We start from the raw sequence: 57,671 nt of genomic DNA, 5'->3' as shown, positions 1-57,671 counted from the left end.
ATTGCTTCCAGTGACAGCCGCCCAAAGATCAGATTGGTCAGGTTGAGATCAGACATGGTCATTCTTTACGGGTAGGTTGAGCAGTTGCGGCGACGGTGGCAGGTTCACACACGTCTTTCGGCAGGTTTTTCATGACTGCCGCTGCCTTGATGCGCGTGGCATCCTGGTGCATCTGGGTATTCACGCAGACCGAGCCTTCGGCCACGCAACGGTTCAGGATCAGGTCATAAATGCCATTGTCCACGGTACCGAAATGCATGATCGGGTGCTTGATCGTCGGTTTTTCCAGCAGCAACGCTTCTGCGCGGTTCAGCACGGTGGTGCTGGACTTGGTCTTGGCAACCCAGGCGTCGAAGTCGGCTTGCGACACGCCGTGGTACTTGAAGCGCATGTCCGAGAAACCGGCGCCGCTGTAGTTGGCCGAGAAACCGTCGTAGATGCCGACCTTGTTCATCACCGCATTCAGCTGCGTTTCCATGCCAGGCATGGTGTAGACCATACCGGCCAGCGCAGGAATGTAGAACGCGTTCATCACCGAGGTCGAGGTCATGTGGAAGCGGACCGGTACGTCGATCGGCGTGACCAGTTCATTCACGGTGGCGATGCCCTGCTCCGGATAAATGAAGACCCATTTCCAGTCCATCGACACCACTTGCACTTCCAGCGGCTTGACGCCGGCGGCGATCGGACGGTTTTCGTCCAGGCGGCTCAGCGGACGATACGGATCGAGCAAGTGGGTGTAAATCCACGTGATCAGGCCCAGCACGATGATGATCAGCAGCGGTGCGCCCCAGATCAGCAGTTCGAGCTTGGTAGAGTGATCCCAGTCTGGTTTGTATTCGGCGGCGGTATTTGACTTTCTATAGCGCCAAGCGAACAGACAGATGAGAAACATGACAGGTACGATAATCAACAGCATCAGCAAGGTTGACACCACGACTAGGTGTGCTTGTTGCGCTGCGATATCCCCGGACGGATTCAGCACGACCGTATCGCAGCCAGCGAGCCACAATAACGGTGCGAGGAGCAATCCACGACGAACGATAGGAGGAATCATGCGGTAATTTAGATTACAGATTGTTGGGAACATGCTACTGTACTCACGACGGGTTGTTCTTGCAATTGGACACTTTGTCCTACGTGCTCGGACTCGCCGTGATAACAATTACTTAACACGAGACAAAGAGACTATGGCTAACACGACTTCTATTAGTGACGTCCAAGCTGACGTCCATCATCAAACAAGCCCTGGAGCACGTAGCATCAACGCCAGGGACGGACATATCTCTCCCGGGGAAATTGCGATCGGCGTGGTCATCGGGCGCGCATCCGAGTATTTCGACTTCTTCGTCTACGCCATTGCGTCAGCGCTGGTATTCCCGTCGGTATTCTTTCCATACGACAGCAGGCTTGACGGCACACTATACGCTTTTGCGATTTTTGCGCTTGCCTTTATTGCCCGTCCGATAGGAACTGTGGCTTTTATGGCAGTTCAACATCACTTCACCCGTGAAACCAAACTGACCCTGGCGTTGTTGATTATCGGGGTTTCAACGGCAGGTATCGCCTTCCTTCCGGACTATGCCAGTTTGGGGACCACCTCGATTGTCTTCCTGGCCATTTTGCGGATTGGACAAGGCATCGCGCAAGGCGGCTCGTGGGACGGTTTGCCGTCGCTGCTGGCGCTCAACGCGCCCGAAGAGAAGCGCGGCTGGTACGCCATGCTGGGCCAGCTGGGCGCGCCGATCGGCTTCGTCATCGCGGCCGGGCTGTTTGCCTACCTGATGACCAACCTCAGTTCGCTGGACTTCCTCGAATTCGGCTGGCGCTATCCGTTCTACGTGGCATTTGCCATCAACGTGGTGGCGCTGTTTGCCCGCCTGCGTCTGGTGACCACGCATGAATACTCGCACCTGCTGGACGAGCACCAGCTCGATCCAGTGCCGGTCGGCGAGTTGCTCAATTCGCAATCGCGCAACGTGATCATCGGCGCCCTGGCGGCACTGGCCAGCTATGCGCTGTTCCACCTGGTAACGGTATTCCCGCTGTCGTGGATCACGCTGACGTCGCAGCGCTCGATTGCCGGCTTCCTGCATGTGCAGATGCTGGGCGTGGCGCTGATGGCGGTGGGTATCATCATCTCCGGCTTCATCGCCGACCGCGTCGGCCGCCGCCGCACGCTGGGCACGCTGGCGATCATGATCGGTATCTTCAGCCTCTTCGTGCCGTTTCTGATCGGCAGCGGCGAAACCGGGCAGGACGCGTTTATCCTGATCGGCTTCTCGTTGCTGGGGCTGTCGTATGGCCAGGCTGCGGGTGCGGTGACGTCCAACTTCCCGCAGCGCTTCCGCTATACCGGCGCGGCCTTGACCAGCGATGTGGCATGGCTGGTGGGTGCCGGCTTTGCGCCGCTGGTGGCGCTGGGGCTGTCGTCGCACTTCGGACTGGCGTATGCGGGCGTGTACCTGTTCTCTGGCGCCGCCGCGTCACTGGCAGCGTTGAGCATCAACCGCGCATGGCATATCCGCGATAATTAACCCCGGACAGAAGGGTCTGACCCCGTACGGGGTCAGACCCTGACGCCTACGGTGTGCGGGGTTTAACGGTGCCGCAAATGTGGTATCAAGACAACGCTGCCAAAACCGCACATTTCCCCCATGTGCGGTTGCATCATAAAACCCTAAAACTGCTCCCAATCTTCCCCCGCCGCCTTCGCGCGCGCAACGGGACGCGGAGCTACCGCCAAGCGCGTCACTTTCGCGCCAGACGCCACCGCTTTCAACGCCGGACGCAGCTTGACCGCCCCGCCCGCCAACTTGAACACATCCACCGCCTGCGCCAGATGCTCGGCCTGCTCCTGCATGGCCTCGGCCGCCGCCGCCGCCTCTTCCACCAGCGCCGCATTCTGCTGGGTGACCTGATCCATCTGCGTAATCGCCTGATTGATCTGCTCGATGCCGGCATTCTGCTCCTGGCTGGCCAGCGCGATCTCGGCCATGATGTCTGTCACCCGCTTCACGCTATCAACGATCTCGTCCATGGTAACGCCGGCCTGATCGACCAGCCGCGCGCCGGTATCCACCTTGCCGACCGAATCATCGATCAGCACCTTAATTTCCTTGGCTGCGGCGGCCGAGCGCTGCGCCAGCGTCCGCACTTCCGACGCTACCACCGCAAAGCCGCGGCCCTGCTCACCGGCGCGTGCCGCCTCGACGGCCGCATTCAACGCCAGAATATTGGTCTGGAACGCAATCCCGTCAATCACGCCGATGATGTCGACAATCCGGCGCGACGATTCATTAATCGAACCCATGGTCTCCACCACCTGCGACACCACCTGCCCACCGCGCACCGCCACCTGCGAAGCCGAATTGGCCAGCACATTGGCCTGGCGCGCATTGTCCGCGCTCTGCTTGACGGTGGAAGTCAGCTCCTCCATCGACGACGCGGTTTCTTCCAGCGAACTGGCCTGCTCTTCCGTGCGCGACGACAAATCCTGGTTACCCGTCGCAATCTCGCGCGACGCCGTGCTGATCGTTTCGGTGCCAGCCCGCACTTCGCCCACGATTGACGACAGGCTGCCGGTCATGGTCTGCAACGCCGTCAACAGCTGGCTGACCTCATCGCGGCCCTGCACCTGGACGCTATGCGTCAGGTCGCCCGCCGCCACCATCTCGGCTGCGCTGACCGCCTCGTTAATCGGCCGCGTAATCGAGCGCGTAATCATCAGCGCCAGGCCGGTTGCCGCCACGCAGGCCAGCAGCGTCGCGCCGATCAGGAACCGTACCGCAAACGCATACTCGTCATGAATTTGCTCGACCAGCGCAGCGTTCTGCTTCTCCTGGAAGCCGATCATTTCGTTAATCAGCGCAAACGTGCCGTCCTGCTGCTTCTGCACCGAATTCAGCAGGAAAGCCGGCGCCTCCGCCGCTTTCCCCTCATTGACGATCTGCACCACCTGGCCCAGCAGACGCAACGTCTCCGGCGCTTGCGCCTGCAACTGCGCATACACCTCCTTGCCGCGTTCGCCATGCACCAGCGTCCCCAGGCGCTCCATGCTCACGCCAAAATTCTTTTGCGCACCTTCGATGCGGCCTTGCATCTTGGCCTGCGTCTCCTTGTCCGCATACAGGATGTAGTTGCGCGCCGAACGGGCGATCAGGTTCAGCTCGGTCAACATGGAATTGGACAGCGCGATCTTGGTATTGTTTTCGTTGACCACAATATCCATGCGTTTATTGGTGTCGGCCAGCGCCGACCAGCCGATGTAGGCAATCACCAGCAATAGCACCAGCATCGCGCCAAACGCCAATTGCAGGCGCGTGCCGATTTTCAAATTATTCATAGCTCAGTTCTCAATATGGGACGGGAATCACGGCGGGGCTGGGCCGAAGACGCGGTCTGGCGACCGGATGCGGTGCGCGTAGTGGCGCAGGCATGAAGGCGCCAGTGTAGTTTCGTTATTTCTTTCTGGCAAGTTATTTAAACGTTGTGCAAATGCCGCAGGCTGGCGCATGGCCTGTCATCGGGGCTGACTCGCAGCGCCATGTGTTTGGCTTCCCAAGCCAGTGCAAAGTCGCTAGTGACCGCGCGGTTTGGCTCTAAGATCGGCCCATTGCAGCTATGACATCTTTTTTAGAGCCCGCTATGACATCCGCATTCCATGTGCAAACGGCACTCTCCGGCAAGCGCGTACTGATCACCGGTAGCACCGGTTTCCTCGCCAAAGTGGTGCTGGAGAAGCTGATACGCAGCGTGCCCGACATCGGCCGCATTGTGCTGCTGATCCGCGGCGACGCCCGCGCGCGCTTCGAAAGCGAAATCGCCACGTCGTCGATCTTCGACCGCCTGCGCGCCGAGCGGCCGGATTTCCTGGTGCAGTTCTTCGCCGATAAAATCGAATGTGTCAGCGGCGAGGTGACGGCGCCCTGCTTCGGCCTGCCGCTGAGCGCCTTCAACGCGCTGGCGCGCCGTATCGATCTGGTTATCAATGCCGCCGCCAGCGTCAACTTCCGCGAGGCGCTGGACGAGGCACTGTCCATCAACGCCATCAGCGTGCAAAACATCAGCGAACTGGCGCGCGCCGGCAACGCGCCGCTGATCCAGGTGTCGACCTGCTACGTCAACGGCTACCATCGCGGCGCCATGGCCGAGCAGATCGTCACGCCGGCGCGTGCCTCCATCCCGCGCCACGCCGACGGTCACTATGAACTGGACGGCTTGCTGCGGCACCTGCAACACCGCATTGCCCTGCTGCGCGCCGACGTCACCGACGCCACCGAACTGGCGCGCCGCCTGACCGCACTCGGGATTGCCGAAGCCAATTACCACGGCTGGAACGACACCTACACCTTCACCAAGTGGATCGGCGAACAACTGGCAATGGCCGCCATGCGTGGCCGCGCGCTGACCATCGTGCGGCCGTCCATCATCGAAAGCACCTTGCAGGAGCCGGCGCCCGGCTGGATCGAAGGCGTCAAAGTGGCCGACGCCATCATCCTGGCCTATGCGCGCGGCAAGACCAACCTGTTCCCGGCACAACCGGAGCAGGTGGTGGACATCATCCCGGCCGACCTGGTCGCCAACAGCATCATCCTGGCCGCCGCCGAAGCGCTGCAAGCGCCGCCGGCCCTGCGCATCTATCAGGCCTGCACCGGCGCCACCAACCCGGTTACGGTCGGCCGGGTGATCGAGTTGATACAAGGCGAAGCAAAGCGCAACTGGCGCCAGTACGAGCGCCTGTTCCATCAACCGCCCAAGCATGAATTTCGCGTCGTCAGCCGCCCTGCCTTCCTGCTAATGCTGCGCGCCATGCGCATTGGCGCCGGCGCCTGGAGCGGCGTGCGCAAGCTGCTCGGCGCCAGCGAATCGCCAGCGCTGGAAGCCCTGCGCACCACGCAGCTCCTGGCCCTGACCTTCTCTTTCTACACCGCGCCGCGCTATATTTTCCAAAGCGACCGCCTGCAAGCGCTGGCGCAGCGCTTCAACGCCGAAGACCAGGCATGCTACAGCGTCGACACCCGCGCCATCGACTGGCAGGACTATCTGTGCCGCGTCCACATGGCGGGGCTGAACCACTACGCGCTGCGGCCGCGTAACGAGAAACCAACCGCGCCATCCGCCCTGACCCGCCGCGACTACGCGTGGCACCGCATGGACAGCGACAAGAACCTGATGGTCATCAACAGCATTTTGCTGTTTGACGGCCCGGTCGATATGGAGCGGCTGACCGCCACCATCGCCTACCGCCTGACCAACTACCCGCGCTTCACGCAAAAGGTAGTCGGCAAACGCTGGGTGGAGGACGAACAGTTCGACATCAATCATCACGTCGAACTGGAACGCATGGAACGCGACGTGCCGCGCCAGGAACTGCAAGCGCAACTGACCCGCCTCGCCCACCTGCCGCTGGCGCCCGACCGTCCTCGCTGGCATATGACCGTGCTGGACCGCGTCAACGGCGGCCATGCGATCGTGTTCCGCGTTCATCACTGCATCACCGACGGCCTGGGACTGGTGCATGTGCTGAATCACCTCACCGACGACAACGGCCTGCATGGCAAGACGCCGTCGCCGGTCGGCCATCCGCATCGCGCCATCGCCCACAATCCGGTGTGTTCGGCGCTGGTGCGCGGTCTGTCATCGCTGAAGATCGCCGGACACGTGGCGCGTCTGTCCATCCTGTGGCCGGACGCGCAGACCCAGTTCAAGACGCCGATGAGCGGCGACAAGCAGCTGGTCTGGCTGCCGCCGCTGGAGATGGAACGGGTGCGCGCCATGTCCAAGCGCATGGGCGTGACGCTCAACGACGTCTGGGTGGCCGCCGTCTCCGGCGCGCTGCGCCAGTATCTGGGCGAACGCGGGCAGCATCTGGATGGCCGCGCACTGCGCGCCGCCGTTACCTTTAACCTGCGCGAAAAGGCCAACGCCTTCCAGCTCGGGAATGAATTCGGCCTGGTCGCCGTCGATTTGCCAACGGATGTTGACGACCCGTGCGTGCGCCTGCGCCAGTCCAGCCACCGCATGACAGCCATCAAGCGCTCGCACCAGCCGCGCGCCACCATGGCCTTCCTGTCGCTGGCCGGCTGCCTGCCGACGGCTTTGCAGCACTTCGCCCTCAACCTGTTCACCTCCAAGGGCTCGGTGGTGCTGACCAATATCGAAGGCCCGGCCAGCCGCCGTTACCTGGCCGGATCGCGCCTGACGGACCTGATCTGCTGGGTGCCGCAAACCGGCAAGCTGGGCGTCGGTCTGGCCTTCATTTCCTACGCTGGCCAGATCCAGCTGGCGCTGTTCGTGGACACGGCGCTGGTGCCGGACCCGGAGCGCCTAATGCAGCTGACCCAGGACGCTTTCCATGAGCTGGAGCTGGCCACGCAAGACGAAGCCACGCCACGGCCGGCCGCCACGCCGGCGCCACCGGGAGTGGTCATCACACCGTCATAATCGGCCGGTAAAGTCAGTTACCATTTTTATACTGGAGCTGACTGAATGAATACTGTCGTCCAACCTGCTCGCACCAGCCCTGCGGACAGTAAGAACACCCCGCTGACCGCCGCCATCTTCGTCGTGCTGCTGGTTGCGGGGCTGATGTACAGCGCCTTCAGCCTGCGCGCCGACGTTACCGAGGCCGGTCCGGTGGCCACCAGCTGGCTGCCCTACATCCTGCTCGGCGTGGCGCTGGTGATCGCGCTGGGCTTCGAATTCGTCAACGGCTTCCACGACACCGCCAACGCCGTCGCCACCGTCATCTACACCAACTCCATGCCGGCCAATGCCGCCGTGGTGTGGTCCGGCTGCTTCAACTTCCTCGGCGTGCTGACGTCGAGCGGCGCTGTCGCTTTCGGCATCATCTCGCTGCTGCCGGTGGAACTGATCCTGCAAGTCGGCTCCAGCTCCGGCTTTGCGATGGTGTTCGCGCTGCTGATCGCCGCCATCATGTGGAACCTGGGCACCTGGGCGCTCGGCCTGCCGGCATCGTCGTCGCACACCATGATCGGCTCCATTCTCGGCGTCGGTATTGCCAACGCCATGATGCATGGCCGCGACGGCACCAGCGGCGTCGATTGGGCGCAGGCGTCCAAGGTCGGCTACTCGCTGCTGCTGTCGCCGATGGTGGGCTTCGGCTGCGCCGCCCTGCTGTTGCTGGTGCTGCGCGCGGTGGTCAAACGCCGCGAATTGTACGAAGCGCCAAAAGGCAGCACGCCGCCGCCGTGGTATATCCGTGGCCTGCTGATCCTGACCTGCACCGGCGTCTCGTTCGCGCACGGCTCCAACGACGGCCAAAAAGGCATGGGCCTGATCATGCTGATCCTGGTCGGCACGGTGCCGATGGCCTATGCGCTGAACCGCGCGCTGCCGGTGGATCAGGTGACGCAATTCGTCGCCGTCAGCCAGGTCACGCAACAGTCGCTGCAAAAGTACATCGCACCAGGCGCGCTGCCAGCCGCTGAACCGCGCGCCGCCTTGTCCACCTACATCCGCACCAAGGAGCTGACGCCAGCCGTGGTGCCGGCGCTGGCGACGCTGACCGGCGACATCGGCCAGGCCGTCAAGCTGCATGGCTCGCTGGCCAAGGTGCCGGCTGAAACCGTGGGCAACGTACGTAACGATATGTACCTGGCCGCCGAAGCCATGCGCCTGCTCGACAAAAGCCACGCCGTGCCGTTCGACGCCGACACCACGGCCAATCTGAAAGCCTTCCGCAAGCAGCTGGACGACGCCACCAAATTCATTCCGCTGTGGGTCAAGGTGGCGGTGGCGATTGCGCTAGGCCTGGGTACCATGGTCGGCTGGAAGCGTATCGTGGTGACGGTCGGTGAAAAAATCGGTAAGTCCCACCTGACCTATGCGCAAGGCGCGTCGGCGGAACTGGTGGCCATGTTGACCATCGGCGCGGCCGACATCTACGGCCTGCCGGTATCGACCACGCACGTGCTGTCGTCCGGCGTGGCCGGCACCATGGCGGCCAACAAATCCGGCTTGCAGTGGTCGACGGTGCGTAATCTGGCGCTGGCCTGGGTATTGACCTTGCCGGTTGCGATACTATTGTCCGGCTCACTGTTCTGGCTCTTCTCTCACATCTTCTGAAATCAGGAATTAGCATGCAATTAAACGAACAAGATTTGCTGGACCGCGTCCAGCGCGAGCTGACCGACAGCTACGACGAAGAACTGGAGATGGAACTGGAGGACCGCGAGATCGACCCGTTCACCAAGGAAGTGGTCGAACGTGAGCGCAGCGCGGAAGCCAAGGAAGAACGCCGCCTCTACTTCCGCGAGTTGTTCCGCCTGCAGGCGGAGCTGGTCAAGTTGCAGGACTGGGTGGTCCACACCGGCCACAAGGTCGTGATCCTGTTTGAAGGCCGCGATGCCGCCGGCAAGGGTGGCGTCATCAAGCGCATCGTCCAGCGCCTGAATCCGCGTGTGTGCCGCGTGGCCGCTCTGCCGGCGCCGAACAACCGCGAACGCACGCAGTGGTACTTCCAGCGCTACGTGTCGCACCTGCCGGCCGCTGGCGAGATCGTATTGTTCGACCGCAGCTGGTACAACCGCGCCGGCGTCGAACGCGTGATGGGCTTTTGCAGCGACGACCAGTACGAGGAATTCTTCCAGACCGTGCCGGAATTCGAGCGCATGCTGGCCCGCTCCGGCATCCAGCTGATCAAATACTGGTTCTCGATTTCGGACGAAGAACAGAATGCCCGCTTTCTGGGCCGCATCCACGATCCGCTAAAACAGTGGAAACTCAGCCCCATGGACCTGGAATCGCGCCGCCGCTGGGAGGAATACACCAAGGCCAAGGAAGTGATGCTGGAACGGACCCACATTCCGGAAGCGCCATGGTGGGTGGTGCAAGGCGTCGACAAGAAGAAAGCGCGCCTGAACTGCATCCATCACCTGCTGGAGCAGATGCCGTATGAAGAAGTGGCGCATCCGGAAATCCACCTGCCGGAACGCGAATACCACGATGACTACGTGCGCCGCCCAGTGCCTGCCGAAATTATCGTGCCAGAAATATACTAAGCTGTTAAAGTTATCAGCTTTATATATTTCTGCGTGGGGGGATGGATGTTCTGGTTGCGCCGCTTGCTGCTACTGCTGTTACTACTCTTCCCCAACGCCCGCGCTGACCAGTTGCGCTTCGGCTTCGACTTTGAGAACGCCAGGATCGTCAGCGCGGCGATCAGCACTGGCGATTTCAACCTTCCCGCCACTTTCTGCACCAGCGCCGACGCCAAGGCACTGATCAGGAAGATGCGCTTCAAGGATTGCGAAGCGCTGATTGGCCGCTTCAAGCTCCTGCACGACAAGCCGCAAGTGGTCGATGCAGCCAAGGTGCTGTCGGCCGAACTCTCCAAGCCTGGCTACGGAAAATACGCGCCACTGGCGGCGGAAGTCGCGCGCCAGTTGAAGGAATACGTGCCGGCCGACTTCAACGCGCAGCTGAATGTGCACTTCATCTTCGGCAGCTACTCAGACGGCTTTGCGTTCGGCGATGTGCCGGACGATGTGTACGTCGACATGAAGGGCTTCACAGAGGCCAATACGCAGGAACTGGCGGAAACTGTGGCCCATGAACTGTTCCACGCGATACAGAATCACGTCATGCGCCATGAGACGCTGCCCACGGCGGCCGACACGAAGAACGTCGCAGGGCCGCTCTGGCTGAATCAATTGCTGGACCAACTGGTCCGCGAAGGCACCGCAGAGCTGTTCACCCATCCGATCGCCGACCGCGCGCCGACGATCTATTCCGCGCCCAAGAAACTGGTCATTGAACGCAACGCCAAACGCATCGGCGGCATCCGCACCACGTTTGAATCGCTGGGCTGGCACATGCTGGCGGCGCCACCAGCCGACGAAGCGGCCTACGACCAGATCTACGGCATCATGTTCTACACCGATTTCGACGAAACCGCCTACGAACTTGGCTGGCTGATGGCCTCCACCATCATTCGCCAGGACGGCAAGGCCGCCATCTTCGACCTGCTCAAGCAACCGTCGAAACAGTTCATGCTACGCTACCAGTCTATCGCGCAAAAACAAGGCAAGCTGCCGCTGTTCAGCGCCGACTTTCTCAAACAAGTGGCAGCATTACCATAGGAGACGCCATGAGCCTGGGCACCGTTACCCCGATCTTCCGCTTTTTCGACGAAGCCAAAACGCGTGAGTTTTACGTCGGCTTCCTCGGCTTCAAGGTCGACTGGGAGCATCGCTTTGAGGACGGACTACCGCTGTACATGCAGGTCTCCAAGGACGGCTGCGTGCTGCACCTGACCGAGCATTTCGGCGACTGCTCTCCCGGCGCCGCCATCCGCATCGCCACCAGCGATGTCGATGCTTACCAGGTTGAATTGATCGCCAAGCAGTACAAGAACGCCCGCCCCGGCGTAGAAGAAATGCCGTGGGGCGGCCGCGAAATGTCTGTCAAAGACCCATCCAGCAACCGCCTGACCTTCTTCAACCGTTCGCCGGAAATCTCCGCCTGAAAGGATAGGCCATGCGCCAACTTATTCTGATCGCCGCGGGCATGCTGTCCTGCCAGGCCTTCGCCGCCACCGACTGCAAACCGCTGCCGCAGGCGCCAGCAACCATCGCGTTGACGGCGCAGCATGGCGTCACCACCATGCGATCCAGCGACAAATTCGTCGGCGCCTCGACTCCGCAGGAATTCAGCTCGCCCAACTTCGCGTTCTCGGTGGTCGCTGTGTCGTCCTGCAACGAAGGCCTGGAAATCAAGCTGCTGCAGAAAACCGGCGACTCGCAGCACCTGCTGCAATGGAACCAGCCGACTGTCGTCAACGGCAAAGCTGGCACCGACCATCACATCACCATTACCGCAAAGCGCGTGAACAAGCCCTGATGCCATGACCATACGTCACCTTGTGCTGTCCCTCGTTCTCGGCGCTGCCCCTGCCTTTGCCTCAGCTGCCGATACCATTCCGCTGACGGTCAGCCAGGAGCTGGTCAAGCTCTATACCGAGGACCAGGCCGACCGCGATGGCCCGCCCAACGCACAGCGCGACTGGAACGCCATATCGCTGCGCGACGAACAGCGCGAATTGCGCGTCAAGGAACTGCTGGCGGCCGGTCCGCTGGGCAGCGGCGAAGCCTACTACCACGCGGCCATGGTGCTGCAACACGCGCTGGAGCCGGACGACGCGTTGCTGGCGCACGACCTGTGCGTGATCGCCATCAGCAAGGGGGAACCCAAGGCCAAATGGCTTGCGGCGGCCAGCATGGACCGCTTCCTGGTGCGGATCGGCCGCCCGCAGCGTTTCGGTACCCAGTCGCAGTCCCACTTCAACCGCCCGCCAAGGCTAGTGCCGGTTGATCCCTCCGTGTCCGACATTCTGCGGCGTGAACTGGACGTGCCAACGCTCGAAGAGGCCCGCCAGAAGGAGGCCGACATGGTCAAGTTTCACGAAAAAGTCCTCGCTGAAAAAGCCAAGCTGCAATAGAGAGTAGGTTATGCTGACGGCTTTCCACTCTCCCCAAGCATCATGGAACCACTCGACATCGTCGATACGCAGAACGACACCGCACAATCCAACAATCGCAAGCTGAATGCCACCGTGGCCATCACGGTCGCGCTGCTGGCCACCTTCATCGGCATCTGCAAGGTCAAGGACGACAACATCAATCAGAGCATGCAGCAGGCGCAGGCCAACCGGGTTGACCACTGGGCCTTCTACCAGGCCCGCAACGTACGCGAGGAAGTCGCCAAGTCCACCGTGCTGCAATTGAAGCTGGCGGCAGCCGGCCGTCCTGCCGCCGAACAGCCGGCATACCAGGAAGCCATCAAACAGTACGAAACGCTGGCGCAGGAACAGGCGCACAAAAAAGCCGAAGCCAAGGCAGACGCCGAGAACGACCAGAAAGTCTACGATGCCGCCAACTTCAAGGACGACCAGTTCGACCTCTCGGACGCGCTGCTGGCCATCGCTATCTCGCTGTTCGCCATCACCGCGCTGACGCAGCTGTGGGCCCTGTACGCGGTGGCGCTGGTGCCGACCGCGCTTGGCGTCCTTATGGGGCTGGCGGGACTGGCCGGCTGGGCGATCCATCCAAACTCGCTGATCGCCCTCCTGTCCTGACTACGTGAAGCTAAATACGGTATCCAACCCATCCAGAAATAGGACGGTCCATACCTGACATCCGACTGTCTGTCGCAATCCTGCCAACCAGGCGTGGGCGATGACGTATCGTCAACTTTCAAATTCCCGGTCCATCAATCACCGTTGAAAGAATCGTCCATGAACGTTCATCCCATAGCACTATCCGCTGCCTTGTTATTTGTAAGTTGTGCCCATGCTGATCAAATAGACGACATCGTCAAAGCCGAAATGGCGATGCGCCAGATTCCTGGATTATCACTTGCCATTATTGAGAACGGGAAGATCGTCAAGGCACAGGGTTACGGCTTCACAGAAAAAGGCGGCAAGACGCCGGTAACGACCCGCACACTGTTTCAAGCAGGTTCGGTCAGCAAACCGGTGGCTGCGTTTGGCGCCCTTCACCTGGTAGCACAAAGTAAGCTCGCCCTTGATGAAGACGTCAACGCCAAACTGCTTAGCTGGAAGGTACCGGACAACGATCTATCGGCCGAAAACAAGGTGACATTGCGTCGGTTGCTGAGCCATAACGCCGGCCTGACCGTGCATGGCTTCCCCGGTTATGCTACCGATGCACGCATGCCCAGCGTTGTTCAGGTACTGAATGGCGAACCGCCGGCGAACACCGCACCCATTCGCGTCGACCTGGTCCCCGGCAGCAAGGTTCGATACTCTGGTGGCGGCTACACCGTCATGCAGCAAATGGTGGTCGATGTCAGCGGTCAAACCTTCCCCGACTACATGCGTGACGCGGTTCTCAAGCCGTTGCAAATGAACGATAGCTCGTACTTGCAACCACCGCTGCCAGAGGCGGCGCAGTTGAACGCCAGCGGTCACCTTGCTGACCGTGGCATGGTCAAGGGACGCTGGCACTTGTATCCGGAGATGGCGGCAGCCGGCTTATGGACCAATGCATCGGATCTGGCACGCTTTGCCATCGGCGTCCAGCAGTCTCTTGCCGGCACGTCCAACCCGGTCATCCCGGCTGCGCTGACCGAACAAATGTTGACTCCACAAAAAGAAAACGTCGGTCTGGGACTCTTCCTCAATGGCAGTGGCCGCGCGCAGCGCTTCTCGCACGGCGGCCGCGACGAAGGCTTCGACACCTTGCTGACGGCATTTTCCCGCACGGGACAAGGCGCCGTGATCATGATTAATGCGAACGACAATTCCAGAATGATGGAGCGCCTTACCGCCGCCATTGGCCGCGCCTACCACTGGCCGGAAGCGGACGACGACAAGGCAGTCCAGCACCCCGGGGTAAAAATCGATGCCAGGTCGCTGGCGCTCTATTCTGGTCGCTACGAATTCTCCAACAACCGGATGGGAACTTTCGACGTAAGGGATGGCAAGCTGGTGACTATTTTCGACGGTTTGCCAGACGAAGTATTCGTACCTGCCGACGCCAGCCACTTCTACTCGACATCCCGCAATTTTTCGCTAGCCTTCGTGGTTGACGCAAAAGGCGAAGTGACCGAAGTAGTGATGACGACCAAAGGGGAAAGCAATACAGCGCCGCGCATTGGGCCGCTGATGCACAACCTGAAAGCACGTAAAGACCCCAATCCCGCGCATACGAAAAATGTGCAAGCCTGGCTTGCCGATGCGGCGAAAGGCGGCAGTGCATTCGCCAATTCGGCATTCGCCACCGCCGGCCTGAGAAGCGACTTGGGCTCGCAGTCAATCAGCGAACTAGCCCACATAAACTCGCTGACTTTTTTGCACAAGCAAGCGGTTGCTGGTCGCAAGATCGAGCGCCACGGCAGCCAGGTGGACACCGTACTTGCGTTTCAGGCCGGCGGCATCAAGCCGGCCCGCAAGCTGCTGGTGTACTTGACCACCGATGGTTTGCTCACCGACTACGATCTGATCGACGACTAACACGTCAAGCACACCTAGCGCGGATTAGTACGCAGTCTGGGTGTACGGCCGGTCGCCTTTTGCGGTACCCCACGCCTTGTTCGGGGTGCTGGACATGGTGAACACCAGCTCACCACCGGCCGTGATCTGTTCATGGCGCAGGAAGGTCTGCGCCAGCGGCTTGCCGTTCAGCGTCACGCCGGCCACGTAGATATTTTCCTTGCTCAGGCCCGGTGCGCGGATGGTGAAGCGTTTGCCGTTCGGCAGATTCATCACCACCTTGTCGAGGAACGGACGGCCGATCACATACTCATTGCTGCCCGGCGCCACCGGATAGAAACCCAGCGCCGTGAAGGCCAGCCAGGCCGACATCTGCCCCAGATCGTCATTCCCAGACAAGCCGGCCGGCGTGGTGTTGTACTGCGACGCCACCACCTGCGTCAGGCGTTGCTGCGTCTTCCACGGTGCGCCGGCATAGTTGTACAGGTAAGCCACATGGTGCGACGGCTCGTTGCCATGCGCGTAGTGGCCGATCAAGCCGGAGATGTCTTCCATGTGCGCGTAAACGTTGTCGTCCACCTTGGCGTCGAACACCATGTCGATCTTGTCCTGCAGCGCCTTGTCGCCGCCCAGCATCTTGATCAGGCCCGCGTTATCGTGCGGCATATACCACGAATACTGCCACGCGCTGCCCTCGGTGTAGTCGCTGCCGAAGTTGGACTGCACCGGATTGAATGGCTCGCGGAAGCTGCCATCCGATTTGCGGGCACGCAGGAAGCCAGTCTTCACATCGAAGGAATTACGGTAGTTCTGCGCGCGCTGATAGTAGCGGGCGGCGATGTCCTTCTTGCCCATCTTCTCGGCCATGCGGGCGATGGTCCAGTCATCAAAGGCATATTCCACCGTCTTGGATGCCGCTTCCGGTTCCAGGTCAATCGGCACATAACCCAGTTTCATATAGTGTTGCAGGCCGCCGTAAGGACCGTATTCCGCGCTGCTGGTCATGGCCTTCAACGCTTCTTCGGCGTCAAAGCCTTTCAGGCCTTTCATGTAGGCGTCAGCGATTACCGGTACTGCGTGGTAGCCGATCATGCACCACGTCTCCAGCCCATGGAACTGCCACACCGGCAGGATGCCGTATGGACTGGCCTTCTGCGACTCGATCAGCGAACGCACAAAGTCCACATTGCGCTGCTCCGGCTGGATCAGCGTCAGCAAGGGATGCAGCGCCCGATAGGTGTCCCACAGCGAGAACGTCGAGTGATAGCGGAAGCCCTTGGCCTGATGCACCTCGTTGTCCGGGCCACGATAATGGCCGTCGCGGTCCATGTACAGGCTAGGCGCCAGCATGCTGTGATAGAGCGCCGTGTACACCATCTTGCGCATCTCCGGCTCCGCCTCGATGGTGACGGCGCCCAGCGCCTCGTTCCACGCGGCCGATGCCTTGACGCGTTCCGCATCGAAGTCCCAGCCTGGCATCTCGGCCAGATTGGCGATCGCGCCCTCCTCGCTGACGCCGGATATCGCCACCTTCACTTCCAGCTGGCCGTCTGCGGGCACGCCGAAGTCCAGCGCGCCCACCAATGCTTTGCCCTCTACTACGGCCTTGTCGCCCGGACCGCTGCCCGGACCTGCAAAGCCGCGGTATTCCACATCGCGCTCCATATTGCGCAGGGAGCGTGACGACAGCGGATGCGAGAACTGGATGGCGAAATACAGCTGCCGGCCGGCCGCCCAGCCGCGCGTTTCGCGCATGCCGGTGATCAGCGTGTTGTCGCGCACGCGCAGGCGTGACCACAGGTTCTTGGCGGCGTAGTCGTAGATACTGCTGCGCAGATCCAGTATCACCTTGGCCTCGGCGCCCTTGGCGTAGCGGTAGCGATGCAGGCCGACGCGGTCGCTGGCGGTCAGCTCCACGTCCACTTCGTTATCGGACAGGCGCACCGCGTAATAACCGGGCGACGCGTGTTCTTCCTTGTGGCTGAAGCGGGAACGGTAGCCACTGAATGGCCGCTCGGGATAACCCGGCTCCCATTTGGTCTCGCCGCTGTAAGGCATCAGCAGCACGTCACCCAGGTCGGAATGGCCGCTGCCGGAAAAGTGCGTGTGCGAGAAGCCGAGAATGCTGTCGTCGTCATAGCGGTAGCCGGACGCCCACGGGTAACTCTGGCGGAACGGCCGCACCTGCGTGTCGGGACTCAGCTGCACCATGCCGAAAGGCCGCGTGGCGCCGGGGAAGGTATGGCCATCGCCGCCGGTGCCGATGAACACATCGACCGCTGCTGCGGGCGTGGTCTGGGCGAAGGAAAACGCCGGAATGGCCAGGGCCAGCGCCACTGCGCCGGCCGGAAAGAGGGATTTAATCACGTTCATTCAGCATCCGCTATCAAGACGATCCGACTTTATAGCGTCTGCTCCGGCCCCGGTCAATCGATAGAACGCATAAGGGCCAATGTTTAGTAAATCCGCTAAACAGCGGGGTCGATCACGTATTCGGACATCACTTCACTGAGCCGCGCAGCCTTCCTGACGTTGGATTTGTTGGACACCATCAGCGTCGCCACCAGCGCCTCGATCACCGCCACCGCTGCCACATAGCTGCCGGTCAGCACGCCATGCGCGCTGCTGGCGTACAGCACATGGTCGGATAGCGGCACCATCGGCGCCGAGGGCACATCGGTAATCGTCACCACGCAGGCATTGCGGTTGCGGGCGAAGTGCGCCAGCCGCATGGTGTCCGACGAGTAGCGCGGAAAGGACAAGGCCAGCAGCATATCGCCACGCTCGATGTGGAGCAGGCGCCCGGCCGCCGCCTCGTTGCCGCCTGGGCCGGCCATTTCCACCACGTGCTTGCAATACGGTTGCAGATGCAGCGCCAGCAGCGAAGCGAAGCTGGACGACATGCCCAGCCCCAGCACGTAGATGGTGCGGGCGCCGTCGATCTTGCGCGCCACATCCTCCAACGCCTGCGGCGACAGCGCGCCTTGGGTGGTGGCCAGGTTGGCGCGCGCATACTCCATGCTGGCTTCGGCCGGCGACACTGCCTCCTGGCGGCGCACGATGGAGCTGCGCAGCTTTTCCACCGGCTGCAAGGCTGAGTGCAGCGTCTCGGCCAGCGCGCTGCGCATCGCGCCGTAACTGCCAAAGCCAATATCGCGCGCGAAGCGGCTGATGGTGGCGGTGGAGACTTTGCAGCCTTCCGCCATTTCCTCGATCTTGAGCGCGGTGCCGCGCATCGGGTTGCGCATCAGGTAGTCCGCGATGCTGCGGTGCGAGGCGGAGCCCTCGGTCAGGACGGCGGACAGCACTTGGCCCAGCGGCGATTGTACGAAAGCCACGTCCGCCGAAACCGATTTCCCTGATGTCATGCCATACTCAATTCTCAAAAACCGCCAGCATACTTAAATTTCAGGCAACTGTGAACTGAGATTTGCGCGTCAGCGCCCGACTAACCAATCTGTAATGCGCTTTAGTGGTACCAGGGCTGCGTAATCTTCAGCGGCCGCACGTCCATGCGCAGGTTCAGGATGGTGTAAGCGTCTGCAGTGGCCGACTCGTAACCAACACTGCTGGCGTCGCGCGTCAGCTTGAACTCAAAGCCCAGGTCGGGACGCGGATCGCCCGGCGCCGCCGCCGCAATGCCAATCGCCTCGCTGCGCGAGTTGTTGATCAGCTTTTCCATCATCACCAGCACCGTGTTGTGGCCCAGGATGTCGGCCGAGTAGACCTGTTCGTCCAGATAAGGATTGGCCGGATCGAGCTTGCCATCCTTTTTGTCGATGGATGGTGTGTACACGCGGGTTTGCAGGTTATAGCGGTCGCCACGATCCAGGTAGCTGATGCGGGCGTTGGACAGATTGAAGTCCTTCTCGCTGCCATTGGTCTCGGCCTGCGCCAGGTCCAGCAACAGCGCGCCCTGATAGCCGATAACCTCTACATTGTGCTGGCCGTCGAGGATGATGGCGGTGTTTTCATCAATGCCCAGTCCCTGCTTGTAGCCTTTCTTCAGCATGGCCGGCAGCATGCGCGCAAAGCGGCCGCGCGCCAGCAAGTGCTGGTCGACGAACAAGTCCTTGCCGACGAAGCCCAGGCCCGGCGCCAGTTCCAGGCCGTCGTTGACGCCCACGCTCAGGGTGCCCAGCACCGTCTTCGCCTCGTAATACATGGTGCTGCTCATGATGGCGGCGCCGGCGCTGCTGCCTGCGACCACCCCTCCCTTTTGGTAGACATCCCAGATCGCCTGCAACACGGCGGTGCGCGTGCCGTCGGCCCGCACCAGCGCCTTGGTGATCAAGCCCTGATCGCCACCGGCGAAGTAGACGCCGCCCGCTGCGCGGATCTGGCTGGCCAGCGTTTCATCTTCCGCGTCGCGCTTGTAGTCGCGCTCCTTGAAGCGCACCCCCACCGGCACAGCGAAAGCCGAGGCGCCATATTTATTCAGTGTCGCCACCAGATTGGTACCCGAACGCAGCGGATTACCGGCCGCGCTGGGCATCACCGCGATGCGCGCGCCCTTGCCGCCGGCCAGCTCCACCAGCCGCGTCCACACCTCGCCGTTATCGGCCCGCACGGCGCCGCCGGCGATCAGCAAATGGCCTTTCGGCGCGCTTTCGGCAGCGGTTGAGACCTGCATGGCCAGTGCGACCAACGACACGCACAGCATGCGCACCGCTTTAACTAAACTCGTCATACGATATTCCTCGTCTGGGTGATCCCTACAATTATATGACAGAGCGCCGCAGCATCTGGCTACCGGACCCGCAGTTGTGCGAGAATCAACTTTTACGTCAGTGTGCACAGGAGATTTGATGAGTGAACTCAAGCGCGGCCTGAAAAGCCGGCACATTCAGTTGATCGCGCTAGGCGGCGCCATTGGCACCGGCCTGTTTCTCGGTATCGCGCAGACAATCCAGATGGCCGGTCCTTCGGTGCTGCTGGGTTATGGCGTGGCGGGCGTCATCGCCTTCTTCATCATGCGCCAGCTGGGCGAGATGGTGGTCGACGAGCCGGTGGCCGGCTCCTTCAGCTACTTCGCCGACAAATACTGCGGCCACTGGGCCGGCTTCATGGCGGGCTGGAATTACTGGGTGTTGTATGTACTGGTCAGCATGGCCGAACTGTCGGCGGTCGGCATTTATATTCAATACTGGTGGCCGGCGGTGCCGACTTGGGTGTCGGCGCTGGCCTTCTTCGCCATCATCAACGCCATCAGCCTGTTCAACGTGAAGGCCTTCGGCGAAATGGAATTCTGGTTCGCCATCATCAAGGTACTGGCCATCGTCGGCATGATCCTGTTCGGCGCCTGGCTGCTGATCTCCGGCGACGCCGGTCCGCAAGCCACCGTGGCCAACCTGTGGCAGCACGGCGGCTTCTTCCCGCATGGCGTCAGTGGACTGGTGATGGCCATGGCGGTCATTATGTTCTCGTTCGGCGGACTGGAACTGATCGGCATCACTGCCGCCGAAGCGGACAATCCATCGCAGACCATTCCCAAGGCGACCAACCAGGCCATCTACCGCATCCTGATCTTCTACATCGGCGCGCTGGGCATCCTGCTGTCGCTGTATCCGTGGCAGAAAGTGGTCACCAGCGGCAGCCCGTTTGTGCTGATCTTCCATGCGCTGAACAGCGATGTGGTGGCCAATGTGCTGAATCTGGTGGTGCTGACGGCCGCGCTGTCGGTGTATAACAGCGGCGTGTACGCCAACACCCGCATGCTGTACGGCCTGGCCAAGCAAGGCAATGCGCCGCAGGCGCTGTTGAAGGTCAACGCGCGCGGCGTGCCGCTGACGGCGCTCGGCGTATCGGCGCTGGCCACCGGCATCTGCGTGGCGGTCAACTACTTCATGCCGGCGCAGGCCTTCGGCTTTTTAATGGGACTGGTAGTGTCGGCGCTGATTATCAACTGGGGCTTGATCAGCTGGATCCATTTGCGCTTCCGCGCGCAGAAGAAGGCGGCTGGCCAGGTCACGCATTTCCGTAGCCTGGGCTACCCAACCACTAACTACCTGTGCCTGGCCTTTCTGGCAGCGATCCTGGTGGTGATGTACCTGACGCCGGATCTGCGGCTGTCGGTGTATCTGATTCCAGTCTGGCTGGCGGCGCTGGCTGTCGGTTACAAGCTGCGCCGCCGCCCGGCCTGAGGTCAGATGGTTTCCCGTTCGCGCAAGGTCTGCGGGCTGGCCAGCGCGTAACGGGCGATATCGTCCTTGCGCATGAAGGCCACGCCGGCCTTGCTGCGGGCGTAGGTGAGGAACTCGTCCCACACGCGCACCATCTGCGGCGTGCCGCTGATACGGTCATGCGCACTGATCGACATCATGCGGCGGCGCGTGCCGGCCTCTTCGTACAGCTGGTCGAATTCGCCCTTGATCTGATCGAGGAACTGCTGCGGCGAGTAATTGCGGCCTTCGATCAGCAGGATGTCGTTGTTGCGCAGCGTGTAAGGCACGACCACGAAGTCCTTTCCATCCACCTGTTCGATAAACGGCTCGTCGCGGCTGACGTCATCGATGTGGTACGTAAAGCCCAGTTCCTGCAGCAGCGACAGCGTATTCGGACCCCGTCGCAGCCAGTTGCAGTTATAGCCGGCGGTGCGTTCGCCAGTCACCTGCTGCACCATGTCGCGGCCGGCGATAAGGAAGGCGCGTTCGTCGTTGCGGGTCATGGCGTACTGCGAACTCCAGCGTGGGCCGTGGCCGGATGCTTCGTGGCCGCGCTTGACGATCTCGCGCGCCAGCTCGGGATGGCGCTGCACCGCTTCGCCGATCATGTGCGAGGTGACTTTGACGCCGTGCTTGTCCCACAAATCCAGCATGCGCGGGATGCCTTCGCGGTAGCCGTAGGCGAACCAGGTGTTGGCGACGGCATCGGACTTCACGCTGGCAGGGAAATCGACTTTCGGAAAAGGTGAGTCGGCGCCTTTGGGTGGCTGGCCACCGGCTTCAAACTGCATCGAGATCGAGATCACGAGGCGCGCGTCGTTGGGCCAGAAGGCGCCGCTGCTGCCGCTGGCGCCACTTGCGCCGCCCTGCGCCGCCGCCCCACCAGTCGCATCGACCATCTCCGCCGCACCGGCCACGCCAGCTGCCATCACCGCAGCACCACTGGCTGCCTGCGCCAAAAAGCGACGGCGAGTCCCCACCATGGCGCTCACAGCAAGCCTCCGCCGTCAACATCCACCACCGCGCCAGTCATGAAGCCATTCTGCATCAGCATCAAATACGCCTGCGCCAGATCAGATCCCTGCCCAACCCGTCCCACTGGTATGCCAGCACCGGCACGCTGCGCCATCGCAACACGTTCCGCGTCGCTCATTGGACCCCACATGCCGGTTTCCACCATGCCAGGGCTAACCACATTCACGCGCAACGGCGCCAATTCCTTGGCCAGCGTCTTGCCCATCACCTCCACCGCCGCATTCATGGTCGATTTGACCACGCCGCCCGACATCACCTTGCGCGACAGCAGACCGGAAGTCAGCGTCACCGAACCGCCAGTCTTCAGATAACGCGCCGCATACTTCACCGCGCGCAGTTGGCCAAACACTTTCACATTGAAGGCCGCCATCGCCTGCTCCGGCACCAGATCCACCAGGCGGCTGGAAGGAATCACCGGACCGGCCGTCACCACCAGATGATCGAATGCGCCAACGTCGGCGAAGAAGCGCTGCACCGCCGCGTCATCCGTCACATCCAGCTGCACCGCCTCGATCTGCGACGGCCAATCCGCCGGCGTCGCGCGTCGGCCTGCCGCAATCACTCGCGCGCCGTCGGCTGCAGCCTGCTCGGCCACTGCCCGTCCGATGCCTGACAAGCCCCCAACTACCACTACCAGCTGATTCTTCATGATGCACTCCCAGTAAATGAACAGTGCACCCATCATGCGCCGTAACCAGCGCAACGATAATTGGCCCAGCGCTTGAATCACCTTCAATCCCAGATTGAAGATCGGTTGACTGCCGCACAGACCACATCTGCCTGGGCAGCCACCATGGAGGTACCTTAGTCCGGAGGGAATTCCCATGTCCACGCATACTTCCGCCCCGCATCGCCCCTTGCAATTGCCCGCCCTGGCCGGGTGGCTGATACTGACGTTTATCTTCGCCGCCATCGGCGCCTACGCGTCCGCGCAAGCGGCCGACTTCTACCTGCAACTCGATCGCCCTACCTGGGCGCCGCCGGCCTGGCTGTTCGGCCCTGCCTGGAGCGCGTTGTACCTGCTGATGGCCATCGCCACCTGGCGTGTGCAGCGCACCGCAACCACCGCCAGCGCCCGCCCCGCGCTCACGCTATACGTCGTGCAGTTGGCCGCCAACGCACTGTGGACCTGGCTATTCTTCGCCTGGCATATGGGCGCGTGGGCGTTTGCCGAGATTTTGCTGCTATGGGTGCTGATTGCCGCCACCATCGTGGCCTTCTGGCGGCGCGACCGCGTAGCCGGCTTCCTGCTGGTTCCCTATATCGGCTGGGTGAGTTTTGCCACCTGCCTTTGCTACAGCATCTGGCAGCGGAATCCTTCCGTGCTCTGATTACGCCACGCGGCGCACGCGGAAATGCTCCACTTTCTGCATCGACTGCGTGGTACGGAAGCCGAAATAGCCGCCGCCCAGCAATGGTCCAGGTGCGCTGAAGTACTCACAGTCGTCCACGTACAGCCGCGTACCGCGCGCGTCGACCACGATACGGATTCGGTACGGATGATTGGCCTTCAGCAGATATTCCGGCGCCGTGTATTCCTGCAGCAGATTGCGCGCGCCGCTGCCGTCGTAATAGCGGAAGCGCGTGGTGCTGTTGGTATTGCCGCCTATGCCTGCGTAGAACAGCCTTAGCGCGTCATATTCTTCCAGTTTTCCGGACTGCTTGAAGCCATGAGGCAGTTGGGCCTCCCAGAAGAAGTTCAGGTCCGACAGCCGCCCATCCGCCAGCACCGTGCGCGTGAAGCTGATTTCGTAATGGCCCAGCAGTTGCTGGCGCAGCCAGACCGTCAGCCCGCGATCTGCCTTCAGCACCAGCACACCACGTTCGACGTAGGCTGCTGCGACGCTATTACCCGTCTCCGCCTCGACGGCCCAGGTTTGCGGATCGAAGCGCGCAAAGTCATCGCGCGCCAGCGTGTTGTCGGCAGCCTGCGCATCCAGCGCCTGCATCCCGATGGCGCCCAGTCCCCATTGCGCCACCGCGTTGGTGGACAGCGTTGGCGCTTCTTCCACCTCGTTGAGCACCAGCGGCGGCTTCACGCGGCGCGACACCAGATCCTTGTCGCGCAGACCCGCCCGACCTTCCTGGAACTGCGCCCAGGCGCGGGCCAGTATCTCCTTATCCTGCTGCTGCACGGCGACGTAGGCCAGCAAACGGGCGTGGCCCTGGCCAAGATTCAATTTGCCCAGGTCTTGTCCCAGTTCTGCCTTCTGCTGTTCCGGGCTGGCGCTGTACAGGCGGCAGTAGCGCAGCCAGGCCTCGCGGAAGGCCGGTTGCGGCATGGTGCGTATCAATTCGCTGGCGATTTCGGGCAGGCCGAAGACGGCGCTCAGGTGCGACACGTTGATTTTTGCGTTGCCGTCATACAGGTAAGCGCCGGTGTGCAGGTCCATGATGCCGCCGCCGGCCAGGAAGCCGAGTGGCTGCGCGGCGATGCTGGCCATGCTGTTCAACAGTTTGGCGCGATACTGCGGCTGGCCGGTGCGTTCCCATTCGGTGAACCAGGCGGCGGCCACCGCGCCCCAGTCAGTGCCGAAGGCCACGCTGGCGTGGTTGTCAGGCTCTTTGTCCGGCGCTTTCTGGCCGATTTTTCGGCCGGGGATGATGGTACGCAGGCGGTCTACCGCGTTCACCTGTTCGCGCAGCAGGTCGCCGACGCGTTCATCGGCGCTCAAATAGTAGAAGAAGCGGCGGTTGATGGCGGTGGACACGCGCAACTGCTTGGCGCTGTCGCTCCAGTGTTGTACGCCGTGCCGCGTGCCGAGCGGGCTGTATGGGCCGATGTGGTGGATATCGACTTCGCCGGTGTGGCGCGTCATGGCTTCGGCCAGGCGGTAAGCGTCAGCACGGCCGCTGTGCAGGTAGTAGTGCCACAGCCAGATTTCCGTGCTCAGCTCCGAGTTGTCCCAGGCGAAGCCGCCAACGTCGTAGCGCCATACGTGGCGCTGGGTGTCGTAGGTATGCATTACATCGCCGTAATCCCAGTAGCCGTACCATTTGCGGTCTTCCACCTGATTGCGGTAGAAGTCGAAGGCCCACGCCAGTTGCTGATCGAGTTTGGTCGGCTTGGCGGCTGCCGGGTGCCAGTATTCACTGAAGATGCCGGCGCTGTGCAGCCGTTCCGGTGACGCGGTCAGCATCGGCGGCGACTGGATGCGGCGGCTGATGGCCACCAGTTCTTCGTGCGACGGCGTGGCTGGCAGCAGTTGCAGTTCCAGTTCGCTTGTGCGGGCGACGCCGTATGGCGTGCCGAATTCTGGTTCGTAGTCTTCGTAGGTGATGTCAAGTGCGTCGCGCTGCTTGGCGTAGTCGGTTTCGCCCATGCCGTCGTGGTAAAAGCGCAGGTCCATGGGTTCGGCCTTCGGCGCCCACAGCCAGAGTGTGACGGTGGCCTGGTCGGTTTCTGCTCCGTGGATGTCGATTTGGCCGGGATAGCTTTGCCAGAAATTGCGGATGCCGAAGGCAATGCCGCCTTCCGGCGTGCCGAGATAGCCGGTGCCGGCGGCGCGGCTGCCGCTGGCGGCGTGTATCCATCCGTGGCCTGGGCTGGTGCGTTTGCTGATGCTGTAACCGTCCGGGTGCGATTGCAGCAGGGTGTAGTGGCCGAAGGCTGGTACGTAGCGCAGGTTTTTGCTGACGTTGGCGGGCAGCGTGCCGGCGGCAACGGCGCGGCCTTGGAGTTGTGCTTCGGCGGCGGCGCCTGCATCGCGGCGCAGACCTGTGAGACCTTGCACGGCTTCGGCGAACACGCCACCGTTGGCGCCGACAAAGCGGATGTAGCGGTCGTACAGTGGCGCGGTGAGTGGCACGTTGAAGCGCAGGCCAACGCCGCGGATGAAAGCGTGGTGCGGATCGGCGTCGTACACCAACGTGTGCAGCACGCGGATGGCGTCCGAGTTTTTGTAGAAGTAGAGGCGGACGATGAAAGGTAGCAGTCTGGCCCCATCGGCATGGCGGTGCGCACCGTTGACGCGGATGACGGCGCGCTGTGGGCCGTTCTGCTCCAGCGTGACGGTGTCGATTACGCTGTCGTAAGCGCGGCGACCGGCAGCGCTGGTTTCGTCGTCGTCCGCGCCATCTACCAGCAGCACCAGGCGACCTTCGCGCAGCAGCGGCTTGCCTTCACGTTGAACGGCGTTTAGCAAAATAGAGCCAGATTTCGCCAGCGTGCATTGCAGCTTGCCGGTGTTGACGATGATCGCATCGCCCCGCTCCGCCGCCAACGCACCAGCGGCAGCAAGTCCGGCCGATGCAGCCGGCGCGGTCGGCGCAACTGGGATCGGCCCAGCGGCCGCCACGCCCCGCTCTGCCGGACCGGCTGAGGCGGCTGGCATAGCGCGGCCGGTCGCGTCTAGCAACGCATGCAGCGTGTAGCCGCCGGCCGGCGCTGCGCCATCGGCGTCCGGCGGCAGCGCGTGGGCAGACCATTTGAGCGTACCATCCGGCCAATAAGCCAGCGGCCACGATTGCACCGCAAAGGCGTCGCGCTCCACGACGGCACTGGCGGTCGCTGCGCCTACTGCTGCTCCGCGCGCGCGGGGCAATGCTGCGCCCATCGGGCCTGCAGCGCGCTTGTCGCCGGCGTGCGCGGCGTGGGCAGTGCGGGCAGCGGCAAACGGCGCGTCAGCGGACTTGCTGGCCGGCCGCAGTTCGAACGTGCTTTCGGCGGGGACGCGGCCTTGTGGCCACGGCACGCCCCACGTCGTACCCTGGAAGCTGGCGGGCGCGCCTTCCAGCCAATGCAGCGGCGTCTCGCCCTCCTGCCAAGCCGGCGTTCGGTCGCCCGCCGTCGGCCCAACCACCTTATCCCGCGCAGCAGCTGGGCCACCTTCAGCCAAGCCAGCCGCGCCGCCGGTCAACAGCGCCGCCAGTTTGAAAAACTGACGTCGTTCAAGCGATGCACTCATCCCGCCAACTCCTTAATACTTGTAAGCCAGCGTTGCGCCGAAAGTGCGCTGCTCACCCAGCCAGCCCCACACTGAACCATAATCACCCGCCACAACACGACGGTAATACTGCTTGTCAAACGCATTGTTCACCCACACCGACGCCGTCCACTCGCCGCGATCCAGTTTGCCGCTGGTACCGGCCGAAAACGCCGCCAGACCATAACCCTGCACGCGCGTCAGCGAGGAATTGTCCACCGAGCCATACATCCAGCCACGATACGAATAACGGGCGGTGACGAAGTTCTTCAGGCCATTCTCCGTGCGCCAGTCATAGCGCGTATTCGCATTCCACGTCACCTTCGGCGCATTGAACACGCGCTGCCCGGTCAGATTGCAGAAGGCCGGCGGCTTCGGCGACAACGTAATCTCCGAGCCGCAGCGCGCATGCGCATAATCGGTGTAGTAAGCATCGTTATAGACGCCCGCCAGATTCGCCTGCCAGCCCTTGGCCAGCGCCACGCCAATCGTCGCTTCCGCGCCACGCGAACGGAACGTGCCCGCGTTCAGCAAGTAAGTCTGTTGATCGTCAGGGTTATAGCCTTGCGTCTGGAAGTCAGTCACCTCGGTCAGGAACACATCCGCCTTCAGGCTAACCTTGTTATCCAACAGCGAACCCTTGATGCCCAGCTCCGTGCTCTTGGTCTTTTCCGGCTTGATGATCAGCGTATCGTAACCAGCCGCTTTGGCCGCACCGGCCGAGATATTGATGCCGCCCGACTTTTCGCCATACGAACCAGCCAGATAGCTGCTCCACGCCGGCGCTAGCTGATACTTCAATACCAGCGTCCCCGAAGGCAGAACATGGTATTCCTTGATATAGCCCGAATTGAAGGCGGCCTTGTTATAGCGGATAAACTGGCCGCCCTTCTCTTCATAGTTGGCGCGCACGCCGGCCACCAGATCCAAATCCGGCGCAATATGCAGCGTGCCCTGCGCATATGGCGAAATCATATGATCGTGCAGCAGGCCAAAGCGAATGATATCCAGATTGTTGTTGCTGGCCGCATCCGTGTAAATGCCGGCCAGCTTGTTGTTGGTGTAGCGCGTGTGCGCGGCGGTATCCAGGTTCTCGCCCAGATAGGTCAGGCCCACCGCGTAATCAAACTTCTCGCCCACTGGCGAATCCAGACGCAGCTCCTGCGACCACGTGCGGTCCAGCACCCGCGTGCCGGTGTTGTTGTAGACCGCCACACTCAGGCCGTCCGCATAGGTCGGATCGGAACGGAAGTAGCGGTACGAGGTGACGGAGCGCAGCTTGAAGCCGTTATCGAAGCGCCAGTTGGCCTCCGCCGACACGCCACCCTGCTTCACATGCACGCGGTTCTCGTCGTCCAGATCCACATTCGGCCCAAACACCACATGGTTGCCCACCGCCGTCGAGTGTTTGAGATAGCTATCCACGCCGCTGAACACATTGGTCGACAACAGCACCGCCGTCGGCTCGCTGTTGGTGACGTTGATGTCGGCGCTCAGACGCAGATCAAAGTTATCGCCACGCTTGTACAGCAATTGACCGCGCGCGCCGCTGCTCGTGGAGCCATTCAGGCGATTGCCGTTGCGGACATTGGTCACCGCGCCGTCGTTATTGCTGTACACCAGATTCAGGCGGCCGGCCCAGTTGTCCGACAAAGGGCCGGAGACCATCGCGCGTCCACGCGTGTAACCATGCTGACCATACGCCACGCTGGCCGATGCTTCCGGCGTAAAGGAAGGAGCGACCGTTTGCAGATTCAGCACGCCGCCGGTGGCATTGGCGCCGAACATCGTGCCCTGCGCGCCGCTCAGCACCTCGGCGTAGGCGATATCACCCAGGCCGCTGCTCAACATGCCGGCGCGAGGCAGGTACACATTGTCGACATAAATCGCCACGCTGCTAGGCATGCCGATGTTGGAGTCGCCACTGGCCTGGCCGCCGCCATCACCCACGCCGCGAATCGATATCTGCGTATCCGACGGATCGGTACTCTGGATTACCAGGCCAGGCACCAACTGTTGCAAGTCTTCCAGCGTGGTGAGATTCTGCTCTTCCAGATCCTCGCCGCTGATGCGGTAGGCCGACGTCGGCGCACGCTGCACATCGTCGGACTCCTGACTGCCGGGACGCTTGGCGCCCTTCACCGTCACGCGCGCCAGCACCTCGTTACTGGCGACCGGCGCAGAAACCACGGCAGCTGCCGCCACGGGCGCCCGCAGCGCAACCGGCGTGATCACCGCCTGCAACGGCGCGCGAGCGGCAGCCGGCGCCGCAATCGCGCGGCGGATCGTCAACGTGCGGCCACCACCGGCGCTGACCAATTCAAAACCTGTGCCTTCCAGCGCGCGTTCGATCGCCTCGGTGGCGCTGTAGTTGCCGCTCACCGGCGCGGAACGCACCGAGTCCACCAGCTTGGGATCATAGGCCAGCGCGACGCCGCTTTCCGCAGCAATGCGCAACAGCGTCTTGTCCAGCGAAGCGCCGGCCAGCTGATATTGGTGGCGAGTCGCATCCTGCGCCAGCGCGGCTGGCAGGGCGAGTAACTGGGTCACGGCCAGGATGGCCAGGATGTGCTGTGGTTTTTGCAAAACATGCCTCACAAGGTTATGGCGCCTCGATCGAGGCGCTTCACCAACCATGTGCATCGAGAATTGGAAAGTGACACCGCAAATTGAAAATTTTTTCAGACTGCGTTCAGCACCGTCAGATAGCTGCCATAACGCTTGACGCGCACCGGCAAAATATCCACTACCTGCATCAGCGCGCGTTCGACATCTTCCAGCCGGAATACGCCGCTGATCTGCATCGCCGCCGCGCGGCCGCTGACGCGCAAAAGCCCTTTGCGATAGCGGCCGAAAATCTCCAGCAGCTCAGCCAGAGGCATCCGGTCGGCCACGCAAACGCCGCGCGTCCACGCGCTGGCAGCGGCAAACGACATTTCCGCCTGCTGCACACCCTTGTGATCGAAGTAGAAGGTTTCGCCGGCCGACACCAGCACCGGTGGCCCGCCATGCGTCCGCAGCAGCGCGCTGCCGGCACTGACCGACACCATGCTGCGCTGATGCAGGCGACCGACATTGAAGGTCGCGCCCTCGGTGGCAACCGTGCCGTGATCGGTGGCCACGCTAAGAAGATCGTCGCGCTGCGGCCAGGACTTGACCAGCACCTGCCCCTGTTTCAGGTCCAGACGTGGACTGGCAGCGCTGCCACTGAGGTAGATGCGGCTATTGGCGTCGAACGCCAGCGGCGTGCCGTCGGCCAGCTTGCCTTCGCCTCGCTCACCAACGGCGCTGCGCCAGTCGGCATCGAAGCCCATGCCATGCAGACCCTCGCGAATGCCCCACGTACCGCAGCCCACCACCAGCATGGCAAAGGCGGTACGCAACACGCGGCGGCGTTCCGTCGCCGGCGTGCGCAAGGCATGCGCCATGGCCGACGCGTCGCGCGCGTGCGAACCGCCGATGCGCGAGAGCCGCTGCTGCAAAGCGTTCCAGGCTTGTTCGTTGTCGGCTTGCGCTGTGCGCCAGTGGTCGAATTCATCCAGCACGGAGGCGCCAACATCGCCTTCGCGCAATCGTACTTCCCACATCACCGCCTGATGTTCGGCCGGCGCCAGCCTCATGCCAGCGCACAGCAGGCTGTCAACGCCTGCGCCATGTACTTGCGCACCATGCTGACCGACACGCAGAGTCTAGTGGCGATTTCCGCATAGCCCAGCTCCTCGAACTGGCTGAGAATAAAGGCTTCGCGCGCTTTGGCGCTTATGCTTTGCAGTGCTGCGTCAATGCGCAGCAGTTCGTCGATGGCTTCGCAAATATCCTCGGGCGAGGCGTCGGAAAACTCCGGCGCCTGCGCCAGTTGTTCCAGGTATTCGCGCTCCAGGTCGCGGCGGCGCCAGAATTCGTAAGTGAGGCGGCGCGCAATGGTGGTCAGCAGCGCGCGCGGTTGGCGGATCTGGCTGACGTCTTCCATGCCAGCCAGTTCGGTGAATGCCGATGCCGCCAGATCCTCGGCGTCATTGCGCGAGCCGACCAGGCGATGGACGCTGGCCGTGAGCCAGCCATAACTGCGGCGGAATTCACCGCCGAGGAATTGGTCGCGCGCGGCGGTAGCGAAGGAAACGGTAATCATGGCCGCCAATATAGAACGGCGGGCCACTTAATAAAACGAACAAATCCAAATAAGCTTCTTCCAAAATAAAAGACATCACCAAATGGATATGGCAGCCTTCATTTTAGTTATCGCTCCGCAGCTTCGCGCCGATGCGCAAAGTGGCGGCGATGTTGCGGGCGGCGTTGCGGACATTGGCTGCCGCAGAGGCCATCGCCTCTTCCACCGTGACCGGACGGCTGACGGAGCCGAATACCGCGTCGATGCCGTGATCGTGCACCGCAGCCGCACCGGTGCCGAGACCACCGGCAATCGCGATCACCGGCTTGCCGTGACGCTGTGCCACGCGCGCAACACCAACCGGCGTTTTGCCGTGCACGGTCTGACCGTCGATGCGGCCTTCGCCGGTGATGACCAGGTCCGCATCGGCCACCGCCGCGTCCAGGCCTACCGCCGCCGTGACGATCTCACTACCGGGCCGCAGACTACCGCCGAGGAATACCAGCATGGCTGCGCCGATGCCGCCACCAGCGCCGGCGCCTGGCACATCGGCCACTTGCCGGCCAAGGTCGCGCTCAATCACTTGCGCGTAGTGGCGCAGATTGTCATCCAGCCGCGCCACCATTTCCGGCGTGGCGCCCTTCTGCGGGCCGAAGATGGCGGAGGCGCCTTGCGGTCCCACCAACGGGTTGCTCACATCGCAGGCCACGTCGAACACGCAGTCCTTGATGCGCGCATCAAGTCCGGACAGGTCGATGCGGTCCAGCATATTCAACGCGCCGCCGCCCAGCACCAGATCGGCGCCGGTCGCGTCGATCAGACGGCCACCCAATGCTTGCAGCATGCCGGCGCCGCCATCATTGGTGGCGCTGCCGCCGATGCCCAGCACAAAGCGGCGCGCGCCGGCGTTCAGCGCGTTGAGTATCAACTGGCCGGTGCCGAAGCTGGTGGTGCGCAGCGGATTGCGTTGCGACGGCAGCACCAGTTCCAGTCCGCTGGCGGCGGCCATTTCGATCACCGCTGTCTGGCCGTCGCCCATCAAACCGTAGAACGCCGATACCGGTTCGCCCAGCGGACCGGTGACCTGCAAGGCCACGCGCTTGCCGCCGCTGGCGTCGATCATGGCCTGCACCGTGCCTTCGCCGCCATCGGCCACTGGCAGTTTCAGATAGTCGGCGTCAGGGAAAATCTCGCGGAAGCCAGCCTCGATCTCGTTGGCCACGGCCATCGCGGTCAGGCTTTCCTTGAACGAATCGGGTGCGATGACTATTTTCATATACAGCTCTTAGCGGTTAACCAGTTTTGCAGGAATGCGCAGTACCAGGATGGCGCCGACCAGTAGTACGCTGGACAGGATGTACAGCGCCACGTCGGTGCTCTTGGTTGCGTCCTTGATCCAGCCAACCAGGAACGGGCTGACAAAACCGGCAATCTGTCCCAGCGAATTAATCAGCGCCAGACCGCCCGCTGCTGCCGCGCTGCCGAGGAAGGCCGCCGGCAAGGACCAGAACAAGGCCAGCGCAGTCAAGGCGCCCATGGTAGCCATGCTCAAGCCGATCATCACGATCAGCGGATTGCTGGAGAAGTTCGCCGCCAGCAGCAGGCCAATCAGGCCCATGACCATCGGCAGGTTGACGTGGAAGCGGCGCTCGCGATGCTTGTCGGCCGAACGGCCGGCCCACACCATGAACACAGCGGCAGCCAGGTAAGGGATGGCGCTCAGCCAGCCCACCGTCTGCGCATTGTCGAAACCCAGCGACTTGATAATCGACGGCAGCCAGAAGTTAATTGCATACACGCCCATCTGGATGCAGAAGTAGATCGCGCCCAGCGTCCACACGCTGCTGTTCTTCAGCACCGCGCCAAACGACTGGCCGACGTTACTGACGGCCGTGCGCTCCTGCTCATCGGCCGCCAGAGCAGCCTGCATGGCGGATTTTTCTTCGGCGCTCAGCCATTTTGCAGAGGCGATGCCGTCGTTCAGGTAGAAGAATACGCCGGCGCCCAGCAGCACGGTCGGTATGCCTTGCAGCAGGAACAGCCACTGCCAGCCGGCCAGGCCGCCCTGTCCCACCGAGAAATGCGACAGCATCCAGCCGGACAGCGGACCGCCGATCAGGCCCGAAATCGGAATCGCCGACATGAACAGCGCCATCACCTGGCCGCGCTTCTGCGTCGGGAACCAGTGGGTAAAGTACAGCACCATGCCAGGGAAGAAGCCCGCTTCCGCCACGCCGGTAAAGAAGCGCACCACATAGAACGAGGTTGGCGAATTGACGAACATGGTGCACGCGGACAGCGCGCCCCAGGCGATCATCATCACCGAAATCCAGCGCCGCGCGCCGATTTTATGCAGGATCAGGTTACTCGGCACGCCACTCAGCACGTAGCCGATGAAGAAGATACCCGCGCCTAATCCGTAAACAGTATTGCTCAATTTGAGCGCATCGAGCATTTCCAGCTTGGCAAAGCCGACGTTGACGCGGTCCAGGTAATTGAACAGATAGCAGACGAAGATGAACGGAATCAGGTGCCAGCTGGCTTTTTTGTACGCGCCATCGAGGACGGCGGTCGCCGGCCACGCCTGGGCAGAGGTGGTGGAAGTGCTCATGCAGGTCTCCAGTGTATTTTAATGATACCGGGATTATCTGGAATCGATCACAAAAAAGCATTGGACCAACGCCCGAATCTGGCCGATCTTCGCCCTCAATTCTTAGGCAAATGCACTAAAATAAGCGCCATGAACATTATCAGCACGGCGCTGGCGCAGGATATCGTTACCCGCACCATGCGCATTATTCCCTATAACGTCAACGTGATGGACGCCAATGGCAGCATTATCGCCAGCGGCAATCCGGCCCGCATCGGCGAACTGCACGCCGGCGCCCTGCTGGCGCTGGCCAAGAAACTGACGGTGGAAATCGACGACGCCAGCGCCAAAAACCTGCACGGCGCCCAGCCGGGCATCAATCTGCCGCTGACGGTACAGGGACAATTGTGCGGTGCGGTAGGCCTGAGCGGCGCGCCGGACCAGGTGCGCCAGTTCGGCGAACTGGTACGCCTGACAGCCGAAATGATCCTCGAACAGGCGCAGTTGGCCGGCGAGCTGCAACGCGATTCACGCTACCGCGAAGCCTTTGTCCTCAACCTGATCAACGCCGAACATGCCAGCATTGCAGACCTGGAGGCGTGGGCACATCGACTCGGCGTCAGCTTCGACCGTCCGCACGCTGTCTATTTATTAGAGCTGGAAGACGCCGACCTTCAAGCGCTGCAACTGCGGCTGCAAGCACGCGTGCCGTCCTCACTGACCGCAGCGGCAGGCCCGCACGAACTGGTGATACTGGATTTTCTCGACGCGCCGGGCCACGACAAACAATTGCACGCGCTGGGCGCCATCGTGCGCGAGATCTGCCCGTCGCCGCACACGCTGACCATGGGCATCGCGCTGCAGGGCATCGCCGGCGTGGCCATTTCCTACCAGAGCGCCAAGAGCGCCGCGCGCATCGGCCGCAATCGCCATCCACGCCGTCACCAGTACAGTTACTACGACCACGCACTGCCTGTACTGCTCTCCGGCCTGGACACCGGCTGGCAGGCGGCCCAGCTGCGCGCGCCGATCGAAAAGCTTGGCCGCAACAAAGATATGCTGCAACGCACACTGGAAACCTGGTTCGCGCACGACGGCCACCCCGCCGCCACGGCCGAAGCGCTGCACATCCACCGCAACACGCTGGACTACCGCCTGCGCCGCATCGGCGAGATCACCGGGCTCGATCTGGCACGCCTGGAAGACCGTTTTTTGCTCTACATTTCCGTGCTCTTGTCCAGTCAATGAAACTGAATGAAGGCCGGTTATACACATAAAACAACACCCTCGGAAATGCGTAAAACATGCTGTATTATTCCCGCTTGCCTAAAAAGCAGCCCACAAGGCGCGCCTTGGGCCACACGATAAAACACAAAGAGCACTGGAGCTATTTTGAGCCTTTTTAGAACGAAGAATCTGGATGAGATGATCGCCAACGCCGGCAAGCCCGGTGGCCTGGCGAAGGTACTTGGTCCGTTCGACCTGATCTTGATGGGTATCGGCGCTATCGTCGGTACGGGTATCTTTGTGTTGACCGGCACCGGCGCCGTTACCGCCGGCCCGGCGCTGACGCTGTCGTTCGTGGTAGCGGCCATCGCCTGCGGTTTCGCCGCACTGTGCTACGCCGAATTTGCCTCCACCGTGCCGGTGGCTGGCTCCATCTACACCTACTCCTATGCCACGCTGGGCGAACTGGCCGCGTGGATGATCGGCTGGGACCTGTTGCTGGAATACGGCCTGGCCACATCGGCCGTGTCGGTCGGCTGGTCGGGCTACTTCCAATCGCTGATCTCCGGCTTCGGCTGGCACCTGCCGGTCGAGTTGACTGCGGCTCCCGGCGCCCTCCCCGGCGTGCACACGCTGATCAACCTGCCGGCGCTGTGCATCATGCTGGTGCTGACTGCGATGTTGAGTATCGGCGTGCGCGAATCGGCGCGCCTGAACAACGTCATGGTGGTCATCAAGATCGGCGTGGTGCTGCTGTTTATCATCGTCGGCGCGCGCCACGTCACGCCGGCCAACTGGCAGCCGTTCATGCCGTATGGCGTCAACGGCATGCTGAGCGCCTCGGCGCTGGTTTTCTTCGCCTTCATCGGTTTCGACGCCGTGACCTCGGCGGCGGAAGAGGTCAAACGTCCGGAACGCGATCTGCCGATCGGCATCATCGGCTCGCTGGCCGGTTGCACCGTGTTGTATGTGATCGTCTCGGCGATCATGACCGGCATCGTGCCGTACAAGGAATTCCTCGGCATCGACCACCCGGTCACGCTGGCGCTGCAAAAGGCCGGTGAAAACTGGTTCGCCGGCTTTGTCGACCTGGGCGCCATCTTGGGCATGACCACCGTGATCCTGGTGATGGCGTATGGCCAGACCCGCATCATCTACGCCATGTCGCGCGACGGCCTGCTGCCAAAACGCCTGTCGAAAGTACACCCGCGCTTTCATACGCCGTTCCTGGCGACCTGGATCGTCGGTATCGTGTTTGGCCTGATGGCCGCCGTGGTGCCGCTGAACGTCCTGAGTGAGCTGGTGAACATCGGCACGCTGGCCGCCTTCAGCCTGGTGTCGATCGCCGTCGTCATCCTGCGCAAGAAACGTCCGGACCTGAAGCGCGCCTTCCGCTGCCCAGGCGTGCCGGTGATCCCGGCGCTGGCCGTGATCTTCTGCGTCACGCTGATGTGCTACCTGAGCTGGGTCACCTGGGTCGCTTTCGGCATCTGGCTGGCGATCGGCCTGGTGATCTACTTCACCTACGCCCGCAAGCACTCGCTGCTGAACTAAACCGCTTCCCCAAACTGCCCGCGCCATGCGGGCAGTTTTACATCAGGTTCTCGCAATGAAAGCCTTTTCACTGTCCTGCTTCTATTGGCGAGCACCCATCCGCACACCGTCAATGCGCAGGCGGGCGGATATGCTGTGGTGCTATTTCTTCACGACTCCGTCACGGCAACCGCTGGAAGCAGCCGCCAAGGATTTGGCGCGCCTGGGATATCGCGTCGTCGGCATCTTGAAGAAACAGTCTACTTTCGCCGAAGCGCATCGCCTATAGTGGAGACTATTTTCTATCCTCTTATACCACCATGAATCTCTGGTTTCGTCTGATATGGATGCTGCTCAAACGCCCGTGGCGACAGCATGCCGATCCATTTTCCACCACCGTGGTACACATGCGCGTGTGGCCGCTCGACCTGGACCTGAACCGCCACGTCACCAACGGCCGCTACTTCACACTGGCCGATATCGGCCGCATGGACTATGTGCTGAAAACCGGCGCCTTCCGCACGGCGCTGCGTCACAAGGCGGTGCCCATCGTCGGCGACGCCTGGGGCAAGTTCCGCCGTGAGCTGAAAGTGTTTGAATCGTTCGAACTCCACACCCGCATGCTCGGCTGGGACGACAAATGGAGCTTCCTTGAGCACCGCTTCGTCAAGGATGGCCGCGTGGCCGGCGTGGTGGTGATGCGCGGCGTGTTCCGTTCGGCCAAGGGCACCGTGCCCCCGGCCGATATCGTGCGCGACCTCGGCATGCCGGAACAGTCCCCGCCCCTGCCGCAATGGCTGACTGCGTGGTCGGAGAGCTGCGACGGCATGAGCCTTCAGCTGCGCGAGGAAGAAGCTACTTCACGCTGATCTTGCCGGTGCCGGCGTTGTTCAACACCGCCGCCTTCACCGCTGATGCAGCCAGTGGCGTGACGGCATATGGCACCGTCCAACCGACCGCGCCGGTGTAGCCGCACTTGCCCGCCGCATCCAGCGCGCCGCTGTTCAGCAACGAGCCGCTGTCGGTGAACACGCCGGTCTTGCTCGACGAGCCGGAATTGGTGACGATGTGCGCACAGGTGCTGGCGCCCGCCACTTCAAACGCATTGTTCTGCGAGATGATCTTGGCCAGATAGCCCACGCCCACGCTGTAATGGTGCGGGTAGATGGCGTGCGAGCGGCTGCCTTCGAAGTAGTTGTTATAGATGTGGACTTTGCCGAACCGTACCCGCGGCGCGCGCTCGCTCACATTGAGGAAGTGGTTGCCGGTGAAGGTCACGGTCAGGTGGCCATCGTCGGTGGTGCGCGAGTCCGAGGAACCGATCAGGTTATTTTTCTGATGCAGTTCGAAGCGGTTATTGGAGATGGTGACGTAGTCCGAACCGTTCTTCACGTCCAGCGCGCCGTCGTGGCACTGCTTGATGCGGCCTTTTTCCACCGGCAGCTTATCGTCGGTCATCGGCGCGTCGGTAAAGGCGTTGTGGTCGATCCAGACGTTTTTGGAGGCCAGCACGGTGATGCCGTCGTACTCCGAATTCCAGTTGCCGGCGCTGCCGTCATCCGGGTCCCAAACCGGCGCGATGTCGCACGGCGCCTGGATATTCAGGTTGCGCACGATGACGTTCTGCACGCCGTTGATGACGATGTTGGCGTTGACCAGTTTCGTGTCGTTGCCCATGCCGATCAGCGTGGTGTTGCTGCCCAATTTGATTTGCAGGCGCGCCGCCTGGTCGGTGGTGCTGGTGTAAGGCCCACCGTTGTCGACCGCAGTCGGGTCGATGGTGCCATACAGTTTGATGATTTTTGGCTTGTCGCCCTGGGCCTTGACGGCAGCGACCAGTTGCGCGGCGGAGCTGACTTTGTAGATGGCCGATGCGGCAGCCGCAACGCCGCCGGTAGTGCCGCCGTTCTGGCTCGCCCAGCCGGCGACTGGCGCTGACTCGTAGGTGGCGTCGGCCGGTGCGGGTGCCGGCGCTGGCGTTGGAACAGGCGTAGGAGTCGGTACAGGCGTTGGCGCTGGCGTTGGCGTTGGCGTTGGGGCTGGCGTCGGAGTTGGCGTCGTCGTCAACGCCCCCACCGCGCACTTTTTGTCCTTGCCCGGATACGGGTCCGAACCAAACGTCGCCACGTTGCAGGCCACGTCGCCAGACAGCGTCTGGATCACCCACTTGTCCTTGATGCCATACGAAACCTGCCGCGCGCTGCTGTCCGCTTTGCAGGTACCGCCCTCATCCGCGCATTTGGAAAAACCGCCCGGCCAATCGGCCGCCTGCGCGCTGCCGGCGAACAGCACGGCGACTGCCGCACCTATCAAAGTCTGCTTCATATGTTAAATCCCCATTTGAAAAGTTCACAACCATATCAGAATTGAAAGTCAATCCTAACACGATTGCCATATGGCAACATATGAAAAATTAAACAAGTTATATAACAACCAGATCTAGCTCACGCAAAAACGCCGCCGCCTGCGCGTGAGAAATGACCGCGCCCTTGAACAGGCCCACCTCGGTCAGGCGCACACCTTCGATATTCGTCGTCCGCAAATCCGCGCCCTGGAACTTGGCCAGCTTGAGCACCGCATTCCGCAGGCTGCCGCCCTCAAACACCGCCTCGCGGAAGTCGCAGCCGGACAGGTAGGCTTCCGAAAAATCCAGCTCCTTCAAGGTTGCCTTTTTGAACGAAAAGCCGCGCATATCGGCGCCCACCAGCAGGCACTCCTCAAAATGAATGCCGAGGTGCGCCACCTCTTCAAACGAGGCGCCGGTCAGCTTACAGCCATGAAAAGCGGCGGAAGCCAGCTTGGCCCGGCGCCACTTGGCGTTATTCAGATCACAGCCGTCAAAGCGCGCATCGACCGCGTCGACCGACTCCAGATCCACACCGCCAGCACGGCAGCGCAGCCAGTGCGAGCGCGCCAGCTTGCAGGCAAACAGGATGGCGCCGGCAAAGGTGCAGCGTTCAAACGTGCAGCCTCGCAGATCGAGGCGCGACAGATCTTCATCGTCGAAAGTGCAGCTTTCGAAACGGCGCACGCCTTGCGCCAGATAGTCTTCCAGTTCGGCGCGCGACAGCGCCACGCCGCTGACGGCGTTCGTATTCAATTGTTCCATCACTTGAGATTCATAGTTTGTACCGACAGCAGCTTGCACTGGCCTGCCACATTCACATACGTGCGCATGAACTGATAACGGTTGCTGCGCGACGTCTGACCATCCGCATTCCACTGCTCGGTGGTGCTCACGCCGCGCAGCACGACCGTATCGCCCTGCACGTGTGCATGCACATCACTGGTGGTGCGGGATTTATAGATTACCGGCTTGGCCAGCCGCGCCAGCAGCGACGGCCGCGTTTCCACGTCCGAGCCAAGCGAGTGCACCCAGACATAGTCATCGGCCAGCAGCGCTTGCAGGAATAGCAGGTCGCCCACGCGCAGCGCTTCTTCATATTGCGCATCGCGCGCAATCAGCGCCTCGACCGGCAGGCAAGGCGCGGCGGAAGCCGACGTCGATACCATCAGCGACAGCAAGGCCGCAACAGAGAGCAGGAGTTTTTTCATGGTGCCGAAGAGTATAACCGCTCCACCGTGCCCTACCCCACAGACTTCTTGAAGAAATCCTCTTATTCTGCAAGTCATGAAGAAAAAATACCGCAAGCAGCCGTATGACGTGGCAAACATCCGCCGCCTGCTGGAGCCTGGGCCGGTGGTGCTGGTCAGCTCCGCGTGGCAAGGCAAGACCAACATCATGACCATGGGCTGGCACATGATGATCGGCTTCCAGCCGGCGCTGTTCGGCTGCTATATCGACGAGAGCAACCATAGCTACGACATGGTGGTCAACAGCCGCGAATGCGTGATCAACCTGCCCACCACCGAGCTGCTGGAACAAGTCATCGGCATAGGCAACTGCAGCGGTGCAGACCAGGACAAATTCGCCCTGTTCGGCCTGACCACCGCACCGGCCGAAGAAGTCGCTGCGCCATTGATCGCCGAATGCTACGCCAGCTTCGAATGCCGGCTGGCCGACACCCATCCCAATCCCAATCACCCGCTGTTCGTCTGGGAGGTGGTGCGCGCGCACGTCGCCACCACACCCAGGCTACCGAAAACGCTACACTACCGGGGCGACGGTGAATTCATGGTCTCCGGCCGCGAGATCGCCACGCTGGAGCGCTACCCCAACCAGCGCCGCTAACGCCGTGCAAGCGGCCGAGGAGACGCCATGAGCACCTACGGATGGTTCCTGCTGATCGGCGCATTGATGCTGGCGCGCGGCCTGGCGGCGACGACGATTTCGCGTTCGCCGTTCACCTCCGCGATTGTCTACCTGGCGGTGGGCATGCTGCTCGGACCCAGTTGCCTTAACCTGTTCCGCTTCGACCCCACCAAGGAATCCGCGCTGCTGGAAATGCTGGCGCAGATTGCACTGCTGATTTCCCTGTTCTCTGCCGGCGTCAAAATGCCGGTGCCGTTCAAGCTGGCGCGCTGGAACGCGCCGCTGCGTCTGGCCTGGGTGTCGATGACGCTGACGGTCGGCCTGGTCGCGCTGTTCGCCTACTATGTGCTGCACATGCCGGCCGGCGCCGCCATTCTGTTAGGCGGCATTCTGGCCCCCACCGATCCGGTACTGGCCACCGACGTACAAGTGCGCCATGCCGGCGACAAGGACGAACTACGCTTCAACCTCACCTGTGAAGCCGGCATGAACGACGGCAGCGCCTTCCCCTTCGTGCTGCTGGGCCTCGGCATGCTGCACATGAAGGATACAGACGATATCGGCGCGCATCTGCTCCAATGGCTGTCAGTGGACGTACTGTGGGCCACCGCCGGCGCTCTGCTGATCGGCGGCGCGGCCGGGGCTGCGGTGGCGCGCATCAGTTGGCAACTGCGCGTGATCAAGCCGCGCCACGAAATCATGGACGATCTGGTGGCGTTGGGATTGATCGCCATCGTCTTCAGCGCCGCCAGCCTGGTCAAGGCCTCCGGCTTCTTGGCGGTGTTCTTCGCTGCCGTCGCGCTGCGCCAGACTGAATTGAAGCTGGCCGGCGCACCGAAAGACCGCCACGGCCTGCGCGAACCGGAACTGGCCAAATCGCAGGTGGCGCAAGACAGCGAAACCAACGACGTGCCGCAAGTGGTCAGCGCGGAGTCGCTGGTGTTCAAGGAGCACCTGGAGCGCCTGTCCGAACTGACGCTGGTGCTGCTGTTGGGCGGCATGATCTCGCTGCGCGACCTGCCTTACGAAACCATCGGCGTGGCCTCCTTCCTGTTCGTCGTGGCGCGGCCGCTGGCCGTCTACGTGGGGTTGATGGGCAGCGGCACCGGCAAGCGGATGCGCGCCATGATAGGCTGGTTCGGCGTGCGCGGCATCGGCTCCATCTTCTACCTGGTGTTTGCGATGCAGGCCGGCTTGCCGGCCGCGCTGGCGCGGCAGCTAATCGGCATCTCGCTGGGCGTCATCATGCTGTCGATACTGGTGCACGGCTTCAGCGTCAAGCCGCTGATCGACGACGCTAAATAGTCGCCGCGATCGCCACGCCTACTTCGGTGGTGCTGGCCGTACCGCCCATATCGGGCGTGCGCGGACCGTCGACCAGACAGCTCTCCACCGCCGCCACCATGGCGTCATGCGCCTCGGTGTAGCCCAGGAAGTCCAGCATCATGGCGCCGCACCAGATCATGGCAATCGGATTGGCGATGTTCTGGCCATAGATATCCGGCGCCGAACCGTGCACCGGTTCAAACAGCGACGGGAAGCTGCGCTCCGGATTCAGGTTAGCCGATGGCGCAATGCCGATCGTGCCAGCGCAAGCCGGCCCCAGGTCGGACAGGATATCGCCGAACAGGTTGGACGCCACCACAACGTCAAAACGCTCCGGCGACAGCACGAAGCGCGCAGCCAGGATATCGATATGGTACTTGTCGTGCCGGACCTCCGGATAGCCTACGCCCATCGCATCCACGCGCTCGTCCCAGTACGGCATGCTGATCGAAATACCGTTGGACTTGGTGGCGGAAGTGAGATGCTTCTTCGGCCGCTTCTGTGCCAGCTCAAACGCGAACTTCAGCACGCGGTCCACGCCGGTGCGGGTAAAGATAGCTTCCTGCAGCACGAACTCGCGATCGGTGCCCTCAAACATGCGGCCGCCGACGCTGGAGTATTCGCCTTCCGTATTCTCGCGGACGATCATCATATCGATATCGCCCGGCTTTTTGTTCGCCAGCGGGCAAGGCACGCCAGGCAGCAAACGCACCGGCCGCAGATTGATGTACTGGTCGAACTGGCGGCGGAACTTCAGCAGCGATCCCCACAGCGACACATGATCCGGCACCGTGTCCGGCCAGCCGACGGCGCCGAAGAACAGCGCGTCGTAGCCGTCCAGCTGCTCCTTCCAGTCGTCCGGCATCATCTTGCCGTGCTTCAGATAGTAGTCGCAGCTTGGCCACTCAAAGCTGGTCCACTCGATGCCGATGTTGAAACGCTTCGCTGCCGCATCCACCGCGCGTATCCCTTCCGGCATCACTTCCTTGCCGATGCCGTCGCCTGCCAGCACTGCGATTTTATGTACCTTCATGTCCGCTCTCCTTCATGGAAAGCCACAGCATAAACCGGTTTTCGTCGTTTATAATTAGCTCAAATGTAAAGCCATGGAACACATATCGTGGATAATCGTATAGACAACGAAGACCTGCGCGTCTTTGCAACTGCGGCGCGCAAGGCCAGCTTTGCGGCGGCGGCCGAGGAACTGGGCATGTCGCCGGCCTACGTCAGTAAGCGGATTGGCATCCTGGAGCAGATGCTGGGTGTAAAGCTGTTCCACCGCACCACGCGCCGCGTGATCGTCAGCGAAGACGGTGAACGCGTGTATGCACACGCCATGACCATCCTGGAAAACCTCGACAGCCTGCTGCACGAAATGGCCGAACGGCGCGACGTTCCGCGTGGCCTGCTGCGCATCAGCAGCAGCTTTGGCTTCGGCCGCAACGTGGTGGCGCCGGTGGTGGCGCGGCTGGTGGCGGAGCATCCGTCGCTGCAAGTGCGGTTTGAAGTGTTCGACCGCCTGGTCGATATCGTCGCAGAAGGCTTTGACCTCGACATCCGCGTCGGCGACGAGATCGCGCCGCATCTCATCGCCCGTAAACTGATGGCGAATCACCGCATCCTGTGCGCCTCGCCGGCCTACCTGAAGCGGCATGGCACGCCGCGCAGCCTGCAGGAACTGGCGGGCCACAACTGCCTGGCCATCAAGGAGCGCGACCTGCCGTTCGGCGTGTGGACGCTGCATAGCGGCGGCACGGAAGAAAAAGTGAAAGTCACTGGATCGCTGTCATCCAATCACGGCGAGATCGCGCTGCAATGGGCGGTGGCCGGCGCCGGCATCGTGCTGCGTTCGCACTGGGACGCGCAACCGCATCTGGCCAGCGGAGAACTGGTGCAGGTGCTGCCGCAGTACACGCAGAGCGCCAACGTATGGGCAGTCTACCCGCAACGGCTTGCGGGTTCGGCCAAGGTGCGCGTGTGCGTCGAGTTCATGGAACAGCAACTCGCTCAGAGATAGCGCACCCACGCCATAGTGGTGCGGCGCTTGAACTGGCCGAAGGCGCGGCACGGCCAATACAGCAGCGGTATCAGCACGGCGGTCAATGCCCACACCTGCCACAGACTGTCGAACTCATAGCGCTGGCCGTAGTTCGCGCCCTGCCAGGCCACGGCCAGCATCTGCATCGCCAGCAGAACGTACAGGTGCAGCAGATAGTAGAACATCGGCGCGCCGCCAAACGTGGCACACGTGCGCAGGAACCAGTTATCCCGCTGTTCCAGCCAAGCCAGCACCAGCAAGCCCACGCCCAGCGTCAATAGCAGGAACGCCAGCGATGGCGGATACTTGGTCACGTTGAGGAACGACATGAACGTGTGCAGCGCGTCACCCTGCGGCTGCCATGGCAGCGTCTCGCCGTAGATATTCAGGCCACGCAGGACCGCCAGCAACGCCAGCGCAACGACGCCGGCCCGCAGCAGCAGCTTGCGGCGCTCGGCCGGCGCGGTGGCGGCCGCGTACCACGGCCCGGCGGCGTAGCCCAGCACAATCACGCCGATCCACGGCAGCAGCGGATAGCTGACCTTAATCTTCAACGCGCCTTCCGCCACCAGCCAGCCACGGTCGTGCAGGATGGTCCACGGAATATAGCCGGCGTCGCCCGGCCGGAATGCGATCGGCGTCAACGCGTTGTGGCCGAAGACGATGGCGAGGCCCAGCGCAATCAGCACTCCGCGCGGCAACCGGTGCAGCAACGCCAAGGCAATCATCGACAGCCCGATCACCCAGATCACTTGCAGGTAAATGGTGGCCGGTGGCACGCGGCCGCTCCAGGCCACGCTGACCACGCAGATTTCCAGCGCCACCAGGAACAGGCCACGCTTGAACAGGAAGCCGGCCGGCGAACGCGGGCCGGCCGATGGATGTGCATACAGCCAAGCCGACAAGCCCGTCAGGAACACAAACATCGGCGCGCAAAAATGTGCGGCAAGACGGCTGAAGAACAGTTCCGGCTCGGTTTCCGCCACATTCATCGGATCGCTGACCTGCCAGCGCAGGAAGAAGGTTTCGCGGACGTGGTCCACCATCATGATCATCATGACCAGCCCGCGCATCACGTCGATGGACGCCACGCGCTGGCTGCGCATACTTATACCGGTCATAGCTTGTATTCGATTTTCAGGGTCAGGCGGCGGTCTTCGCCGGGCGCCACCCAGGTTTGCTGATAGGAGCTGGGATAGTACACTTTGTTGAGCAGATTATCGACATCCAGCGACAAGCGCACTTTCTTTGTCGGCGAATAGGACGACACCAGCCGCGCCGTCGTATAAGCCGGCAGCTTGAAGGTACTGCTGACTGCCACGTCGCCATTGCGCTCGCCGACGTAGTTAATGCCTCCGCCGAAGGAAGCGCGCTGGCCGCCCAGACTAAGCTCCTGCACCAGCAGCAGATTAGCGCTCTGCTTCGGCACATTAGCCAGCCGGCCGCCCACAGCCAGCACATTGTCGCGCAAGACCTTGGCGTCGGTGTAGGCATACGACAGCGACAATTGCAGCTGGCGCGCGATCTGGCCTGCCACGTCCAACTCCACGCCCTTGCTGCCGACTTCACCGGCGGCCAGCGAGAAGTTGGTATCGATCGGATTCAGCGTCAGCACATTCTTCTTTTTGATCGAATACACCGCCAGCGTGCTGCTTACCTTGCCGTATGCCGTATCGAATTTGACGCCGGTCTCGTAGGCTTGGCTGCTCTCGGCCGGGAAGGACTCGTTATTGATGCCGATGCCGCTGTTAGGCCGGAACGACTTGCCGGCCGACGCGTACAGCGATACCTGCCGGTCCGGCTGATATACGATGCCGACGCGCGGACTGGTGGCGTCCAGCGTCTGATGGTTCTGCAAGCCGCTGCGGTTGTAGTTGGTGATGGTCTGACGATATGCATCGCGCCGCACGCCAACCAGCGCCTTCCACTGCGCGGCCAAGTCGATCTGGTCCTGCGCGTAAAACGCCGTCTGCCATTGCTGTTCGCTGGTGTTGATCGATGGGCCCAGCACCGTCGGCTGCGCGCCGCCATATACCGGAGCGTAGATATCGATGGCGTAAGGCGCCGCTGCATTGGGGCTCTTGCGCAATTGCAGGCGGTCGTCGACGAAGCGGTAGCCGTCCACGCCCACCAACACATGGTGCGCACCGAGCTTGCCCAGCAGCTCCACGCGGCCGGACCAGTCCTGCGCCGAAAAATCGCGATAGCGGCGCTGGCGCCACAGCGTATGGCCGTCCGACTGCAAGGCCGACGCTTCGGTCGAGAAGCCCATCATCGAACTGCTGCGGTACGACAGCCCGCTTTGCAGCGACCACATATCGTTGAAATCATGCTGCACAAAGAACTGGTGGCCGCTAGACTTGACCGTCATCGGGCCATCGGCACGTTCTCCCAAGAAGCGCGAATTCGGGATCAGTCCCAGCACGCCCTTCACCGCTACCACGCCGCGGTCAAAATAGGCTTGCTGCTCGAAGGCTTCCAGTTCGTACGACAGTGTAGTGCTGTCCGATAGACGCCATATGATCGACGGCGACACCATGTGCCGTTTGGACGATAAAGTATCGCGGAAGCTGTCGCCCTTTTCATAGGCCGCGTTGAGGCGATAGGCCACGCTATCGCTCAAAGGCCCGGTCAAGTCCACCGCGCTGCGATAGGTCTGGTGCGAAGCGAACGACTGTTCCAGCGTGTATGACGGTTGAAACAACGGCTTGCGCGTGGTGATATTGATGACACCACCTGGCTCGCCACGTCCATACAGCGCGGCGGCCGGGCCTTTCAGAATCTCGATGCTGCCGATATTGGCGCTGTCGCGCAAGCCATTGTAGCCACGGCTGGAACTGAAGCCGTTGACCAGGAAATCGGAACCATAATTAGGATCGCCGGTAAAGCCGCGCACCGCGTAGCTATCCCACACGCCGCCGAAATTACTCTGGCGCGAAATCCCGCTGCCCAGTTCCAGCGCATCCGCAAAGCGGCTCACGCCGGCGTCGCGCAGCATGTCGGAAGTCAGCACGCGCGCGCTTTGCGGCAGATCCCTCAAATCGGTTTCGGTCTTGGTGGCGCCGGTGGCGGAAAGGCTGCGATACGGTTGGCGTGCGCCGGTGATTTCCACCACATCGTCCGCAAACGCCATAAAAGGATAGACAGCAGCCAGGCACACCGCCAGGCGGGAAGATCGTACAGCCGACATGAAAGCTCCATTCATTAATGCAAGTCGGCTGCATTATACACAAATGCAACACTATTGCATTAATTTGTCAGGCGTGATCGGCGTACTGCGCACACGCTTTCCGGTGGCGTGGTAAATAGCGTTAGACACCGCCGCCGCCACGCCGACCAATCCGATCTCGCCGACGCCCTTGGCGCCAATGCGGCTGACGATCCGGTCATCCTCTTGCACGAAGATGACGTCGATATTGTGGATGTCGGCATTGACGGAGACGTGATACTCACCCAGGCTATGGTTCATGAAGCGGCCCAGCCGGTGATCGCACAAGGTCTCCTCGTGCAGCGCCTGACCGATGCCCCACACCACGCCGCCGATAATCTGGCTGCGCGCCGTCTTGGCGTTGATGATGCGGCCCGCTGCAATGGCGCTGACCACACGCGTCACGCGCACCGTGCCGAATTCCGGATCGACGCGCACTTCGCAGAACACCGCCGAATGCGTCGAGCGTTGATACTTCATCTGCTTGAGCATATTCGGCAGCATCAGATACTTCTCTTCCAGCCGCTGCTCGCCGCTGCCAGCCAGGATTTCTGTAATCGCCACGGCCACACCAGGTTGCGACGACACGCGCAACGCCCCGCCGGAAAACTCGATATCGTCAAAGCGTGCCTTTGCCAGAGGCGATGAAGGCAACTTCTTGGCCAGCTTGAACAGCTTCCTCTGCAATTTCTCGCAAACGCCCTGCACCGCCGAGCCGACCGTCGCCACATGCGACGAGCCGCCTTCGATCGGCGCCACCGGCAGCGTAGAATCGCCCAACTGGAAGCGCACCTGCTCCAGCGGCAGGCCCAAAGCGTCAGCCGCGATGATGCTCATGGCAGTGTAAGTGCCGGTGCCGATATCGGTTGCGGCGCTGCTGACCACCAGCGAGCCATCCGCATGCAGCACGGCGCTGGCGCGCGCAAACATCTGCATCGCGTCCCACATGCCGGTCGCCATGCCCCAACCGATCAACTCGCGGCCCTCGCGCATGGTGCCTGGTTCCAGCGGACGTTTGTCCCAGCCGAATCTTTCGGCGCCTTGCTGATAGCACGCGCGCAGCTCCTTGGTGGAGTACGGCAGGCCACGTGATGGATCGATGTCGGCGTAATTCTTCAGGCGCAGCGCCAGCGGGTCCATCTTCAGCGCGTAGGACAATTCATCCATCGCCACTTCCAGCGCATACACGCCGTGGGCGGCGCCAGGCGCGCGCATGTCCATCGGGCTGGCGTGATCCAGGTCCACCAGATGGTAGCCCAGCCGCACGTGTTCACATGCATACAGCTCGCCGGACCAGTTGACCACCACCTCCACGTAATCCTCCATACGCGAGGTTTCGGCCACCGCTTCGTGAATAATGGAGGTCAGCGTGCCATCCGCCTCTGCAGCCAAGCGCACGCGCTGCAAGGTCTCCGGCCGATGGCCGAAGGTGAACATCTGCTGGCGCGTCAGCACTACCCTCACCGAGCGTTCCAGCTTGAGCGCCGCCAATACCGCCAGCGGCAACTGGTACTGCGGACGCAGGCCGGAACCAAACGCGCCACCCACGTAGGGATTGCGTACCGTGACCTTGTCCTTGCCCAGGCCGAAAACGTGCGATACGTACCAGCGGCTGTTCTGCGAACTTTGCGTCTTGTCGTAGATCGTCAGGTGGCCGTCGGCGTCGCGGATCACCGTGCTGGCGAACATCTCCATCGGATTGTGGTGCTCCACGCCGCTGTAATACTCGCCTTCGATCTTGACCGTGGCTTTCTCCCACACTTCGTCGGCATGGCCTTTGGGCTTGGGCGGCGGCGTGAAGCCGGCCTTCATGCGGCTTGGCGTGTAGGAGCGTTCGCGATTTTCAGCCAGCGAGGTGGCGTGCGGTTCGACTTCATAGTCCACCTCCACCAGCCGCGCCGCGTAGCGAGCCGCTTCAAACGTATCGGCCACCACCAGCGCCACCGGCTGGCCGCTGTAGGCGATCTTGTCGTCATACAGCGGACGGAATGGCGAGCCGCCCGGCGCCGTCATATCTTTGTAGAAGATGTCGAAGGAACGGATGCGTGGCCGGTTCAGGTGCGTAATTACCTCCAGCACGCCGCCCACCGCCAATGCGGCGTCGGCGCGAATGGCGGTGATACGGCCGCGCGGAATCGTGCCGCTGACTACCACGCCGTACAGCAACCCTTCAGCCGTATACTCGGCCGCGTAGCGCGCCTGTCCGGTCACCTTATCGCGGCCATCCACGCGCGACACCGCCATGCCGATGGTGACCGCGCCCGTGCCCTCATCCGCGGAAGGTGTTCGAAGTGCTTCAATCAACTCTGTCACGTTCGCTCCCTGTATTGTCATATGTTCCAGCCACGGCCTGTTCCAGCGCGCGCACCACGGCGCGGCGTGCCATATCGATTTTGAAGTCGTTCTCGCCCTGCCCCTGCGCACCGGCCAGTAAGGCATTGGCCGCTGACGCGAACAACGCCGCCGATGGCTGCTGCCCGGCCAGCAGCGCCTCCGCCGCCAACACGCGCCAAGGCTTGTGCGCCACGCCGCCCAGCGCAATGCGCGCTTCGCGCACCACACCGTCGTCGCCGATATCCAGCGCTGCGGCCACGGGAACCAGCGCAAACGCATACGAGGCCCGATCGCGAAATTTCAGGTAGGCTGAATGCGCCGCAAATTGCGCAGCTGGCGGCAACTCGATATGTGTAATCAGGTCTCCCGGCTCCAGCGTGGTGTCGCGTTCCGGCTGGTCGCCCGGCAGGCGATGGAAATCGGCGAAGTCAATTTGCCGCTCGCCCCCTGCTGAACTCACATGCACGATGGCGCCCAACGCCGCCAGCGCCACGCACATATCGGACGGATGCACGGCGATGCATTGCGGACTAGCGCCGAGAATCGCCTGCTGGCGCGTCAGGCCGCCGATGGCGGAGCAGCCGCTGCCCGGCGCGCGCTTGTTGCAAGGCGTCGCCACATCGTAAAAATAATGGCAACGCGTGCGTTGCAGCAGGTTGCCGCCGTTGCTGGCCATATTGCGGATCTGCGGCGATGCGCCTGCCAGTATCGCCGCCGTCAACAGCGGATAGCGTTGGCGCACCAGCGGATGATAGGCGGTATCGGCGTTGCGCGCGGTCGCGCCGAGCAGCAAGCCGCCATCGGCGGTCGGCGCGATATCGCCTAGCGACAGGCCGTTGATATCGACCAGCGCCGCCGGCCGCATCACGAATTCCTTCATCAAATCGATCAGATTGGTGCCGCCGGCGATAAAGCGCGCGCCGCCAACGGCATGCGCCAACGCCTCGTTGGCGTCGGCGGCACGGAAATAGGCGATCGGATTCATGCCGGCACCGTGCCAGGCAAATACGGGCGATCGGGATCGTCTTCGTGCTGCGCCAGTCCCATGACTTCCGTCACCGCCGCGACAATGCCCGGATAGGCGCCACATCGGCAGATGTTCCCGCTCATCAGCTCACGCACCTCGGCCACCGTCTTCGCCTCGCCTTCGTTCATCAGGCCGACGGCGGAACACAGCTGGCCCGGCGTACAGTAACCGCACTGGAAGGCGTCATGCTCGATGAAGGCCTGCTGTAAGGGGTGCAGCTGCATGCCATCCGCCAGTCCTTCCACGGTGGTGACGTCGCGGCCATCCTGCATGACGGCCAGCGTCAGGCAGGAATTGATACGTTTGCCGCCGACCAGCACCGTGCAAGCGCCGCACTGGCCATGGTCGCAGCCCTTCTTGGTGCCGGTCAGGCCTGCACGGTCGCGCAGCAGGTCCAGCAACGTCACCCACGCTTCTACTTCAAATTGCCGCGACTCGCCATTGAGCTGCAGCCGCACAGGATAAGTGGTCATGAGACTCCTTCTTCGTTTTTCAGGATACCGCGCACATTGGTCACCATCAGGCAAAGCTGCAGGGCGATCAAGGCCCAGGCGTCGTCGTGCCAGCCCCACGCGATCCACAGCGCGTTACTCAGCAGGAAAGCGATAAAGCCGGCCTTGCGCCGCACTGACACGCGGGAGCCGACCAGCAGTCCCGCCCCGACGGTTACGGCCATGGCCGGCCATTGCAGCAGATCGAGCCAATTCATGGTTGCGCATTTCTTTGTTGATGACATGGCAGCATCGCCGATCAGCTACGGCCAGTATGTACGCCATCTCACAGCTGCCAGCCGCAGCCTGGATGAGTGCGCGCACTAACAGACAGAGAGGGCGAGCGCGTCCCATCATGTTCCAAACTTCAGGACATGCGCATGAAAATCGACCGTCTCCCCTATGCATCCGCGCACACGCTGGAAGAAGCGCTGATACGGCTGGACCCGCAGCAGTCTCCGGGCGTGCAACTGGCCCAACTGATCGCCGCCGGTCAAGATCAATTGCCAATGCCGGCGAGCGGCCTCACGCTGCAACGCTGGCAATGCCTGGCCAAGGTGGCGCATCACGATCTGACTCTGGCAAAGCTGTATGAAAGCCATACCGACGCCCTGGCCATCCTGGCGGAGCTGGGTGGCCCAGCGGTTCCGGGCGCATCGTGGGGCGTATGGTGTGCAGAGCCGCCAGACGCAGTGGTCACCCTTCGCCATAACGACGCCGGTCAGACTGTCATCTCCGGCCGCAAGCAATGGTGCTCCGGCGCGGCGACGCTCAGTCATGCGCTGGTTAGCTGTCAGGACGATCGCGGCGAACGGATGCTGGTCGCGGTGGCGCTGCGCGATCCTGGTGTGACTATCACCAATGAAGGCTGGCACGCCGTCGGCATGGCGGCTACCGCCAGTGTCGACGTGCTGTTTGACGATGTGCCGGCGATCCCGGTTGGCGCGCCGGGCGAGTATTTGAGCCGCCCAGGTTTCTGGTACGGCGGCGCCGGCATTGCCGCCTGCTGGTATGGCGCGGCACAGGCGCTCGGCGACTATCTGCACGAAGCCGCGCGCGTCCAGCCCAAACCCGAGCCGCACCGGCTGGCGCACCTGGGCGAAACCGACATCGCCCTCAGCGCCGCCGCTGCGCTGCTGCGTGCCACTGCGGCCGCCATCGACCGCGCTCCCGGCGCTTATGCCGGCCGCATCGCCATGCGCGCAAGGCTGGCGGTGGAAGTGGCAGCCACCGAAGTGCTGCGCCACGTCTCACGCGCGCTCGGTGCCGGTCCGCTGTGCCGCGATGCCCGCTTTGCGCGGCTGGCGGCCGACCTGCCGGTATTCCTGCGCCAAAGTCATGCCGAACGCGATCTGGCCACTCTCGGCAGCCTGCTCACCCAACAGGAGGAAGCGCCATGGGCGTTATGACCGCGCCTTACGCGCCGCAAGCACCTCAGGCAACTGAACGCCACATCGCCGGACGCGGCACGCCGGACGCCGATTGGCAGGCGTGGCGCGGCCTGGCGGAGCTGCCCCCAATAACCGCAGCCGAACTGGCGCCGACAAAAGGACGCGTCATCATCATCGCGCCGCATCCTGACGACGAAGTGCTGGCCTGCGGCGGTCTGCTGCAATTGCTGCACGCTCAAGGCACGCGCACCGTACTGCTGGCGGTCACCGACGGCACGGCCAGCCATCCCGGCTCCGACCTGCTGACGCCAACCGACCTGGCACGCCTAAGGCCACAGGAAACCGCCGCCGCCTTACAGACACTGGGCCTCAACGACGCCAACGCACCGCAACTGCTGCGCGCCCGCCTGCCCGACGGCCAGGTGCGCGCGCACCTCGAACAACTGCATACGCTGCTGCGTCAACTCCTGCGGCCCGACGACACGGTCTTCGTCACCTGGCGCCAGGACGGCCATCCCGACCACGAAGCCTGCGGCCTGGCTGCATCGCTGGCGGCGCGCACCTGCCGCGCTACCCTGATCGAAATGCCGGTATGGAGCTGGCACTGGGCCACACCAGGCGATCATCGCCTGCCATGGCACCGCGCGCGCCGACTGCAACTGAGTGACGAAGTCCTGCACCGCAAGCAGCAAGCCGTCCAGTGCTTCCAGACCCAATTACATGACGATCCTTCCAGCGGGCAGCAGGCCATCCTGCCGCCGCACGTGCTGGCCCGCCTGCTCCATCCCTACGAGATCTACTTCACATGAGTGAACACTTCCAGCAGCTGTACGAGCAAAACAACGATCCCTGGCAGGTGCGCCAGCGCTGGTACGAACAGCGCAAGCGCGCCTTGCTGCTGGCTAGCCTGCCATCGCCACACTACCACCACGCCTTCGAGCCGGCCTGCGGCAACGGCGAACTGACCGCCGCCCTGGCGCGCCGCGCCGATTGCGTCACCGCCAGCGACCTGTCGCCAGCTGCCGTCGAGCTGACCCGCAACCGCGTCGCCGGCCTGCCCGCCGGCCGCGTCTCCGTCGCTTGCCAGCGCGTGCCGCAGGACTGGCCGGCCGGCGCCGCTTTCGACCTGATCGTCATCAGCGAAATGGCTTACTACCTCGACGACGACGAGTTGGACCAGTTGCGCGCCAACTGCGTCAACACGCTGGGCCTGAGCGGCGCGCTGGTGCTGTGCCACTGGCGCCGGCCGATCGGCGACGGCAGGCAAGATGCAGACGCCATCCACGCCTCGTTTGACGCCGTCCCGCAACTGAACCGCATCGCCCACCACGAGGAGACCGACTTCCTGCTGGACGTCTGGTCGCTCGATCCACGTTCGGTAGCGCAACACGAAGGAGTTACGGCATGATCGGCATCGTCATCCCCGCCCACAATGAAGAACTGTATCTGGACGCCTGCCTGCGCGCAGCCCGCACCGCCGCAGCCGATCCCGCGCTGCACGGCGAAACTGTCCGCATCACCGTGGCGCTGGACAGCTGCACGGACGGTTCGCGCGCCATCGTTGAACGCCACGCCGCCCAATCGAACCAACGCTGCGCCATCGACTACCTGTGCGTGGAAGCGCGCAACGTCGGCGTCACCCGCGCCGCCGGCGCGCGCCACATGCTGCGCCATGGCGCGCGCTGGCTGGCCTTCACCGACGCCGACACCCAGGTATCCCCCGACTGGCTGGCGGCACAGCTGCGCCTCAACGTCGACGTGGTATGCGGCACCGTGGCGGTGGACGACTGGTCGCCGCACCGCCACAACGCCGAACTGCTGCGCCACCACTTCCACAACAGCTATACCGACGCCGACGGCCATCACCATATCCACGGCGCCAATATGGGCGTGGCGGCCGATGCCTACCTGCGCGCCGGCGGCTTCGAGCCACTAGCCTGTAGCGAAGACGTGGCGCTGGTGACGGCGCTGGAGCGCTCCGGCGCCCGCTTCGCCTGGAGCGCGGCGCCACGCGTGACCACCAGCGCACGCTGCGACGCCAAGGCGCGCGGCGGCTTTGGCGACACGCTGCTACGCTACGCCGAAAGCGCCCGCGCCGCAGCGGCAGCCGGAATCTGACGCGGCCAGCCCAAAATATCGTACCATTGCATCTCAGGACGTAGCCAGCCACCGCCGCCACGCAGACCCGCAGCAGTAATGCAGCAGACCCGCAGGCCGACGGCGGCCGCAAAGGAGTCCCGATGGCGCCACCCGTTTTATCCACCCCGCTTGAGCCGACGGCTGCTGGCGCCAACAGCCAGCGCAGCGTGCCGGTGCTCGGCCACGGCCCGTGGTGGCGCCGCTTCCTCAGCTTCGCCGGCCCCGGTTACCTGGTGGCGGTCGGCTATATGGACCCCGGCAACTGGGCCACCGACCTTGCCGGCGGCGCCGCCTACGGCTATTCCCTGTTATGGATCATCGGCCTGTCCAGCTGCATGGCGATGCTGTTGCAGATCCTGTCGGCGCGGCTGGGCATCGTGGCGCAGGCGGATCTGGCGCAGCTGTGCCGCATGCACTCGTCGCGCCGCTCGGCGGTGGCGCAATGGCTGCTGTGTGAAGTAGCCATCTGCGCCTGCGACCTCGCGGAAGTCATCGGCACCGCCATCGCCCTCAAACTGCTGTTCGGCATACCCCTGACGTACGGCGTGATATTGACCGCGCTCGACGTGCTGGCCATCCTGTGGCTGCAACAGCGCGGCTTCCGCTATCTGGAAGCCTTCGTCATGGCGCTGCTGGCCGTCGTATTCCTGTGCTTCGCCGTCAACCTGGCGTTGGCGCAGCCGGAATGGCGTGCGGTGGCCGCAGGCTTCATCCCCGCCACGCAAACCATCACCGATCCCGGCATGCTGTATCTCGCCATCGGCATCATCGGCGCCACCGTCATGCCGCACAACCTGTACCTGCATTCGTCCACCGTGCAGACGCGCAGCTTCAGCACCAGCGAGGACGGCAAGCGCAAGGCGATCTCTTTCGCCTCGGCCGACATCGTGGTGGCGCTGGGTTTGGCCTTCCTGGTCAACGCCGCCATTCTGATTACCTCGGCGGCGGTATTCCACACCAGCGGCCACGCCGAAGTGGCGGACCTGGAAGAAGCTTACAAGCTGCTTGGTCCACTGACCGGCGCCGCGCTGGCCAGCATCCTGTTCGGCGTGGCGTTGCTGGCGGCCGGCCTCAGTTCCTCGGTGACGGCCACGCTGGCCGGGCAGATCGTCATGGAAGGCTTCGTCCAACTGCGCCTGCCGCCGTGGGCACGCCGCCTGATCACGCGCGCGGTGGCGATTGTGCCGGCGCTGTTCGTCACCATCGTCTACGGCGACCATGGCGTGACCAGCCTGCTGATCCTCAGCCAGGTGATCCTCAGCCTGCAACTGCCGTTTGCCATGTGGCCGCTGATCCGCTACACCAGTTCACGCGACATCATGGGCCGCTTCGCCACGCCGCGCCCGGTGGCCTGGCTGGCATGGGGCATGATGGCGCTAATCGTCAGCCTGAACGGCGTGCTGCTATCGCGGCTTTAATCGGCCGTCAACCGGACAGCGCAATAATTTATCCGGGGAAATTTGATCCAGATCATAAAATTTTTCGATGAGCTTTGATAGCCTGATAACGGTCATCACAAGGAGCTCATCATGTCTTACAAAAACATTCTGGTTCACGCCGACTTGTCCCCCCACGCCGCGCAACGCTACGCGCTGGCCAGCCAGGTCGCCCTCAGCCACGACGCCCACCTGGTCGGCGCCGCCTTTACCGGACTGGCGGTGGAAATTTACCGTAACGCCGCGTTTGCCTACGGCGGCGTACTGCTGTCGCCGGAAGACATCCAGTCCGTCACCGGCCATGCGGAACAGGCGCTGGCCGGCTTCGTCGCCCACGCCGACAGCGCCGGCAACAGCTACGAGCGCCGCATTAGCGATGACGACGCAGAAACCGGTCTGGTGCTGCAAGCCCGCTACACCGACCTGCTCGTACTGAGCCAGAACGATCCCGACCTGAACGGCCCGGACCTGCTGCGCACGCTGCCGGAACATCTGGCGCTGCACGGCGGCCGTCCGGTGCTGCTGGTGCCGTACGCCGGCCGCTACGCTCACATCGACCAGCACGCGCTGGTGGCCTGGGACGGCAGCCGCGCCGCCACCCGCGCCGTCACCGATGCGCTACCGCTGCTGCGCCAGAGCAAGCGCGTGACGCTGGCGGTGTTCAATCCGCAAGCCAATGATGGCGTCCACGGCGAACAGCCGGGCGCCGACATCGCCCTCTATCTGGCGCGCCATGGCGTCAAGGTCGAAGTAGCGCAGCAGCATGCGCCGTCCGGGCTGGATATCGGCAACGCCCTGCTGTCGCTGGCGGCCGATAGCGGCGCCGACCTGCTGGTGATGGGCGCCTACGGCCATCAACGCTGGCGCGAAATCGTGCTGGGCGGCGTCACCCGGCGCGTGCTGCAATCGATGACGCTGCCCGTGCTGATGGCGCATTAATCGAGGTCGAGCAATGCGTATTGATAGTTACCGTAGCAATTGTGAACGTTGTGTCCACCTGCCCCTGTGCGAAGGCACGGCCGACGCTGACCAGATCGCCGGCCATCGCCTGCGCGTGCGCCGGCACGACAGCCTGTATCGTGCCGGCGAGTCGCCGGGCAACCGCATCTACAGCATCCGTTCCGGCAGTTTTAAAATGGTGATGACGCGTCCCGGCGGCGAGGAACAGGTGACCGGCTTTGCCATGGCGCCGGAATTCCTTGGCCTGAACACGCTGGGCGCGACCGGCCACAACGCCTCGGCGGTGGCGCTGGAGGATAGTGAAGTCTGCGTCATCGATTGGGATCGCCAGGCGTTTCGCGGCCGCCGGCAGCCGATGCAGCGGCTTGGCCTGCATGCGCTGCTGGCCGGAGAGATCCGCCGCGCGCAGCACGCCACGCTGCTGCTGCATCACACCCACTCGCGCCAGCGCATGGCCGATCTGATGTTGAGCCTGTCGCAGGCGCACCGTAGCAATGGTTATTCGGCGCTGCGCTTCCGGCTGCCGATGTCCCGCTGCGATATTGCCAG

Annotated in this window: 49 protein-coding genes (2 of these 49 running past the window's edge); 25 read left to right on the top strand and 24 right to left on the bottom strand. The window is 62.6% G+C overall.

Features of this window, described 5'->3' with window-relative positions; translation table 11 throughout:
- Positions 1-62, bottom strand: the start of a protein-coding gene (gene cyoB / locus GTP69_RS01275) for a cytochrome o ubiquinol oxidase subunit I (RefSeq protein ID WP_371867759.1). Its footprint begins 1,945 nt before the window's first position; only the first 62 of its 2,007 coding nucleotides appear in the window; its start codon is at positions 60-62; its stop codon lies beyond the left edge, outside the window.
- The gene (cyoA, locus tag GTP69_RS01270; RefSeq protein WP_110847988.1) at positions 59-1,057 is read right to left on the bottom strand and encodes a ubiquinol oxidase subunit II; all 999 of its coding nucleotides are present in this window, start codon (positions 1,055-1,057) and stop codon (positions 59-61) included. The genes cyoB and cyoA overlap by 4 nt, the downstream gene beginning before the upstream one ends.
- Positions 1,058-1,190: 133 nt before the next feature.
- On the opposite strand from cyoA, the gene GTP69_RS01265 reads away from it, so the two are divergent.
- Complete coding sequence (locus GTP69_RS01265; protein WP_161053171.1) at positions 1,191-2,537, top strand: MFS transporter; 1,347 nt, start codon at positions 1,191-1,193, stop codon at positions 2,535-2,537.
- A gap of 143 nt (positions 2,538-2,680) precedes the next feature.
- Here the strand turns inward: GTP69_RS01265 and GTP69_RS01260 are convergent, their stop codons facing one another.
- Complete coding sequence (locus GTP69_RS01260) at positions 2,681-4,345, bottom strand: methyl-accepting chemotaxis protein (protein WP_202424255.1); 1,665 nt, start codon at positions 4,343-4,345, stop codon at positions 2,681-2,683.
- A gap of 302 nt (positions 4,346-4,647) precedes the next feature.
- Here GTP69_RS01260 and GTP69_RS01255 point away from each other — a divergent pair, with 302 nt between their 5' ends.
- The 9 genes from GTP69_RS01255 (at position 4,648) to GTP69_RS01215 (ending at position 14,998) form a co-directional block, all read left to right on the top strand.
- Positions 4,648-7,446, top strand: coding sequence for an SDR family oxidoreductase (locus tag GTP69_RS01255; protein ID WP_161053170.1), 2,799 nt, complete (start codon positions 4,648-4,650; stop codon positions 7,444-7,446).
- Between the two features lie 45 nt (positions 7,447-7,491).
- Positions 7,492-9,090, top strand: coding sequence for an inorganic phosphate transporter (locus tag GTP69_RS01250; protein WP_161053169.1), 1,599 nt, complete (start codon positions 7,492-7,494; stop codon positions 9,088-9,090).
- Between the two features lie 14 nt (positions 9,091-9,104).
- A complete protein-coding gene (ppk2, locus tag GTP69_RS01245; protein ID WP_110847992.1) occupies positions 9,105-10,025 on the top strand; it encodes a polyphosphate kinase 2 in 921 nt (306 codons plus the stop codon).
- Positions 10,026-10,070: 45 nt separating this feature from the next.
- Positions 10,071-11,105 (top strand): DUF5700 domain-containing putative Zn-dependent protease, encoded by a 1,035-nt coding sequence (locus tag GTP69_RS01240; protein WP_161053168.1) that lies wholly within the window; start codon positions 10,071-10,073, stop codon positions 11,103-11,105.
- Between the two features lie 8 nt (positions 11,106-11,113).
- Complete coding sequence (locus tag GTP69_RS01235) at positions 11,114-11,491, top strand: glyoxalase superfamily protein (RefSeq protein WP_161053167.1); 378 nt, start codon at positions 11,114-11,116, stop codon at positions 11,489-11,491.
- A gap of 11 nt (positions 11,492-11,502) precedes the next feature.
- The gene (locus tag GTP69_RS01230) at positions 11,503-11,865 is read left to right on the top strand and encodes a hypothetical protein (protein WP_161053166.1); all 363 of its coding nucleotides are present in this window, start codon (positions 11,503-11,505) and stop codon (positions 11,863-11,865) included.
- Positions 11,866-11,869: 4 nt separating this feature from the next.
- Positions 11,870-12,463, top strand: a complete 594-nt coding sequence (locus tag GTP69_RS01225; protein WP_161053165.1) for a hypothetical protein — start codon at positions 11,870-11,872, stop codon at positions 12,461-12,463.
- Between the two features lie 42 nt (positions 12,464-12,505).
- Positions 12,506-13,099 (top strand): DUF4337 domain-containing protein, encoded by a 594-nt coding sequence (locus GTP69_RS01220; RefSeq protein ID WP_161053164.1) that lies wholly within the window; start codon positions 12,506-12,508, stop codon positions 13,097-13,099.
- A gap of 159 nt (positions 13,100-13,258) precedes the next feature.
- Complete coding sequence (locus tag GTP69_RS01215; RefSeq protein ID WP_161053163.1) at positions 13,259-14,998, top strand: serine hydrolase; 1,740 nt, start codon at positions 13,259-13,261, stop codon at positions 14,996-14,998.
- A 24-nt stretch (positions 14,999-15,022) separates the two neighbouring features.
- Here the strand turns inward: GTP69_RS01215 and GTP69_RS01210 are convergent, their stop codons facing one another.
- The 3 genes from GTP69_RS01210 to GTP69_RS01200 all read right to left on the bottom strand — a co-directional run bounded on the left by GTP69_RS01210 (position 15,023) and on the right by GTP69_RS01200 (position 19,667).
- Positions 15,023-17,350, bottom strand: a complete 2,328-nt coding sequence (locus GTP69_RS01210) for a GH92 family glycosyl hydrolase (RefSeq protein WP_161053162.1) — start codon at positions 17,348-17,350, stop codon at positions 15,023-15,025.
- A 95-nt stretch (positions 17,351-17,445) separates the two neighbouring features.
- A complete protein-coding gene (locus tag GTP69_RS01205) occupies positions 17,446-18,315 on the bottom strand; it encodes a MurR/RpiR family transcriptional regulator (RefSeq protein ID WP_371867758.1) in 870 nt (289 codons plus the stop codon).
- Between the two features lie 131 nt (positions 18,316-18,446).
- Positions 18,447-19,667 (bottom strand): cyanophycinase, encoded by a 1,221-nt coding sequence (locus tag GTP69_RS01200; protein ID WP_229260748.1) that lies wholly within the window; start codon positions 19,665-19,667, stop codon positions 18,447-18,449.
- A gap of 118 nt (positions 19,668-19,785) precedes the next feature.
- Between GTP69_RS01200 and GTP69_RS01195 the strand changes: the two genes are divergently transcribed.
- Complete coding sequence (locus tag GTP69_RS01195) at positions 19,786-21,120, top strand: amino acid permease (protein ID WP_161053160.1); 1,335 nt, start codon at positions 19,786-19,788, stop codon at positions 21,118-21,120.
- A 2-nt stretch (positions 21,121-21,122) separates the two neighbouring features.
- Here the strand turns inward: GTP69_RS01195 and GTP69_RS01190 are convergent, their stop codons facing one another.
- Positions 21,123-22,124, bottom strand: coding sequence for a polysaccharide deacetylase family protein (locus GTP69_RS01190; protein WP_161053466.1), 1,002 nt, complete (start codon positions 22,122-22,124; stop codon positions 21,123-21,125).
- A gap of 5 nt (positions 22,125-22,129) precedes the next feature.
- Positions 22,130-22,825, bottom strand: coding sequence for an SDR family oxidoreductase (locus tag GTP69_RS01185; protein ID WP_161053159.1), 696 nt, complete (start codon positions 22,823-22,825; stop codon positions 22,130-22,132).
- Positions 22,826-23,000: 175 nt separating this feature from the next.
- On the opposite strand from GTP69_RS01185, the gene GTP69_RS01180 reads away from it, so the two are divergent.
- A complete protein-coding gene (locus GTP69_RS01180; RefSeq protein ID WP_161053158.1) occupies positions 23,001-23,507 on the top strand; it encodes a TspO/MBR family protein in 507 nt (168 codons plus the stop codon).
- Here GTP69_RS01180 and GTP69_RS31010 read toward each other — a convergent pair whose 3' ends face one another.
- The 6 genes from GTP69_RS31010 to GTP69_RS01150 form a co-directional block, all read right to left on the bottom strand.
- Complete coding sequence (locus tag GTP69_RS31010) at positions 23,508-27,083, bottom strand: exo-rhamnogalacturonan lyase family protein (protein WP_202424254.1); 3,576 nt, start codon at positions 27,081-27,083, stop codon at positions 23,508-23,510.
- Positions 27,084-27,095: 12 nt separating this feature from the next.
- Positions 27,096-29,687, bottom strand: a complete 2,592-nt coding sequence (locus GTP69_RS01170; protein WP_161053157.1) for a TonB-dependent receptor — start codon at positions 29,685-29,687, stop codon at positions 27,096-27,098.
- Positions 29,688-29,782: 95 nt separating this feature from the next.
- The gene (locus GTP69_RS01165; protein WP_161053156.1) at positions 29,783-30,721 is read right to left on the bottom strand and encodes a FecR domain-containing protein; all 939 of its coding nucleotides are present in this window, start codon (positions 30,719-30,721) and stop codon (positions 29,783-29,785) included.
- The gene (locus GTP69_RS01160; RefSeq protein ID WP_161053155.1) at positions 30,718-31,230 is read right to left on the bottom strand and encodes a sigma-70 family RNA polymerase sigma factor; all 513 of its coding nucleotides are present in this window, start codon (positions 31,228-31,230) and stop codon (positions 30,718-30,720) included. Before GTP69_RS01160 ends, GTP69_RS01165 begins: the two co-directional genes overlap by 4 nt.
- Before the next feature lie 103 nt (positions 31,231-31,333).
- Positions 31,334-32,485, bottom strand: a complete 1,152-nt coding sequence (locus GTP69_RS01155; RefSeq protein WP_161053154.1) for a glycerate kinase — start codon at positions 32,483-32,485, stop codon at positions 31,334-31,336.
- 9 nt (positions 32,486-32,494) lie between these two features.
- The gene (locus GTP69_RS01150; RefSeq protein ID WP_161053153.1) at positions 32,495-33,820 is read right to left on the bottom strand and encodes an MFS transporter; all 1,326 of its coding nucleotides are present in this window, start codon (positions 33,818-33,820) and stop codon (positions 32,495-32,497) included.
- Positions 33,821-33,949: 129 nt separating this feature from the next.
- On the opposite strand from GTP69_RS01150, the gene GTP69_RS01145 reads away from it, so the two are divergent.
- The 3 genes from GTP69_RS01145 (at position 33,950) to GTP69_RS01135 (ending at position 37,428) form a co-directional block, all read left to right on the top strand.
- Entirely contained in the window at positions 33,950-35,047 is a 1,098-nt protein-coding gene (locus GTP69_RS01145; protein WP_161053152.1) for a sugar diacid recognition domain-containing protein, read from the top strand.
- A 144-nt stretch (positions 35,048-35,191) separates the two neighbouring features.
- Positions 35,192-36,580, top strand: coding sequence for a branched-chain amino acid transporter BcaP (gene bcaP, locus GTP69_RS01140; protein ID WP_308494403.1), 1,389 nt, complete (start codon positions 35,192-35,194; stop codon positions 36,578-36,580).
- Between the two features lie 326 nt (positions 36,581-36,906).
- Positions 36,907-37,428, top strand: coding sequence for a thioesterase family protein (locus tag GTP69_RS01135; RefSeq protein ID WP_202424253.1), 522 nt, complete (start codon positions 36,907-36,909; stop codon positions 37,426-37,428).
- Here the strand turns inward: GTP69_RS01135 and GTP69_RS01130 are convergent.
- From GTP69_RS01130 to GTP69_RS01120, 3 genes are all read right to left on the bottom strand, one after another.
- Positions 37,415-38,884 (bottom strand): pectate lyase family protein, encoded by a 1,470-nt coding sequence (locus tag GTP69_RS01130; RefSeq protein ID WP_161053150.1) that lies wholly within the window; start codon positions 38,882-38,884, stop codon positions 37,415-37,417. The genes GTP69_RS01135 and GTP69_RS01130 overlap by 14 nt on opposite strands.
- Positions 38,885-38,981: 97 nt before the next feature.
- Entirely contained in the window at positions 38,982-39,668 is a 687-nt protein-coding gene (locus tag GTP69_RS01125) for a pentapeptide repeat-containing protein (protein WP_161053149.1), read from the bottom strand.
- Positions 39,668-40,114 (bottom strand): nuclear transport factor 2 family protein, encoded by a 447-nt coding sequence (locus GTP69_RS01120; RefSeq protein WP_161053148.1) that lies wholly within the window; start codon positions 40,112-40,114, stop codon positions 39,668-39,670. Before GTP69_RS01120 ends, GTP69_RS01125 begins: the two co-directional genes overlap by 1 nt.
- A 76-nt stretch (positions 40,115-40,190) precedes the next feature.
- On the opposite strand from GTP69_RS01120, the gene GTP69_RS01115 reads away from it, so the two are divergent.
- Positions 40,191-40,751, top strand: coding sequence for a flavin reductase family protein (locus GTP69_RS01115; protein ID WP_161053147.1), 561 nt, complete (start codon positions 40,191-40,193; stop codon positions 40,749-40,751).
- 27 nt (positions 40,752-40,778) lie between these two features.
- The gene (locus GTP69_RS01110; protein ID WP_161053146.1) at positions 40,779-42,077 is read left to right on the top strand and encodes a cation:proton antiporter; all 1,299 of its coding nucleotides are present in this window, start codon (positions 40,779-40,781) and stop codon (positions 42,075-42,077) included.
- Here the strand turns inward: GTP69_RS01110 and GTP69_RS01105 are convergent.
- Positions 42,070-43,131 carry a tartrate dehydrogenase gene (locus GTP69_RS01105; protein ID WP_161053145.1) on the bottom strand — a complete coding sequence of 354 codons (1,062 nt, stop codon included), beginning with the start codon at positions 43,129-43,131 and terminating at the stop codon, positions 42,070-42,072. The genes GTP69_RS01110 and GTP69_RS01105 overlap by 8 nt on opposite strands.
- Before the next feature lie 87 nt (positions 43,132-43,218).
- On the opposite strand from GTP69_RS01105, the gene GTP69_RS01100 reads away from it, so the two are divergent.
- The gene (locus tag GTP69_RS01100; RefSeq protein WP_161053144.1) at positions 43,219-44,115 is read left to right on the top strand and encodes a LysR substrate-binding domain-containing protein; all 897 of its coding nucleotides are present in this window, start codon (positions 43,219-43,221) and stop codon (positions 44,113-44,115) included.
- On the opposite strand, the gene GTP69_RS01095 is transcribed toward GTP69_RS01100, so the two are convergent.
- From GTP69_RS01095 to GTP69_RS01070, 6 genes are read right to left on the bottom strand one after another with little or no spacing between them, the layout of a single operon-like run.
- Positions 44,106-45,257 carry an acetyltransferase domain-containing protein gene (locus GTP69_RS01095; protein WP_161053143.1) on the bottom strand — a complete coding sequence of 384 codons (1,152 nt, stop codon included), beginning with the start codon at positions 45,255-45,257 and terminating at the stop codon, positions 44,106-44,108. The two genes, GTP69_RS01100 and GTP69_RS01095, sit on opposite strands and share 10 nt — an antisense overlap.
- A complete protein-coding gene (locus GTP69_RS01090; RefSeq protein ID WP_161053142.1) occupies positions 45,254-47,326 on the bottom strand; it encodes a TonB-dependent siderophore receptor in 2,073 nt (690 codons plus the stop codon). Before GTP69_RS01090 ends, GTP69_RS01095 begins: the two co-directional genes overlap by 4 nt.
- 51 nt (positions 47,327-47,377) lie before the next feature.
- Entirely contained in the window at positions 47,378-49,588 is a 2,211-nt protein-coding gene (locus GTP69_RS01085) for a xanthine dehydrogenase family protein molybdopterin-binding subunit (protein WP_229260781.1), read from the bottom strand.
- Positions 49,589-49,640: 52 nt separating this feature from the next.
- The gene (locus GTP69_RS01080) at positions 49,641-50,663 is read right to left on the bottom strand and encodes an FAD binding domain-containing protein (protein ID WP_161053140.1); all 1,023 of its coding nucleotides are present in this window, start codon (positions 50,661-50,663) and stop codon (positions 49,641-49,643) included.
- Positions 50,660-51,178: a (2Fe-2S)-binding protein gene (locus GTP69_RS01075; protein WP_161053139.1), complete on the bottom strand. Its 519-nt coding sequence runs from the start codon at positions 51,176-51,178 to the stop codon at positions 50,660-50,662. Before GTP69_RS01075 ends, GTP69_RS01080 begins: the two co-directional genes overlap by 4 nt.
- Positions 51,175-51,414: a hypothetical protein gene (locus GTP69_RS01070; RefSeq protein WP_161053138.1), complete on the bottom strand. Its 240-nt coding sequence runs from the start codon at positions 51,412-51,414 to the stop codon at positions 51,175-51,177. Before GTP69_RS01070 ends, GTP69_RS01075 begins: the two co-directional genes overlap by 4 nt.
- 162 nt (positions 51,415-51,576) lie before the next feature.
- Here GTP69_RS01070 and GTP69_RS01065 point away from each other — a divergent pair, with 162 nt between their 5' ends.
- The 7 genes from GTP69_RS01065 to GTP69_RS01035 form a co-directional block, all read left to right on the top strand.
- A complete protein-coding gene (locus GTP69_RS01065; protein WP_161053137.1) occupies positions 51,577-52,605 on the top strand; it encodes an acyl-CoA dehydrogenase family protein in 1,029 nt (342 codons plus the stop codon).
- Positions 52,593-53,396, top strand: coding sequence for a PIG-L deacetylase family protein (locus GTP69_RS01060; protein ID WP_161053136.1), 804 nt, complete (start codon positions 52,593-52,595; stop codon positions 53,394-53,396). Before GTP69_RS01065 ends, GTP69_RS01060 begins: the two co-directional genes overlap by 13 nt.
- Positions 53,393-53,995 (top strand): SAM-dependent methyltransferase, encoded by a 603-nt coding sequence (locus GTP69_RS01055; RefSeq protein WP_161053135.1) that lies wholly within the window; start codon positions 53,393-53,395, stop codon positions 53,993-53,995. Before GTP69_RS01060 ends, GTP69_RS01055 begins: the two co-directional genes overlap by 4 nt.
- Positions 53,992-54,705 carry a glycosyltransferase family 2 protein gene (locus GTP69_RS01050; protein ID WP_161053134.1) on the top strand — a complete coding sequence of 238 codons (714 nt, stop codon included), beginning with the start codon at positions 53,992-53,994 and terminating at the stop codon, positions 54,703-54,705. The genes GTP69_RS01055 and GTP69_RS01050 overlap by 4 nt, the downstream gene beginning before the upstream one ends.
- A gap of 122 nt (positions 54,706-54,827) precedes the next feature.
- Entirely contained in the window at positions 54,828-56,144 is a 1,317-nt protein-coding gene (locus tag GTP69_RS01045) for an Nramp family divalent metal transporter (RefSeq protein ID WP_161053133.1), read from the top strand.
- Between the two features lie 111 nt (positions 56,145-56,255).
- On the top strand, positions 56,256-57,101 hold the full coding sequence (locus tag GTP69_RS01040; RefSeq protein ID WP_161053132.1) for a universal stress protein: 846 nt from the start codon (positions 56,256-56,258) through the stop codon (positions 57,099-57,101).
- A 13-nt stretch (positions 57,102-57,114) separates the two neighbouring features.
- Positions 57,115-57,671: the 5' portion of a Crp/Fnr family transcriptional regulator gene (locus GTP69_RS01035; RefSeq protein WP_161053131.1), read on the top strand. Its footprint extends 148 nt past the window's final position; 557 of the gene's 705 nt are visible here — the first part of the coding sequence; it begins with the start codon at positions 57,115-57,117; its stop codon lies off the right edge, out of view.

The organism is Duganella levis (assembly GCF_009857605.1).
Lineage (GTDB): Bacteria > Pseudomonadota > Gammaproteobacteria > Burkholderiales > Burkholderiaceae_D > Rugamonas > Rugamonas levis.
The sequence above is the reverse complement of the archived record's forward strand: the minus strand, read 5'-3'. Positions and strand labels throughout refer to the sequence as shown.

Excerpts from the sequence above, each read along its gene's own strand:
- GTP69_RS01215 (WP_161053163.1), top strand. The coding sequence starts at position 13,259 with ATGAACGTTCATCCCATAGCACTATCCGCTGCCTTGTTATTTGTAAGT.
- GTP69_RS01200 (WP_229260748.1), bottom strand. The coding sequence starts at position 19,667 with ATGACGAGTTTAGTTAAAGCGGTGCGCATGCTGTGCGTGTCGTTGGTC.
- GTP69_RS01070 (WP_161053138.1), bottom strand. The coding sequence starts at position 51,414 with ATGAATTGGCTCGATCTGCTGCAATGGCCGGCCATGGCCGTAACCGTC.
- GTP69_RS01080 (WP_161053140.1), bottom strand. The coding sequence starts at position 50,663 with ATGAATCCGATCGCCTATTTCCGTGCCGCCGACGCCAACGAGGCGTTG.
- GTP69_RS01135 (WP_202424253.1), top strand. The coding sequence starts at position 36,907 with ATGCTGCTCAAACGCCCGTGGCGACAGCATGCCGATCCATTTTCCACC.
- GTP69_RS01210 (WP_161053162.1), bottom strand. The coding sequence starts at position 17,350 with ATGAACGTGATTAAATCCCTCTTTCCGGCCGGCGCAGTGGCGCTGGCC.
- GTP69_RS31010 (WP_202424254.1), bottom strand. The coding sequence starts at position 27,083 with ATGAGTGCATCGCTTGAACGACGTCAGTTTTTCAAACTGGCGGCGCTG.
- GTP69_RS01095 (WP_161053143.1), bottom strand. The coding sequence starts at position 45,257 with ATGACCGGTATAAGTATGCGCAGCCAGCGCGTGGCGTCCATCGACGTG.
- GTP69_RS01180 (WP_161053158.1), top strand. The coding sequence starts at position 23,001 with ATGTCCACGCATACTTCCGCCCCGCATCGCCCCTTGCAATTGCCCGCC.
- GTP69_RS01045 (WP_161053133.1), top strand. The coding sequence starts at position 54,828 with ATGGCGCCACCCGTTTTATCCACCCCGCTTGAGCCGACGGCTGCTGGC.
- GTP69_RS01230 (WP_161053166.1), top strand. The coding sequence starts at position 11,503 with ATGCGCCAACTTATTCTGATCGCCGCGGGCATGCTGTCCTGCCAGGCC.
- GTP69_RS01055 (WP_161053135.1), top strand. The coding sequence starts at position 53,393 with ATGAGTGAACACTTCCAGCAGCTGTACGAGCAAAACAACGATCCCTGG.
- GTP69_RS01120 (WP_161053148.1), bottom strand. The coding sequence starts at position 40,114 with ATGAAAAAACTCCTGCTCTCTGTTGCGGCCTTGCTGTCGCTGATGGTA.
- GTP69_RS01090 (WP_161053142.1), bottom strand. The coding sequence starts at position 47,326 with ATGTCGGCTGTACGATCTTCCCGCCTGGCGGTGTGCCTGGCTGCTGTC.
- GTP69_RS01265 (WP_161053171.1), top strand. The coding sequence starts at position 1,191 with ATGGCTAACACGACTTCTATTAGTGACGTCCAAGCTGACGTCCATCAT.
- GTP69_RS01250 (WP_161053169.1), top strand. The coding sequence starts at position 7,492 with ATGAATACTGTCGTCCAACCTGCTCGCACCAGCCCTGCGGACAGTAAG.
- GTP69_RS01145 (WP_161053152.1), top strand. The coding sequence starts at position 33,950 with ATGAACATTATCAGCACGGCGCTGGCGCAGGATATCGTTACCCGCACC.
- GTP69_RS01260 (WP_202424255.1), bottom strand. The coding sequence starts at position 4,345 with ATGAATAATTTGAAAATCGGCACGCGCCTGCAATTGGCGTTTGGCGCG.
- GTP69_RS01085 (WP_229260781.1), bottom strand. The coding sequence starts at position 49,588 with ATGGCGGTGTCGCGCGTGGATGGCCGCGATAAGGTGACCGGACAGGCG.
- GTP69_RS01125 (WP_161053149.1), bottom strand. The coding sequence starts at position 39,668 with ATGGAACAATTGAATACGAACGCCGTCAGCGGCGTGGCGCTGTCGCGC.
- GTP69_RS01160 (WP_161053155.1), bottom strand. The coding sequence starts at position 31,230 with ATGATTACCGTTTCCTTCGCTACCGCCGCGCGCGACCAATTCCTCGGC.
- GTP69_RS01235 (WP_161053167.1), top strand. The coding sequence starts at position 11,114 with ATGAGCCTGGGCACCGTTACCCCGATCTTCCGCTTTTTCGACGAAGCC.
- GTP69_RS01225 (WP_161053165.1), top strand. The coding sequence starts at position 11,870 with ATGACCATACGTCACCTTGTGCTGTCCCTCGTTCTCGGCGCTGCCCCT.
- GTP69_RS01075 (WP_161053139.1), bottom strand. The coding sequence starts at position 51,178 with ATGACCACTTATCCTGTGCGGCTGCAGCTCAATGGCGAGTCGCGGCAA.
- cyoA (WP_110847988.1), bottom strand. The coding sequence starts at position 1,057 with ATGATTCCTCCTATCGTTCGTCGTGGATTGCTCCTCGCACCGTTATTG.
- GTP69_RS01190 (WP_161053466.1), bottom strand. The coding sequence starts at position 22,124 with ATGGTGGGGACTCGCCGTCGCTTTTTGGCGCAGGCAGCCAGTGGTGCT.
- GTP69_RS01195 (WP_161053160.1), top strand. The coding sequence starts at position 19,786 with ATGAGTGAACTCAAGCGCGGCCTGAAAAGCCGGCACATTCAGTTGATC.
- GTP69_RS01060 (WP_161053136.1), top strand. The coding sequence starts at position 52,593 with ATGGGCGTTATGACCGCGCCTTACGCGCCGCAAGCACCTCAGGCAACT.
- GTP69_RS01040 (WP_161053132.1), top strand. The coding sequence starts at position 56,256 with ATGTCTTACAAAAACATTCTGGTTCACGCCGACTTGTCCCCCCACGCC.
- GTP69_RS01150 (WP_161053153.1), bottom strand. The coding sequence starts at position 33,820 with ATGAGCACTTCCACCACCTCTGCCCAGGCGTGGCCGGCGACCGCCGTC.
- GTP69_RS01165 (WP_161053156.1), bottom strand. The coding sequence starts at position 30,721 with ATGAGGCTGGCGCCGGCCGAACATCAGGCGGTGATGTGGGAAGTACGA.
- GTP69_RS01065 (WP_161053137.1), top strand. The coding sequence starts at position 51,577 with ATGAAAATCGACCGTCTCCCCTATGCATCCGCGCACACGCTGGAAGAA.
- GTP69_RS01110 (WP_161053146.1), top strand. The coding sequence starts at position 40,779 with ATGAGCACCTACGGATGGTTCCTGCTGATCGGCGCATTGATGCTGGCG.
- GTP69_RS01130 (WP_161053150.1), bottom strand. The coding sequence starts at position 38,884 with ATGAAGCAGACTTTGATAGGTGCGGCAGTCGCCGTGCTGTTCGCCGGC.
- GTP69_RS01155 (WP_161053154.1), bottom strand. The coding sequence starts at position 32,485 with ATGAAAATAGTCATCGCACCCGATTCGTTCAAGGAAAGCCTGACCGCG.
- GTP69_RS01115 (WP_161053147.1), top strand. The coding sequence starts at position 40,191 with ATGAAGAAAAAATACCGCAAGCAGCCGTATGACGTGGCAAACATCCGC.
- GTP69_RS01050 (WP_161053134.1), top strand. The coding sequence starts at position 53,992 with ATGATCGGCATCGTCATCCCCGCCCACAATGAAGAACTGTATCTGGAC.
- GTP69_RS01185 (WP_161053159.1), bottom strand. The coding sequence starts at position 22,825 with ATGAAGAATCAGCTGGTAGTGGTAGTTGGGGGCTTGTCAGGCATCGGA.
- GTP69_RS01255 (WP_161053170.1), top strand. The coding sequence starts at position 4,648 with ATGACATCCGCATTCCATGTGCAAACGGCACTCTCCGGCAAGCGCGTA.
- GTP69_RS01220 (WP_161053164.1), top strand. The coding sequence starts at position 12,506 with ATGGAACCACTCGACATCGTCGATACGCAGAACGACACCGCACAATCC.
- GTP69_RS01105 (WP_161053145.1), bottom strand. The coding sequence starts at position 43,131 with ATGAAGGTACATAAAATCGCAGTGCTGGCAGGCGACGGCATCGGCAAG.
- GTP69_RS01240 (WP_161053168.1), top strand. The coding sequence starts at position 10,071 with ATGTTCTGGTTGCGCCGCTTGCTGCTACTGCTGTTACTACTCTTCCCC.
- ppk2 (WP_110847992.1), top strand. The coding sequence starts at position 9,105 with ATGCAATTAAACGAACAAGATTTGCTGGACCGCGTCCAGCGCGAGCTG.